This is a genomic window from Agathobaculum massiliense (genome assembly GCF_900291975.1).
Classification (GTDB): domain Bacteria; phylum Bacillota; class Clostridia; order Oscillospirales; family Butyricicoccaceae; genus Agathobaculum; species Agathobaculum ammoniilyticum.
The window spans coordinates 2957501-3015171 of sequence record NZ_OMPN01000001.1; the positions used below are offsets into that span (position 1 = coordinate 2957501).

Sequence of the window (57671 nt, forward strand, 5' to 3'; positions counted from 1 at the left end):
TATGAAGTTGCAGGTATTAGACCCGAAACCGGGTGACCTATCCATGAGCAGGCTGAAGCGGTGGTAAGACACCGTGGAGGGCCGCACCCACGTCTGTTGAAAAAGCCGGGGATGACTTGTGGATAGCGGAGAAATTCCAATCGAACTCGGAGATAGCTGGTTCTCCCCGAAATAGCTTTAGGGCTAGCGTTATTTTAGATTACCGGAGGTAAAGCACTGAATGGGCTAGGGGCCGCGAGGTTACCGAACCCTATCAAACTCTGAATGCCGGCTAATTGATGAATAGCAGTCAGACTACGTGAGATAAGTCTCGTGGTCAAAAGGGAAACAGCCCAGATCTACAGCTAAGGTCCCAAATGAACGCTAAGTGGAAAATGATGTGAAACTGCGAAGACAACCAGGATGTTGGCTTAGAAGCAGCCACTCATTCAAAGAGTGCGTAATAGCTCACTGGTCGAGTGGTTTTGCGCAGAAAATGTAACGGGGCTAAGCGTTCAACCGAAGCTTAGGCATTGCAGTAATGCATTGGGTAGGGGAGCGTCGTATAAGAGGCGAAGTCAGAGCGGAAGCACTGGTGGATTTTATACGAGTGAGAATGCCGGAATAAGTAGCGAGAATTATGTGAGAATCATAATGGCCGAAAATCTAAGGTTTCTTGGGGAAGGTTCGTCCGCCCAAGGTTAGTCGGGAGCTAAGGCGAGGCCGAAAGGCGTAGTCGATGCACATACGGTAGAAATTCCGTAACCACCGAACTTTAAGCATAAGGGACGCTTTCATTAAGGTTAACCCGGGCGATGGTTGCCCCGGGCGTAAGGGACCGAAATTTAGTAGGGAAGTAACTGGCGTGAGAGACGAGAAAAGCTTATGTGTATACTAAGGTGCCCGTACCGCAAACCGACACAGGTAGATGGGATGAGTATTCTAAGGCCAACGGGAGAAGGGTTGTTAAGGAACTCGGCAAATTGGCCCCGTAACTTCGGGATAAGGGGCGCCTGCGAGAGCAGGCCGCAGTGAAAAGGCCCAAGCGACTGTTTAGCAAAAACACAGCTCTCTGCTAAATCGAAAGATGACGTATAGGGGGTGACGCCTGCCCGGTGCTGGAAGGTTAAGGGGAGTGCTTAGCGCAAGCGAAGGTGCGAACTTAAGCCCCAGTAAACGGCGGCCGTAACTATAACGGTCCTAAGGTAGCGAAATTCCTTGTCAGGTAAGTTCTGACCCGCACGAATGGCGTAACGATTTGGGCACTGTCTCAACAGCCCGCCCGGCGAAATTGTAGTACCGGTGAAGATGCCGGTTTCCCGCAACTAGACGGAAAGACCCCATGGAGCTTCACTGTAGCTTGATATTGGATCTCGGTATTCCATGTACAGGATAGGTGGGAGCCTGGGAAGCAAGTGCGCCAGCATTTGTGGAGGCAACCTTGGGATACCACTCTTGGGATATTGGGATTCTAACCTGCGGCCATGAATCTGGTCGGGGGACACTGTCAGGTGGGCAGTTTGACTGGGGCGGTCGCCTCCTAAAGAGTAACGGAGGCGCTCAAAGGTTCGTTCAGCACGGACGGAAATCGTGCACTGAGTGTAAACGCATAAACGAGCCTAACTGCGAGAATGACGGTTCGAGCAGTAACGAAAGTTGGAGTTAGTGATCCGGCGGTATGTGAATGGAAATGCCGTCGCTCAACGGATAAAAGCTACCCTGGGGATAACAGGCTGATCTCCCCCAAGAGTCCACATCGACGGGGAGGTTTGGCACCTCGATGTCGGCTCATCGCATCCTGGGGCTGAATTCGGTCCCAAGGGTTTGGCTGTTCGCCAATTAAAGCGGTACGCGAGCTGGGTTCAGAACGTCGTGAGACAGTTCGGTCCCTATCTGTTGCGGGCGCAGGAATATTGAGAGGAGCTGTCCTTAGTACGAGAGGACCGGGATGGACGTACCGCTGGTGCACCAGTTGTTCCGCCAGGGGCATAGCTGGGTAGCTAAGTACGGACGAGATAAACGCTGAAGGCATCTAAGCGTGAAACTCCCCTCGAGATAAGTGTTCCCATCCTTTATGGAGTAAGGCCCCTTGTAGACTACAAGGTTGATAGGTCAGGAGTGGAAGTGCAGTAATGTATGCAGCGGACTGATACTAATAGGCCGAGGGCTTGACCTCATATTAGAGGCAATCTCAGATTTTACTCTTTGTTTGCCATAGTTATTGTTCAGTTTTCAAGGTGTAAGACCTTCTGTTTCTGCGAAAAGAAAATTTCTTTTCAAGGAGAAGCATGCACCATTAGCTCAGTTGGTAGAGCAACTGACTCTTAATCAGTGGGTCCACGGTTCGAGCCCGTGATGGTGTACCAGAAACGGTGCGCTGTGGGATTGGCCGAGTTCAGTCCCACGGTGGAGCCGGCAAGCATACCGGAAGCAGGCTGGAAATGGCCCGTTGGTCAAGCGGTTAAGACGGCGGCCTCTCACGCCGCAAACGGGGGTTCGATTCCCCCACGGGTCACCATCTTTGACGGTTGACAAGATGGCGGCGATGTGGTATGTTTTACAAGGTGAGTAAATGCCTGGAGCATTTCTCGATATAGTGCGTATCTATGGTGATGAGGGTACACCTGTTCCCATTCCGAACACAGTAGTTAAGCTCATTTACGGTGACAATACTTGGCTGGCGACGGCCTGGAAAGATAACTCGATGCGCACATCAGCGAATCCAGTAAAGGATTCGCTTGATATTCCTCAATAGCTCAGTTGGTAGAGCATGCGGCTGTTAACCGCAGGGTCGTTGGTTCGAGTCCAACTTGAGGAGCCATTTGATAAGGCTTTGCCGCCACATATTATGGTGGCGGCAAAGTGCTATCACTCCATGTTGATATGGGCCTTTAGCTCAGTTGGTTAGAGCAACCGGCTCATAACCGGTCGGTCCCGGGTTCGAGTCCCCGAAGGCCCACCAAATTTTATATTTGGCCCGGTAGCTCAGTTGGTTAGAGCGCCAGCCTGTCACGCTGGAGGCCGTGGGTTCAAGTCCCATCCGGGTCGCCATTACAAAACGGCGACTGTTTGATCGCCGTTTTGTATTATGCTGTTGTAGCTCAGTAGGTAGAGTGCATCCTTGGTAAGGATGAGGTCGTCAGTTCAACTCTGATCAACAGCTCCAAAAAGCCCTGCTGCTTTGTGCGGCGGGGCTTTCTTATTTGGGAATACTGTGGATGACTTCGTGTTAGAAGTGTGATATACTATATACAATATTTTGAGGGCGTGATATCGAAAGGGGTATCCTGTATGACGATTTTGGCCTGTGAATGTGGTAACGAGATTTATATTATGGATGAAACGGAAGCGACCGCCTGGCAGTGTGACGCGTGTGGCCAATGGTATGATTTTTTCGGCGTGAAGGTCGTCCCGCCGCAGGAGCGCAGAAAGACAATTTCGCCGCACTTGATTAATTGGAGCGCGGGCGAGGAACTTTAAGCAGCAGGAGGAGTTATGAATCAACAGAAGATCGCTTTGCTTACCGACTCCTGTGCGGATATTTCGCAGGCGGATATCCGCAAATACGGTATTTTTGTCGTGCCGCTCAAGCTCATCTTTTCTGATGGGGAATATGCCGATGGCGTGGATATTAGTGCCGTTGAGGTGTATCGCCGGCTCAAAAAGGAGATCCCGAAGACAACGCTGCCCGACGGGGGACAGGTGTCAGATACCTTGGAGCGCATCCGGCAGGCAGGCTATACGAAGGTCCTTGCAATTAATTTTTCAAGCGGCCTCAGTGGGACGCATAATTTGATCCGGCTGATCGGCGAGCAGACCGTGGGCCTAGAGATTGCCGCCTTTGATACGTTGAGCGGTTCGCTTGGCACAGGTATGACCGTGCTACAGGCGGCCCGCTGGATCGAGGAGGGCTGGACTTGGCCGGAGCTGCTGCGGGCCATCCCGCCCTTGATGCGGGCAACGCATGTTTTCTTTTGTGTCGATACGCTGGAATATCTGCAGAAAGGCGGCAGAGTAGGCAAGATCACGGCGGTTGCGGGGACAATGCTACAGATCAAGCCGATCCTCTCCTTTGCGCCTGACGGGGAACTGATCAGTGTGGCGAAGATCCGTGGGAGAAAAGCGGCGGTCGATCAGATGGTGCGGATGGCCACAGCCCTGGTGCCGCGCGGCGCACGCTTCAATTTGGCTGTCGCGCATGGGGACGCGCCGGAGGAATTGAAGGTGATCCGCAGCCTGGCGCAGAAAAGCCTACCTGATTTTGAAAATTTCATGGAGGGCGAGATCGACTGTACCCTGGGCGCGTATGTGGGACCGCATCTGCTTGGAGTGGGCGTACAGCTCTTAACCGACGCGGTGCTGTCGAAAAAGGGCGAATAGTAACGATACTGTAACTGTTTTTGCATGGGTTATGTGTTATAATACGGTATTGGTAGTATGTAGCAATTGATATTAGGTAGGAAGGAATGAATGAGGCATGTCTTATCAAACGGCGTACCGGTCTCGATACCGCCGTCATAGACGCCGCCGCCGGAATAGCCACTGGGGTGTGCTGATTGCATTGATTCTAGTGATCGTCATTGCGATCCCTGTCGCGTTTCATATCGTGAAAGGAATTTCCGGCGCGATTTTTGGAGGAAGCCAGAATCAACTGGTGCTTCAAATGAATAACGGCAAGGCGCTGCTGGGTGATGATGTGGTCGATCTGGGCAGCGCGGCGCCGTTTCGGGATCAGAACGGGAATGCTTATGTTCCGGTCAAACCGGTCTGTGACAATCTTGAATTTTCCCTTACTTGGGATCAGGCCACAAAAACGATCACAGTCAGTGATAATAAACTGACGGTACAGGCGCAGATTGACAGCACATCGCTGCGCGTGAACGAGACGGCGCAGACTATGGCTCTGGTACCGCGCCTGTCGGATGGGACCGCGTATGTTCCGGCAAAGGAATTCTGCCGGGCGTTGTCCCTGCAGGTAAATGATTTGGGAAGCGGGCAGGGAGATCTGGTTGTACTCACGAAATCCAAAAAAGAGCTGAAAGAGGATAAGCTGAACGAGATCGCGGAGAAGGCTTTGGAAAAGCTTGGCCCGTCTCAGCAGACGTTGCAGCAAACCAGTGTGCTGATGCGTGTCGGCTCAGATAAGCTTGTGCGGGGCGGGCAGTCCGCGCAGATGGTGCAGGACGGGGAGCGGCTGGGCGCCGCCGTGATCGAGCAGGATGGGCTGCGCTATGTTCCGCTCAAGGCCGCGATTACGACGCTGGGCGGGACCGCGGAGTTTGACGGGAGCGCCGAATGGACGATCAACTATGACGGGATTCAGTCCACCGTGCGGGACAATGCCAAGACCAAGGTTGGCGGGGACCGCGTGAAGGGGGACGATATCAAGGTTCATACGGATGAAAACGGGCGTTTCTATGTTTCAGCGCCCCTGTTTGCGGCGCTGGTCGGCAGAAACTATACCGACCTTGCGGATGAAGAGGGTACTTTTGCGTTCACAAAAGGCTCGCTGGAGGGCTTTGACAGCCAAAAGGCATATCTCGATACCATGAAAAGCGCGCTGACCGACGCGGTCGGCGGAGATATCCCAGAGGCCGACGTATATGTTGCCTTGACCTTTGACGATGGGCCGACCGGCGCTACGGACACCTATCCGAACGGTTACACGGCAACGCTTCTGGAGGAGCTGAAAAAGCGCAATGTCCATGCGACATTCTTCATGTGTGGCTACCGCATCAAGGACTTCCACAGCCATATGGAGCAGTACCTTGCGGATGGGCATGAGCTGGGCAACCACACCATGACGCATCCGATGAGCCGCCTGACACATCTGGACGCGGCGACCGTGCGCGACGAGGTGGAGTCCAACAGCGAATTGATCGAATCGTATACCGGCCAAAAGCCGACGGTCATGCGTCCGGTCGGCGGCGGCGTCAACGACACGGTCAAGGAGCAGATGAAAGCGCTCGGTCTGCCGATCATCAACTGGAGCGTTGATACGCTGGATTGGAGCACCAAGACCGATCCGGAGAGTGTGAAAGACCATATCATCAACGAGGTCGAGGACGGCGATATCGTGCTGATGCACGATATCTGGCAGGGTACCCTGCCAGGCGTGTTGGCAGCCATTGACGAGCTGCAGAGCCGCACGGACAAAACGTATGCGTTCGTTACGGTTTCCGAGCTGGCCGCGGTCAAGGGCATCACGCTGGAGCCCGGCATGGTTTACAGCAACCTGTCGGATGCAACGGTGCAGGCCATTGAGGATGGAACGTATAAGGAAAATATTTTCGATTAAAAACAAAGCAGCAGCCTGTGGGCTGCTGCTTTGCTATAGGTGGTATTCAGGGAAATATTTTTGGACGAAAGGGACGTCCTGCACGGTAAAGGTTTTCCCATCCAGATAGGAAAGCGCGCCGGCATCCGTTTGGAAATGGAAGGACAGCGAATAGGCATACAATGCTTGGCCGAATTCGCCGTAAGGACGGTTGCGCTCATTTACGCCGTATTTGCCATCGCCTAACAGCGGACAGCCGATCGAGGCCATGTGCGCCCGAATCTGATGGGTGCGGCCGGTGAGCAGCTCGCATTCGACAAGGGAAAGTCGGCCGCTGGAAGCGAGCGTCCGGTAACGGGTGCGCGCGGTTTTGGCACCGGGGACGCGTGTGCTGTGCAGGGTGACCTGCTTGCGCGTCTCGTCGCGGCGCAGATAGTTTTCGATCAGCCCTTCGGCTGGCTGTGGACGGCCGTGAACAACGCACAGATAGCGTTTCTCGAGTTCACGGGATTTGATCCTGTCGTTCAGGATACGCAGCGCCTCGGCCGTTTTCGCGGCAATTACGATGCCGCCAGTGTTGCGGTCAATGCGGTTGCACAGCGCGGGGGCGAAGGATGCGGCGGCGGACGGCTCCCAGGCGCCGGACTGATACAGATAGGCCTGAATATGGGCGATCAGCGTATCTGTGCCGCCGCGCTCGTCCGCATGCACCACCATACCGGGCGCCTTATCGGCAAGGAGGATATGGCTGTCCTCATAGACCACACGGACGCGGGGGTGTGAAATATGCCGGTAGGCATCCTCCTCTTGGGGTGCGTCAAAGTAGCTGTCGTTCAGATAAAGCTGCACCACGTCGCCCGCTATGAGCTTGTAGCTGGCCTCGGTGCGCTTCCCATTGATCTTGATGCGCTTAAGGCGCAGGTATTTATGCATCTGCCCGCCGGAAAGCAGGGGAACTGTTTTGCCAAGGAATTTGTTCAAGCGCTGCCCGCTGTCATTGGATGTGATGTGGTATTCTTTCAATGGAAAGCCCTCTTTTGTCTCCAAGGATAATATGGGAATAGTATACCTCATTTTTATCAAAAAAGGAAGTAGCAGTTGCGGCAAACTGGAGAAAATATATAGAATATGCACAAAGTATAATAACAAAACAGAGTAAATTTGACGAAAATATCCGCAGCAGGGAATCATATATTGATTGGCTCTTGTCAAGCCTGTATAATTATATTGAGAGAGAGGCGGGGAAAAGGAGATAGTGGTCTTGAAGAAAAGTATGACGATCACGGAAATTGCCAAAGAGGCGGGCGTTTCCAAATCAACGGTTTCTCGCGTGCTGAATAATAAATCAGATGTATTGCCGGGAACAAAAGAGCGTGTGCTCCGCGTGATACGCGAGCACCAGTTTCAGCCGAATGCTTACGCGCGCAGCATGTCACAGCGGCGCAGCCGAACGATCGGCGTGGTTGTGCCGCACGATATCGATTACGTTTTTCAGAACCAGTACTATATGGAGATTCAACGCGGCATTCTTAAAGCGATGACGAAGCGGGGATACTATGCGTTGATGCTCTGCTGTCGGGACATGAAAGAAGCCTTTGACGCGGTGCTGCAGAAAAGGGTGGATGGCCTTTTGCTCATCAGTCCGCTTTATGAGCATACGCCGTATATCAACGAGCTGCTGGAGCATCATGTGCCGCTGGTGCTGATCGGGAAGTCGCCTGCGTCGCAGCAGGTCTATCAGGTCTGCATCGATAACTATATGGGCGCGCTGAGCGCGATGCAGTATTTGTTCGGGCTGGGACACAGGCGGATCGCCTTTATTAACGGTCCGCACTTCCTGCCGTCGAGCGAGGAGCGCCGCCGGGCTTATCTGGACGGTATGGCGCGGCAAGGGAACGCGGTCCTGCCTGGCATGGTGCGCGAGGGGTATAACTCCATTGATTCGGGCTATCAGATCGCCAATCAGATCTTAAACGAATTTCCGGATGTTTCGGCGCTGTTCGTTGCGTCTGACTATATGGCGATCGGTGTGCTGGATACCATTCATGACCGCGGGATGCGGATTCCGCAGGACATTTCGGTTGTCGGGTTTGATAATATCCAAATGTCGGAGCAGGTGACGCCAAGCCTGACCACGGTCAGCCAGCAGATTGAGGAAAAAGGCCGGATTAGCGTAAACCTGCTGATGGACCTGATCGAAGGGGCGCCGACGCCGGAGGGAAGGGTGATCGACGTGGAAGCAAAGCTGATCGTGCGCGACAGCACGGGACCGGTTTCTTCCCGTCAGCCGGATTCTCCCTGGAAAACACACCATATTGCCTTGTAGGACGGAAAGATGCTTGCAAAAGGGCGGGCGGCTGCGGCTGCACCGCCTTTTTTAACGGGTTATTGTCGCAAACAGGCATGAAAAGACTTGCGATTTGAACATGGTACCGGTATAATAGAACTGTTGAGTTTAGGAGTGATTACATTATGGTGAAATTGGTCAAGCTGTTCCCGCAGTACATGCTTCTGCCGGCGGTCGGCGGTATTGCGCTGTTGGCGGCGGCGGGCTATATGGTAAAACGGGGCATATCGTTCTGGCTGGCGCTGGCTGTTCTGGTGATTGGCTTTGCAATTTTGTACATCCTGGCGCTGTCCTACGGGGTGAGCGCCCTGCAGAACCGGCTTGCCTGGCTGTATCAGAACCTTGAGCCTGAGCGCTTTCTGGAAAAGTTTGAAAAGCTTCTGCCCCGTGCGAAAAAGACACCCGCGCTCGAAGTCACGGTTCGGGCTTACCTGGCGGATGGCCATGCCGCGATCGGGGAATTCGATCAGGCGCTTGCCCTGTTGGACGGCGCGCCGGTTGTTACGGAAGAAAGCGAACGCCTCAGCGCGGCGTTGCTGATGCTCAATAACAAGGGCCTGATTCATTTCCGGATGGAAAACGCAGAAAAGGGCAAGGAATGCCTGGACAAGATGCGCGAACTGCTGGAGCGGCAGGATGAGGCGGCACAGAAGCGCTATGCAGAGAATGTGCGTATCCTGCAGTGCCATTACGACGCGCTGACTGGTGTGTGCCAGGATGACGCATACCTGCGTGAACTGGTCCGCAACGGCACCACCGCGCTCTTTCGGGTGAATACCAGCCTGCTGCTGGCGCGCGTCTATCTGTCACAGGGAGAAACCAATATGGCGCGGGCTTATTTGGAGCAGACGATTGAAAAGGGACGGGACTGGCTGTGGCCGACGAAGAAAGCACAGCAAATGCTGGCAGCGCTTCCGGCGGAAGAATAACGAATGAACGCGGGCGTCAAAGCGCCCGTGTTTTTTTATGGGTATGGATAACAAAAGCTCCCGCACAGATGTGCGGGAGCTTTTGTTTATTTCTTTTACGCAGTATACTTTTTGAGCGTTGCCCGGATTGCGCCGGGGCCGGCCATCATTTCCTTCCAGTAGCCGATGACCTTATCCGCAAGGCCGCAGGCATACAGGTCGATGCCGAAAATAGACGCGTCGTGCAGGATTGGCTCCAGCTTGGCGACAGCGGCGTCGTCCGCCTTGCCCAGCTCGATGCCGGACAGTTTTTCCTGCAGGGAGGCGAGCAGCGGGTCGGCACTGCACTGGAACGCATTTCCCTCGTCGTCAACCGCGAGCAGGTAGCGCAACCAGCCGGCCAGAACCAGCGGGATATACTTCAACTCGGCAGCCTTGCCGGGACCCATCGCGTCGTAATTCTTGATCGCGTTGCCGAAGCGGATCGAAACTTTCTGGGAAGTATCGGTTGCGATACGCTGCGGGGTGTCCGGAATGAACGGATTGGGCAGGCGGGTCTCAAACACTTCGTCGAGGAACGCCTTCGGGCTGAGCACGCCCGGGTCAACCACAACAGGCATGCCCTCGATGTGGCACATACGGTCGATCAGGGTGTACAGCTCATGGTCCTGTACTTCCTTAGCGATCGAGGTATAGCCGAGCATGCAACCATAAACCGCCAGCGCGGTCTGGGGCGGGTTGAGGCAGGTGCAGACTTTCATCATTTCCACCTTGTTAACCGTGTCGCGGTCGGTGAAGATAACGCCGGCCTTGTCCAGCGCCGGACGGCCGTTCGGGAAGTCGTTTTCGATAACCAGGTACTGCGGGCGCTCGGCGTTGACGAACGGCGCGATATAGGTGTTCTTGCTGGTTACGAACGGGTGCATATCCTCCAGACCGTCGGCCTCGAGCTGGTCCGCAATCTCCGGAGCCGGACGGGGAGTGATCTTGTCGATCATCGACCACGGGAACGAAACCTTTTCGGTCAGATAAGCATACTCTTCATCAGAGATCTGGCCGTTCTTCTTCCAGGCGTCGACAAATTCCATGATCGCACCCTGGAGCTTCGCGCCGTTGTGCGAGCAGTTATCCATCGAAACCATGGCGAGCGGCTTGCCGCAGGTATGCATGCGGTGCAGCAGCAGGGTGGCGAGCTGCGCCATGAAAGACTTGCAGGCGGAGGGACCGTTCTTCATGTCCTCCACAGCAGCCGGAACAAGCTCCTGCTTGGCGTTGCGCAGGGAGTAGCCCTTTTCCGTGATGGTGAACGAAACCATCTGCAGGGACGGGGCGGCAAAAATCTCCTTGACGCGATCAAAGTCATGCAGCAGGGTGGTGGTTTCCGCAACCGAGCCGATGACTTCCTTTTCAATGCGGCCGTCGGCCTCGAGGGTAACGGCAACCGTAAGGTTGTCTACCTTGTGGAAGCACTTGGTCACGATCTCGTCGTCGTAGCTCTCGCAGGTGATGATGCCGGTGTCCATGTCGCCGCTCCCGATCAGGTGCTGGGCCACAGCCGCCTGGAACGCACGGAACAGGTTGCCTGCGCCGAAATGCAGCCAAGTCGGCGCAGCCTTGGTCCTGGCCGCGACAGCCTCAATGTCAAACGCCGGCAGAGTATAGCCCTTCCAGGCTTCCTTATCTTTCAAAGATGCAATAGAAAGTTTCATTGCTTAATGAGCTCCTTCCAGTTTCTCCAGCATGTCCCAAACGCCCCACAGATACATGATGCCGAGCGCGCGGTCGTACAGGCCGTAGCCGGGGCGGCATTTCTCGTTCCAGATGTGGCGGCCGTGGTCGGGACGCATATAGCCGTCGAAACCGCAGTCGTGATAGGCCTTCATGATTTCCAGGATGCCGACATCGCCGTCGCAGTCGCGGTGGGAAACCTCAGAGAAGTCGCCGTTTTCATAGTGCTTGACGTTGCGGACGTGCGCGAACGCGATGCGGTCGCAATAGGAGCGGATGATGTCGGCGATGTCGTTCTTCTCGTTGGCGCCGAGTGAGCCGGAACACAGGCACAGGCAGTTGTTCGGATGGTCGACCATTTTGAGGAACTTGCCGATCGCTTCCTTGTTGACCAGCAGGCGCGGCAGGCCGAAGATGTCCCAGGGGGGATCGTCCTGATGGATGGCCATTTTGATGCCGGTCTCCTCGCAGGTCGGCATGATCGCTTCGAGGAAGTACTTCAGGTTTTCCCACAGCTTCTCTTTCGTAACGGGCTTGTACTTTTCAAACAGCTCGTCGAGCTGGGCCATGCGCTCAGGCTCCCAGCCGGGCATGGTGTAGCCCTTACAGCCCTTGAGGATATAATCGGCCATTTCCTTGGCGTCCTCGCGGATGACCGACTTTTCATAGTAAAGCGCAGTCGAACCGTCCGGCAGCGGGTGGAACAGGTCGGTGCGGGTCCAATCGAAAACGGGCATAAAGTTATAGGTAACAACCTTTACGCCGCACTGCGCCAGATTGCGCAGGGTGATCTTGTAATTTTCGATATACTGATCACGGGTCGGCAGGCCGATCTTGATATCGTCGTGTACGTTAACCGATTCGACGACGTCGATATTGAAGCCTGCGTCCTCAATGATCTTCTTTTCATGCATGATCTCGTCGACCGTCCAGATTTCACCGGCCTGCTTATGGTGCAGAGCCCATACGATGCCGGTAACGCCGGGGATTTGCTTGATGTCGGCCAGGGAAACGCTGTCGTTGCCTTCGCCGTACCAGCGGAATGTCATTTGCATAGCAAAACCTCCTTAAAATATTGAACTTTCTGTGCCCACAGGCAGGGAGATCGCTTGTATCGCAGCCCGCGGTACCAGATTGGGCGGAAACGTTCCCACCTACTTGAAAACACCCTCCATACATAACAGGATGGAGGGCGTCGGCGGCCGCGCCGCCGGATCAAAACGTGGAATGAAACCACCACTCACTGACATTATAATACATACCGGATAGTTGTCAAGCAAACGGTTTTTTTCAAGATTAAAATTCGGAAACAAAAATAATTTTTTTTGACGAGTAGTTTCACCGAATTATGAAATATCTTGCGATAAAATTGTGAAAAATAAACAAGAATGAAATGATAAATTTGTGACAATGCATATTGAAATTGACGCTCTGTGAAAATGTTAACAAAAAATTAAATGAATATTCTGCACGCTCTACAAAAACCTGAAATGAGTGGTGAATTCTTTTGTGGGGTATTGACAATCGTTGTCTGGACAATTATAGTATTACTGTGCTGTAGAAAACTACTGTATTGTGTTGCTGCGCGAAAAAACAACAAAAGCAGGCACTTGTTTTTGTGTTTCGCATGCGCGGCGGAACGGCGATGGCCGTGAGGGATGGACAACCATTGTTGCGCGATAAGAACCTTGGTAAAGGATATGGCGGCAGGATGGTGTCTATTTTATGTAGGGGGTGTGAAACCGCTCCCGAAACCGTGGCCGAAGATTTCCCGTTTTTCGACAACAAGGGGGTACCCCCTTGTTCTGTTGGAAGCGATGCTTCCAACAGAACAAGATAACGGAGACTGGAGACAGGGAAGCGGCGCGCCGGTTCTGGCGAAGCAGAAATATGGTAGCTGGGAACAGACGTCAAGTTGAGGAGGATACTTGATTATGAAAAAGCTTTTGTTAACCGATTTCTTCAAGGTCGAAACGGTGGAGTCGCCGATTCCGGAGCCCGGCCCCGGACAGGCGGTTGTCCGCATCAAGTATGCGGGCATCTGCGGTTCTGACTTACATATTTTCGCGGGCCAGCACCCGACCGCCAAGCCGCCCCTTGTGATGGGTCATGAGGCCTGCGGCGAGGTTTACGCTATTAACTCTGAGCGTACCGACATCAAGGTCGGCGACAAGGTCTGCTCCCACACCATCGAGCCCTGCAACGCCTGCGTGGGCTGCCACGAGGGCCGCGAGAACCTGTGTACCAACGTTAAGATCATGGGTACCTCGATGGATGGCGTGTTCACCCAGTATATGCTGGTAAACGCCGACCGCCTGATCAAGTTCAATGACGACGTTGATATGAAGATCGCCGCGCTGGTCGAGCCGCTCACCGTTGCGGTACACGACACCCGCCGCGCGGGCGTCCGTCCGGGCGACGACGTATTCATCGCCGGCGCCGGCACGATCGGCGTGCTGATCGGCATGATGTGCAAATTCTCCGGCGCGGGGCATGTTGTTCTGGCCGAGATCAATCAGGACCGTATCCGCATCGCCAAGGAGCTTGGCTTTGACGTAGTCGATATTTCCGCTCCGGACTTCGTAGATCAGTGCATCGCGATTGCCGGCGGCAAGTTCGATATCCTGTTTGAAGCCACTGGCTTCCAGGGCGGTTATGACGCCTGCTTCAACCTGATCAAGCAGGGCAGCACGATGGTCCAGGTCGGCATGCCGCCCAAGGGTACCATCTTCAACACGGACATCAACACCATTATCTATAACGAGGCTTCGATGCTCGGCGTGCGTCACCACACGATGACCAGCATGGAGGGCGCGGCCAAGATTATTAACTCCGGTGCGATGAACGAGCAGCTCGCCAAGGTCGTTTCCGCGGTTTATCCGGTCGACCAGGCGATGGATGCGTTCGAAAAAGCGAGCAAGGATAAGTCCATGCTCAAGGTATTGATCGACTTTACCTGATCGCCGTTCGAATTTGGCCTTTTGAGAGAGGGCTTGAGGGGTTCGAGTGGCAGTTGGAGGTCGAACTAAAATGAAAGACTGGAGAGCGATCTATCAGTCGAAGCTCACGACCGCGGAAGAAGCGGTCAAGCACATCCCGAACCATTGCCGGGTATTCTTCGGCCATGGCGCAAACGAACCGTTGGTACTGACCGACGCGCTGGTAGCAAACTACGAGCAGTATGAGGACGTGGAGATCTGCCACTGGGTACCGATGGGGAAGGGCGAGTACACCCAGCCCAAGATGAAGGGCCACCTCAATTACAACGGCCTGTTCCTTGGTCCGGTGACACGCGCCTCCGTCAATGAGGGACGTGCGGATTACACCCCGTTTTATTTCCATCAGTCGCCGCGCTTTTTCACCGACGGGACGTTCCCGATCGATGTTGCATTGGTATCACTGACCCCACCGGATGAACACGGCTTCTGTTCGTTCGGCGTATCGGTCGGCGGCACAAAGCCGGCTGCGCTTTCGGCCAAGGTGGTGATCGCGCAGATCAACGACCAGATGCCCCGCACGATGGGCGATTCATTTATCCATGTGTCCCAGATCACCTATGCCGTGGAAGCTTCGCGGCCTCTGCCCGAGCTGGGCGGCGGCAAGATTGGTCCGGTTGAAGAGGCGATCGGCCGCAACTGCGCCAGCCTGATCGAGGACGGCTCCACGCTGCAGCTTGGCATTGGCTCCATACCGGACGCCGTGCTCAAGTTCCTGGGCGACAAGAAAGACCTCGGCATCCATTCCGAAATGTTCTCCGACGGCGTCGTCGACCTGTATGAGCAGGGCGTCATCACCGGCGCGGCCAAGACCGAAAACAAGGGCAAGATGGTCGCGGCGTTCCTGATGGGCAGCAAAAAGCTGTACGACTTCGTTGATAATAACCCTGACGTTATGATGCTCACGGTGGATTATGTAAACGACCCCGTGGTTGTCTCGCGCCAGAACAAGATGGTTTCCATCAACTCCTGCCTCCAGGTCGATTTCAACGGCCAGGTCAACTCCGAGTCCATGGGCATCAACCAGTTCTCGGGGATCGGCGGCCAGCTCGACTATGTGCGCGGCGCGTCCATGTGTCCGAACGGCAAGTCCATCTTGGCGATGCCGTCCACGGCCAAGCATGGCACGATCTCCCGCATCGTACCGGTGTTCGAGCCAGGTACGACGGTCACGACGACCCGCACCGACGTGCATTACATCGTGACGGAATACGGCGTGGCGAATCTGCGCGGCAAGAGCCTGCGCGAGCGCGCAAGGCTGCTGATCAACATTGCGCATCCGGATTTCCGAGACGAACTCTGGGCCGCATATCATGCGCGTTATGGCGAGGAGGGCTGAAGCATGGCAACGAGAACGGTAGAAATGGTCGGGGAGCATAAGCTGGAGCAGGTTTTCCTGACAGTAGAAGATCATATTGGCATTTTAACGCTGCACAACCCGCCGGTCAACGCGGCCAGCGGCACGGTGCAGGAAGAGATCATCATGCTGTGCGATTATATCAACCATGATGACGATATATGGGTGTGCATCATGCATTCCGACCTCAAGACGTTTTGTGTGGGCGTTGACATCAAGCGCTTCAAAAAAAGCATTGATGACAAGGACGTTACCAATACGCAGGAGGTATATTACGACGGTGCGCTCGCGTTGTACGAGCTGCGCGTGCCGCTAATCTGCGCGGTGCATGGCCACTGCCTGGGCGGCGGCCTGTGCTATCCGGCCGGCGCGGACATCACGATCGCGGTCAAGGGTACGGTATTCGGCGCGCCGGAGGCAAAGCTTTCGGTCGTCGGCGGCTCGGGCCATCTAGCCCGCATCCTGCCGCCGCAGATCCAGCGCGACATGTGCTACTGCGGCACGTTTATCACCGCGGAGGAGCTGACCAAGTACGGCGGCGTGACCAAGGTTGTCGATACGCTGGATGAGCTAATGCCCGCGGCGATGGACAAGGCGCGTGAGATCTGCAAGCGCGGACCGCTCGTACTGCGTTACCTCAAGGCGTGCATGAACGCACAGGAGGATTTCCAGATGAAGCGCAAGAACGATCTGGAGGTCACCTACACGCGGTATATGGCGCGGCACAAGGACTTCAACGAGGGCGTTACCGCGTTCCTCGAGAAACGCGAGCCGCAGTATACCGGCGAATAAATAGTATATCAGGCTGGCACCCCCCCAGCCTGCATATAAATCTCACTTTTAAGAAAGCGAAGAAAAGAGGTTGTAACATGAAGAAAAGATTACTCGCGGCGCTTCTGGCGTCTGCCATGGCTCTGTCTCTGGCTGCTTGTGGCAACACCGACACCGGTGCGGACAATGGCGGCGATGCAGCGGCTGACGGTGGCTCCTCCAATGAGCCGGTCGTTCTGAAGATGAACTCCATCAAGACCACCTCCGACCCGATGTACGAAGCTTGGTCGAACTTCTGCGACCGCATCAACGAGGCTGCCAACGGCACGCTGGACGTTCAGATCTACCCGTCTGAGTCCCTGGGCGCCACCACCGACGTAATCGAATCCATTTCCAAGGGCGCTGCCGCTATTCAGGACTGCGACTTCTCCCACCTGGCTGACTACGTTCCGGACTATTCCGCGTTCATGATGCCTTACCTGCTCCAGAAGCCGGAAGACGTTGGTAACCTGTGGCTGTCCGACTTGGGCCAGGAGCTTGAGGCTCAGCTCCATGAAAAAGGCATGCGCATTATCACCGCCGTTTACTTTGGCGAGCGCAACTGGCTGACCAAGTCCCCGATGCCGGACCGCGCTGCTGCTTCCACCATGAAGCTCCGCTGCGCTCCGACCAAGATGTGGACCGAAATGGTTAACGTCATGGGCGGCAACGCTACCACCTGCACCTGGTCCGAGACCTATCAGGCTATCAGCCAGGGCGTTGCGGACGGCGCTGAGTCCCCGATCCATATCCTGTACTCCGCGAAGCTGCACGAGGTTGCTAAGTACCTGAACTACACCCGTCACCTGTATGCTCCGACCATCATGGTTATGTCGGAAGAAGTATACCAGTCCCTGCCGGAAGAGGGCAAGAAGGCGATCGACGAGGTCGGCCAGGCTTACCCGGCGCAGGCTATCGAAGAGGTTGAGTCCGTTGTTGGCCCGATGCTCGAAGATATGATCAACGAGGGCGTTCAGGAAGTTTACCCGACCGACGAGGCGATCCAGGAGTGGCGCGACTATTCGTTCGAGCACGTTCCGGAAGCTTTCCCGGAGTGGAGCGACAATCTGGTAGAGCGCATCCAGGAAGCGATCGGCGCGACCGATTCCAGTGCTTCTGCTGATACCGATGCCGCCGCGGATGACGCAGCTGCTGCGTAAAACCTGATTGGTGCTTTCGATCTACTTAATTACGATAAGAATCTAATGATGTAGAACGGTTGTATGCCGCGCCGTTAAAACGGGGGGAACTGGTTTGACGGCGCGGGTATGACTGTTTCATACCCACCTCATGTTGACTCTGACTCTTTTTTGCTACATTCCATTTCGCAAATAGCTTTTTGTGAAAGAAAGGCGTGAATTAATCTGTGAACGAGAACAAACAAGGCTTTTTCAAAAAGTTTATTAACGATTGGGAAATGTACATTGCAAGCGTAGGTTTCGTTGTAATGTGCCTGGCGATTATCATTAACGTATTTTCGCGTTTCGTTATCTCCAAGTCCTTTGCATGGGCGGAAGAGGTATCGTATCTGGGCTTTGCCTATACCGTGTTCTTCGGTGTTTGTACTTTGTATAAGAACCAGGGCATGATCGCGATTGACGTCATTGTGGACCGCCTTCCCAAACTCCCGAAGCGTATTATCTACATCATCAATTTTGTCATCCTGGCGATTGGTAATGCGGTTCTTACCTATTACAGCTTTATCCTCACCGTGGAGGCGTGGGTTCGTCCTACGGCTGCGCTGCGTATTCCGTATACCTTTATGGACCTTCCGGCGCTGATCGGCTTCTTTGTCATGTGCCTGTACTCGCTTCGTTTCCTGTACTGGTCCATCATCGGCAAGGAGTTCGCGGAAACTTCGCTGGAAAACCGCGCATAAGGAAGAATACACGTTTACTATGGAAGGAGGTAAAGAGAAATGTCATTTACAGTATGGTTTCCACTTCTCCTGCTGTTTCTGTTTCTCTTCATGAAAATACCGGTGGCGTTTTCGCTCGCATTCTCCACACTGGTATACTTTATGTTTAACTCGTCGTCTCAGCCGACGGATATTATGGTTCAGAACATGTTGTCCGGTACAACATCGTTCACCTACCTGGCAATCCCGTTCTTTACGGCTGCCGGTGTTATCTTTAACTATTCAGGAATCACAGAACGACTGATGAACCTCTGCGAGCTGCTCGTTGGTAAGTTTGCGGGCGGTCTTGCGCAGGTTAACATCGTTCTTTCCGCTCTGATGGGCGGTCTGTCCGGTTCCGCGAACGCGGACGCAGCGATGCAGTCCAAAATGCTGGTTCCGGAAATGGAGCGCCTGGGCTATTCCAAGGAGTTTTCGACCGTTGTAACGGTTGCATCCTCCTGTATCACCCCGATCATCCCGCCCGGAATCGTTCTGATTCTGTATGCAACTGCGTCGGGCGTTTCCATTCAGGAAATGTTCTATGCCGGCTATTTCCCCGGCTTCCTGATCATGGTTGCTGAAATGGCGCTGGCAGGCATCCAGTCCCGCAAGCGCGGCTATAAGCCCACCCGTGATCGCATCGGTACCGCGAAGGAGTTCGCACAGAACCTGAAGCAGTCTATCTGGGCGCTGTTCCTGCCGTTCGGCCTGATCATGGGCCTGCGTTTCGGCGTGTTCACCCCGACCGAAGCCGGCGCCTGCTGCATCGTTTACGCTCTGTTGGTCGGCGCGCTGATTTACCGCACCATCCATGTCAAGCAACTGCTGCCGATCCTGCGTGAGTCCGTTGAGGCTACCTCCGGCATCATGCTGATCATCTGCGCGTCTATCGCGTTCGGCAAGTTCCTGACTTGGGAACGTATCCCGATGATTATTTCCGAAGCGATCTTGGCGATTTGCCACACGGATTGGCAGTTCCTGCTGCTGGTCAACATCCTGCTCGCTATTGTTGGTATGTTCTTCGAGGGCGGCGCTGCAATGATCCTGCTCGCCCCGCTGCTCGTACCGGCTGCGCAGAGCTTGGATGTAAACCTGATCCACTTCGGTATCGTTATGGCGATCAACCTGACGCTGGCCGGCGTTACCCCGCCGTTCGGCGCGATGATGTTCGTTTCCACCTCGATTACAGGATGTACGTTCTCCGGCTACTGCAGAGAGGTGTGGCCGTGGATCATAATGCTGTTTGCGGTGCTACTGATATTCACTTATGTACCCGGCATTATTCTGTTTGTACCGAACCTGCTCATGGGCTGATAAGACAGATTTGTGTTATAAAAGGTTCCGTCCATCCGGACGGAACCTTTTATCATTAAAATGCGCCGATGCGCCGATGATAAAGTCGTTTTTTGCTTGACAAAGGGCAAAAGGATGTAGTATACTATCTTAGTACCATGTGAGGTTGACATGAAGATTGATTTGCGAAAACTGACCGGCTCGAATACCGTCAGCATCCCGTTTTCCGAAACGCTTGATTTGCGGGAGGAAACGCTGTATGGCGCGAAGCCGTTCCAAAGTCCGGTTCAGATCAGCGGGGAGGTTTCGAACGAGAGCGGCGTCCTGCGGCTGAAAGGGACGATCAAAACGATTTACTCCACCGCCTGCGCCCGCTGTCTGAAGCCGTTGGATATTCTGCTGACAGCCGAGACGGATATGATTTTGTCGGACGACCCTGAGACGGAGGAAGAGGACGATCTTTTCGTGCTGACCGGTGACAGCGTGGATCCTGCGGACGTATTGGTGCCGGCATTGATCCTGCAGGTACAGATGACATATCTGTGCAAGGAGGACTGCAAAGGCCTCTGTCCGCACTGCGGCGCCGACCGCAACGAGGTTGACTGCGACTGCGACAAAAAGCAGATCGATCCGCGTTTTGCCGCGCTGCGCGCCCTGCTCGACTCTGATGAGGACAAGAGCACATAAAACAGTCAAACAAATTGAGAAGATAGAGTAGGAGGTGTATCCACCATGGCAGTACCGAAGAGAAAGGTTTCGAAAGCCCGTCGCGACAAGCGCCGCAACTCCCATTGGAAGCTCTCTTTGCCCGGCATGTCCAAATGCCCGAAGTGCGGCGAGATGAAGCTGGCTCACAGAATGTGCAAGGCTTGCGGCTATTACAACGGCCGTGAGGTTGTCGCCGTTAAGGAAGCGTAAGGCTGAAAACAGAACAAAGGATGGAGAAGGCGGCAACGGCTTCTCCATTTTTTTCGCCCTCGATCGGATCCATGGTTTCGGTCGGGCGTGATGGCGGGTGCGGCCGGATGCGTCCCAGGGGGGAAACGTTCCGGCAAGCGTGAAAAATGCAGAAAGGAGGGCGCTGGATGGCGTCAAAAATTGTCAGTGTGGATGCGGGCAGTCCGGCGGCGCGCGCGGGACTGCGGGCGGGGGAGACTCTGCTGCAGATCGATGGGACAGCGATCCGTGATGTGCTGGATTACAAATTTTACAGCTACGACGCGCGGCTGACGCTCCGCGTGCTGGAAGCGGATGGGGAAAGCGTCCGCGAGGTGCGTGTGCGCAAGCGCGAGGGCGAGCCGCTCGGCCTGAATTTCGAGCATTATCTGATGGACGGGATGAAGCAGTGTTCGAACAAGTGCGTGTTCTGCTTTATCGACCAGCTGCCCCGTGGGATGCGCAAGACGCTCTATGTAAAGGACGACGACGCGCGCATGTCCTTCCTGATGGGGAATTATATCTCCATGACCAACTTGTCGGACGCGGATGTGGACCGTATCCTGCGGATGCATATTTCGCCGGTCAATATCTCGGTGCAGACCACCAATCCGGAGCTGCGCGTCAAAATGCTGCAGAACCGCCGCGCGGGCGAAGCACTTCGGATCATGAAGCGCTTCGCGGAGGGCGGCATCACGATGAATTGCCAGCTCGTCGTGTGCAAGGGGCTGAACGACGGGGAGGAGCTGCGCCGCTCGCTGAACGATCTGAAGAAGCTCTATCCCGCGGTGAATACAATCTCGGTCGTGCCGTTCGGTATGACACGCCACCGCGAGGGGCTGTATCCACTGGAGGCGACGGATAAGCCCTGCGCGGAAGCGATTCTGGATATCGTCGAGCCGTTCGCGCAGGAATGCTTGCGCGAGCTCGGCACGCGCCTGGTCTGGTGCGGGGACGAGCTGTACCTCAAGGCGGAGCGCCCGTTGCCGAATACGGTGTATTACGAGGAGTTTACCCAGTTTGAAAACGGCATCGGCATGCTGCCGTTGTTCATGGAGGAGTTCCGGCTGGCGCTGCCGGATTACGAGGGGCGCGCGGCGCGGCCGTTTACCATTGCGACCGGCACGGCCGCCGCGCCTTCTCTGGCGGTCCTGCTTGACGAGGCGGCCGCAAAATGCGATAATTTAAGCGGCAGAGTCGTGGCGATTCGCAACGATTTCTTTGGGCCGCTGGTCTCGGTTGCCGGACTGATTACCGGCCAGGATCTGATCGCCCAGTTGAAAGGGCGGGACTTGGGCGAGCGCGTGCTGATCTCCGCCAATATGCTGCGGGATGGGGGAGACGTGTTCCTGGATGATTGCACGCCGGAACAGGTGTCGGACGCGATCGGCGTACCCATCGTTCCGGTCGAGATCGACGGCGCGGACCTGCTCGCCAAAATTTTTGAAGATTAGCCCCCGAAAAGCAAAGAGGAGGGAAAGGATATGCCAAAGCCGATTATGGCGATTGTCGGCCGGCCGAACGTCGGTAAATCACAGCTGTTTAACCGCTTGGCGGGCAAGCGCCTGTCCATTGTGGAGGATACGCCGGGCGTAACACGCGACCGGCTATATGCGGAAAGCGACTGGCGCGGACGTGATTTTACCATCATCGACACCGGCGGCATCGAACCGTCAAACGACAACGAAATTTTGCAGTTCATGCGCTTTCAGGCGGAAACTGCGATCTCCCATGCGGATGTGATCGTGCTCATCACCGACCTGCGCACCGGCGTGACCGCGGCGGATCAGGATGTGGCGGCGATGCTGTTGCGTTCGGGCAAGCCGATCGTGCTGGCGGTCAATAAATGCGATAAGCCGGGCGACCCGCCGGCGGAGTTTTATGAGTTTTATAACCTCGGCCTGGGAGAGCCTTACGGCATCTCCGCACTGCACGGTTATGGCGTGGGCGAGCTGCTGGACGCGGCTTACGAGCATTTCCCGCCCGAGGAGGAGGGCGAGGAAGCGTCGGACCGCATCCGCGTCGCGCTGATCGGTAAGCCGAACGTGGGCAAGTCCAGCCTGCTCAACCGCGTGCTGGGCGAGGAGCGCGTGATCGTTTCCAATGTGGCGGGTACGACGCGTGACAGCGTGGACGCCGATCTGGACAACGCGCACGGCAGGTTCACCTTTATCGACACGGCGGGCATCCGCAAAAAAAGCAGGGTGGACGAGAAGATTGAGAAATATTCGGTTATGCGCTCCCTGCTCGCGGTCGAGCGCGCGGATGTGTGCGTCATTATGATCGACGCGACCGAGGGCGTGACCGAGCAGGACACCAAGGTCGCGGGCGAGGCGCATAATGCCGGAAAGGCCTGCATCATTGTGGTCAACAAGTGGGACCTGGTGGAAAAGGACGGCTCCACGATGAAGGAATACACGCTGCGCGTGCGCGAGGGGCTGGCATACATGCCCTATGCGCCGGTGCTGTTCATTTCCGCGCAGACTGGACAGCGCGTGGATAAGCTGTTCGCCCTGATCAAAGCGGTACACGAGCAGAACCATATGCGCATCCCGACCGGCCGCCTGAATTCCATCCTGGCCGAGGCGACCGCGCGCGTGCAGCCGCCGACTGACAAGGGGCGCCGCCTGCGTATCTTCTATATGACGCAGGCATCCACCTGTCCGCCGACGTTCGTCTGCTTCTGCAACGATGCTCGCCTGTTCCACTTCTCCTACCAGCGGTATCTGGAAAATCAGATCCGCGAGGTGTTCGGACTGACAGGCACGCCCGTGCGCATGGTGATCCGTGAGCGCGGGGACAAGGATTAAATTAATTTCTTGGGGGACGACAACATGACATTGACGCAATTTGCCATCATCGCGGTGTGCGGCTACCTGCTGGGTTCGCTGAGCTTTGCAATCATCGTCAGCAAGGTAACGCTCGGCAAGGATATCCGCAACTATGGCAGCGGCAACGCCGGACTGACCAACGCCTACCGCACAATGGGGGCGGGCAAAACGCTGTTCGTGTTGCTGGGGGACATTGCAAAGGGCGCGGCGGCAATCTCGATCGGCGCGCTTCTGGTTGGACCGGTCGGCAAGCTGGTGGCCGGTATTTTCGTGATACTGGGGCATATGTTTCCTGTGTACTTTGGCTTCCGCGGGGGAAAGGGCGTGCTGGTCGGCGCGGTCATGTTGCTCCTGTTCGACTGGCGCATTTTCCTGATCGCGTTCGTGCTGTTTTTCCTGGCGGTTGCGGTGACGCGCTGGATCTCGCTTGGCTCGATTCTGGGCGCGGTCAGCTTCCCCATTACGACCCTGCTGTTCTACCGCGATTCGGTTTTGACCGCGATGGCATTCGGTATGGCGGTGGCGGTCATCTTCATGCACCGGAGCAATATCATGCGTATGCTGCACGGGGAAGAGAACAGGTTTTCCTTCAAAAGTAAAAAGACCATTGAGAAAATAGCTTCCGATGGAGAGGAGAGCGGAAAATGAAGGTTTTTGTATTGGGTACCGGCGGCTGGGGCATTGCGCTGGCTATGCTGCTGCACCATAACGGCCATGCGGTGACCTCCTGGACCTTTTTTCAGGAGGAATGCGACCTGCTGCATCGCGAGCGGGCAAACGAAAAGCTGCTGCCAGGGGTGAGGATTCCAGAGGGGATCACGGTCACGACTGATATGTCGGGCGCGGCGGAAGCGGACCTGGTGGTGATGGCCGTCCCGTCCTTTGCCGTGGCTTCGACCGCGGAGCAGCTCTCCCGCATCGTTCCAGCGGGTACGGTGATCGTCAATGTGGGCAAGGGGCTGGATTCCCAGCACGGCTACTGCCGCTTCTCGGAAACGATCGACCGGGCGATGGGCGGCCGCAATCCCGTGGTAGCGCTGACCGGCCCGACCCACGCGGAGGAGGTGGCCCGTGGGGTGCCGACCGCGATTGTTGCCGCATCAGCGAGCAGGGCGGCGGCTGAGCTGACGCAGGCTGCGTTTATGAACGATACCTTTTTCCGTGTGTACACCTCGTCCGACCTGGTCGGCTGCGAGCTGGGCGGCGCGTTCAAAAACATTATCGCTCTTGGCGCGGGTATTTCGGATGGCTTGGGCTTGGGGGATAACTCCAAAGCCGCGTTTATGACGCGCGGCCTGACCGAGATCGCCCGTTTGGGGGTTACGCTCGGCGCCAAGCAGGAGACCTTCGCGGGGCTGTCCGGCGTGGGGGACCTGATCGTTACCTGCTGCTCAATGCATTCGCGCAACCGCCGCGCGGGTATCCTGATTGGGCAGGGCAAGACCGCACAGGAGGCAATGCAGGAGGTCGGCGCGACCGTGGAGGGCTATTACGCGACCGAAGCCGGCTACCGCCTGGCCCAGCAGCAGGGGGTGTCCATGCCGATCACCGAGGCAATGTATGAGGTGCTGTATAACGGCCTGTCCGCTAAGGAAGCCATACGCATGCTCCTGGGGCGCCCACGGCGCGGGGAGCATGAGGAAGTCTGGTTCCACTAAAAATTAATAGGTAGAATAAACAATAAGAAAAGTATTTCCTGTTGCATTTTTTGCCACAAAAATTCTTTACTTTTTCACGCTCTTTTTGTATAATGATACCATAGCTTATGCTAAAATTTGTAAGGTCATAAGGAGAAAGAGTATGAAAAAGAACATGACGAAGCGTTTGCTGGCCGCGCTGCTGGCGGCGGTAATGGCGTTATCGCTGGCTGCGTGCAGCGGCGGGGACAACGCCGGCAGCGGGGATCAGGCGGCGTCGGCCGCGCTGACCGAGGAGGAATACCAGCAGGCGGTAGAGGATCTGGGCGCGGAGATGACCGAGATCCAGAACAATGCCAGCACCGCAATGACCGATCCGGAGTCTGCGAAAGAGGTTCTGGAGTCCATGAAGGCACCGCTTAACGACTTTATCGCAATCACCCCGCCGGAAGCCTATGCGGCGGGACACGAGAAGATGCAGTCCGGCTGCCAGTCGATGATCGATTTTATCGATACAGTCGTGGCAATGACGGAGGAAACCGACCAGACCAAGCTGACGGAGCTGGTATCCCAGATGGATGAGCAGCTGCGTACCGCTGTCAACGATATGGCGGAAGGCGCGAGCCTGCTGGATGAGGCGAGCAATTAACCGGCTGCCGGAAACCGTTCACCAAAAAGGCACCCCATAGGGGTGCCTTTCGTTTGCACTTTACCTTGCGGTTTGGTATAATATTATATATTGCTTTTGCTTTGCTTGGAGGAAAAGGATGGAGCACCGTATCAACATCAACGAATGCGCGGCGGCCCTTCGTAAAGCCGCGCCAGAGATAGATATTGCGATTAACGAACCCATGAGCCGCCACACTACCTTTGCGATCGGCGGACCGGCGGACCTGTTTGTCATGCCGAAAACCATTGCGGAACTGACGACCGCCCTTTCCGTGGTGCGCGAACATGAGCTGCCGCTGCTGGTGCTGGGGAACGGGTCGAATATGCTGGTTTCGGACGATGGCGTGCGCGGCACGGTCATCTGTACGATCGGGCTGGACGAGGTGCGCGTCGGCGAGGACTGTCGGGTCACTGCGGAAGCGGGCGCGCTGCTCAGCCGTGTGGCACGGCGCGCACAGCGCGCGGGGCTGACCGGAGCGGAGTTTTCCGCCGGCATCCCGGGCAGCTTGGGCGGCGCGGTATTTATGAACGCCGGCGCGTATGACGGACAGATGGCGGGCATTGTGGAAAAAACCGAGTATCTGGACGGAGTGGGCGCGCGGCATGTGCTGGAGGGGGAGGCGCACGGCTTCGGCTACCGGCGCAGCGCTTTCCGCGCCCATCCAGAATGGACGGTGTTGCGTTCAACGCTCCGGCTGCGGCCGGGTGACCCCACCGCGATCCAGCTCAAAATGGCCGACCTTGCGCAGCGGCGGCGGGATAAGCAGCCGCTTAACTATCCATCGGCGGGTTCGACATTCAAGCGGCCGGAAGGGTATTTTGCCGGACGGCTGATCGAGGACGCGGGGCTGAAAGGGGTTTCCGTCGGCGGGGCGCAGGTATCGGAAAAGCATGCGGGCTTTCTGATCAACCGCGGCGGTGCGAGCTGCGACGATATGCTGCGCCTAATCGAGCTGGTGCAGAGCCGCGTGCGGGAGGCATTCGGCGTGGAATTGGAATGCGAGGTCCGGATCATCCGGTAAGCATGGACGAATGGGCAAGGGGGATGAATCGATGTATTTTTTGATTGTTTCGGGTATGTCGGGCGCGGGCAAGAGCCGCGCGGTCGCCACGTTTGAGGACCTGGGGTATTATTGCGTGGATAACCTGCCCATCGCGCTCATCCCGCGCTTTGCCGAGATATGCCTTGCCGCGACTGAGCGGTACGAGCGCGTCGCGCTTGTGACCGATGTGCGCGCGGGCGGGGATTTCCAGCAGCTGTTCGATTCGCTGGACTCGATCAAGAGCATGGGCTGCGACTACCGGATCCTGTTTCTGAATACGGATACGCCGACGCTGATCCGGCGCTTTAAGGAAACCCGCCGTAAGCATCCCCTGATGGAGAAGGGTATTGGCATGACGGCTGCGATCGAGAAGGAGCGCAGCATGCTGGCCGCGCTACAGAGCCGCGCGGATTTTGTGGTCGATACGACTGGACTGTCCGCAGCGGGGCTGCGCGAGCGCCTGCTCGCGCTGTTCGCGGGGACGGATGGCGGCGGCGCGTTCGAGGTGATCGTGCAGTCGTTCGGCTTCAAATACGGCATCCCGCCCGAGTCCGATCTGGTGTTTGATGTGAGGTTCCTGCCCAACCCCTATTATGAGATGAGCCTGCGCGAGAAAAACGGTACCGATCCGGAAGTGCGCGACTACGTGTTCCAGGGCGGCATGGCGGATGAGCTGATGCAACATTTGACCTCGACAATCGATTTTCTGCTGCCGCGGTATGTGGCGGAAGGAAAAGCGAACGTAATCATCAGCATCGGCTGTACTGGTGGGAAGCACCGCTCGGTCGCGATTGCGGAGGCGCTTTCCGAGCATCTGCGCGGTCGGGACTACGGCGTGGTCACCATGCACCGCGATTATCAGCGCTGATTGACAGATAAAGGAGCGGTCCATGTCCTTTTCAACCGAAGTAAAGGCCGAGCTGTGCCGCGTTTCCATGCAGCGTGCGTGCTGCACGCGGGCGGAAGCTTACGGCGTGTTGCTGCACGCGTCGGTATTTTCCCATAAAGAGATACGGCTGTCCACGGAAAACGTATTTGTGGCGCGCCGGCTGCAGGCGCTGCTGCAGCGTGCGTTTTCCGTGGACTGCGCGCCGCAGCGGGCGGGGCGCAAGCTACAGCATACTGTCGGGGAGCCAGCGCAGATCGCGCGGATCTTTGATGTGCTGGGATATGACCTGAAAAGCCACCTCGCCTACCATCTCAACCGGAACGTGCTGGAAAACGACTGCTGCGTCGCTGCTTTCCTGCGCGGCGCGTTCCTGATGGCGGGTACGGTGGCGGGGCCGGATAAAAAAAGCCATCTGGAGCTGAAAGCCGGCCGGCAGAGCCTTGCGGGGGAGGAGACAAGCCTGCTGCTCGATTTGGGGCTGTCGCCCAAGCAGGCGCGCCGCGGTAATTCCTGCCTCCTGTACTTTAAGGAGGGCGCGAGCGTGGAGGATTTCCTGACCCGCATCGGTGCGCCGCGCGCGGCGATGGAGCTGATGCAGGCCAAGGTGGAAAAGAATATCCGCAACACGATTAACCGGCAGGTTAATTGCGAGACTGCGAACCTGATGAAAGCGGCGGACGCTTCCGCGCGCCAGGTCGCCGCGATCCGCGCGGTGCTCGACCGGCGCGGGGAGGAAGCCTTTCCGGAAGCGCTGCGCGAAACCGTCCGCTTGCGGCTGGCTTATCCGACCGACAGCCTGGCCGAGCTTGCACAACGCTTCGACCCGCCGATCTCCAAGCCGGGGCTGAGCCACCGGCTGAAAAAAATAACGGAATTTGCGTCAAAGGAGGACTAAATGGTACCGTTTGCGCACCTGCATGTGCATAGTGAATACAGCCTGCTGGACGGCGCGTGCCGGATCGAGGGGCTGGTGGAGAGAGTGGCCGAGTTGGGGCAGACCTCATGCGCGCTGACCGATCACGGCGTGATGTATGGCGTGATTGATTTTTACCGCGCCTGTAAGGCCAAGGGCATCCATCCGGTGATTGGCTGCGAGGTATATCTGGCGCCGCATTCGCGTTTTGAGCGCAGCTATGTGAATGGTGAATGGCACAGCCATCTGATTTTGCTGTGCGAGAATATGACCGGCTACCGCAACCTCATCCATATGGTGTCGCTCGGCTTTTCCGAGGGCTTTTATATGAAGCCGCGCATCGATATGGACCTGCTCCGGCAGCACAGCGAGGGCCTGATCTGCCTGTCCGCGTGCTTGGCGGGCGTGATCCCGCGCGCGCTGGCCGAGGGCGATATGGACGGCGCCTATGAGCTGTGCGAACAGTTTTTGGATATTTTTGACCGCGACCATTTCTATCTCGAGGTGCAGGACCATGGCATCGAGGTGCAGAAAAAGGTAAACGAGGGGCTGTATCAGCTCGCAAAAGAGCTGGATATTGGTTTGGTCGCCACGAACGACGCGCACTATCTGACCAAACAGGACGCAAAAATACAGGACGTGCTCATGTCCATCCAGATGGGCAAGACGGTGGACGACCCCACCCGCATGAAGTTTGAGACGCAGGAGTTTTATATCAAGGACGCGGACGAGATGGCCGCACTGTTCCCAGAGCATCCGGAAGCGCTTGCGAACACCGTCAGGATCGCGGAGCGCTGCCAGGTCGAGTTTGAGTTTGGCAAGTACCATCTGCCGGAATTCGATGTGCCGAAGGGGTATGGCGCCCTGCAGTACCTGCAGAAGCTGTGCGACGAGGGCTTTGCTAAACGCTATCCGGATGACGACGGCACGGTGCGCGCCCGCCTGCAGTATGAGATCGATATGATCGCGCAGATGGGCTTTGTGGATTATTTCCTGATCGTTTCCGACTTCATCGGCTATGCCAAGAGCAACGGTATCCCCGTCGGGCCGGGGCGAGGCTCGGCGGCGGGCTCGATCGTTTCCTACTGCCTGGGCATCACCGACCTGGACCCTATCCACTATTCTCTGTATTTTGAACGCTTCCTCAATCCGGAGCGCGTTTCCATGCCGGATATAGACGTGGATTTTTGTTATGTGCGTCGGCCGGAGGTGATTGAGTACGTCACCGAAAAGTACGGCAAGGACCGCGTAGCGCAAATCGTCACGTTCGGCACCATGGCTGCGCGCGGCGCGATCCGCGATGTGGGACGCGCGCTGTCAATCCCGTATAACGAGGTGGACGCGGTTGCCAAGCAGGTGCCAAACGAGCTGCACATCACGATCAACAAGGCGCTGGCGGTTAATCCAGAGCTGAAAAAGATGTATGACGAAAAGCCGCAGGTACGCGAGCTGATCGATACCGCCCGCGCGCTCGAGGGAATGCCGCGGCACGCTTCGACCCACGCGGCGGGCGTGGTCATTACCAAGGATCCGGTGGATACCTATGTGCCGCTTGCGCGCAACGATGAGCAGATGGTCACCCAGTTCACCATGACCACGCTCGAGGAACTGGGGCTGCTCAAAATGGACTTCCTCGGCCTGCGTAACCTGACGGTGATCGCGGACGCAGAAAAGATGATCCGCCGCCATGTGCCGGATTTTAACATCGAAACCGTGGATATGAACGACAAGGCCACTTATGAGATGCTCGGCCGCGGCTCAACGATGGGAGTGTTCCAGCTGGAAAGCGCGGGTATCACCAACGTCGTCACCGGCCTGCGCCCCGCGTCCATCGAGGATATCACCGCGGTTGTGGCGCTGTACCGGCCGGGGCCGATGCAGTCCATCCCGCGCTATATCGAATGCCGCCACCATCCGGAAAAGGTGACCTATAAGCACCCGCTGCTCGAACCGATCCTGAAAGTCACCTATGGCTGCATGATCTATCAGGAGCAGGTCATGCAGGTGTTTCAGAGCCTGGCGGGTTACTCGCTCGGCAAGGCGGACATGGTGCGCCGCGCGATGAGCAAAAAGAAGATGAAGGAGCTTGAGAAAGAGCGCGTCAATTTCATCCACGGCAATGAGACGCTTGGCATCGACGGCGCGGTCAAACGCGGCGTGCCGGAGCACATTGCGGCAGGCCTGTTCGACGAGATCATGGACTTTGCCAACTATGCGTTCAACAAGGCCCATGCGGTGTGCTATGCGGTTGTTTCCTTCCGCACGGCCTATCTCAAGTGCCATTATCCGCGCGAATATATGGCAGCGCTGCTCACCTCCGTGCTGGACTGGTCGGACAAGATTTCCGAGTATATCCAGGCCGCGCGTGAAATGGGGATTCGGGTGTTGCCGCCGGATGTGAACGAGTCGTTCGATGGGTTTTCGGTTTCCGGACGGGACATCCGCTTCGGCCTTGCTGCGGTCAAGGGCGTCGGCCGGTCGTTCATGAAGCAGCTTGTGGAGGAGCGCGAGACAGGAGGGCTGTTTTCGTCGTTCCAGGATTTTTGCGAGCGCATGTACGATCGGGAACTGAACCGGCGTGCACTCGAAAGCCTGATCAAAGCCGGCTCATTCGATTCCATGGGATACCGGCGGAGCCAGCTGCTGCAGATTGTGGGCGCGGTGGTGGATGCGATCGCGCAGAGCCGCAAGAAAAACATTGAGGGGCAAATGGACCTGTTCGGCATGGGAAATGACGAGGTGCAGGATACGCAGATCGCCCTGCCCGATATCCCCGAGGCGGGCAAGCGAGAGCTTCTGGCAATGGAGAAAGAAACGACCGGCCTGTACCTGTCCGGTCATCCGATGGACGAGTATCGGGAGCTGGCGAAAAAAGCAGACGCGGCCTCCATCCGGAAGATCATCGACGATCTTTCGGGGGAAAGCACCCAGCCCGCCTATAAGGATGGAATGACTGTGCGGCTGGCGTGCGTTATCACCTCTGTGCGGCTCAAATCCACCAAAAACGGCTCGATGATGGCATATGTGACGGTGGAGGATGAGTCCGCGTCGATTGAGCTGATCGTGTTCCCGCGCTCGCTGCAGCAGTGCGGCGCCTATTTGACCGAGGACAGCGCGGTACTGCTTACCGGTAAGATCGACGCGCGCGAGGATGAAGCGCCCAAGGTGCTGCTGAACGAAGCGCAGCCGCTGACCGAAAGCGCAGTGAACAGCATGCTCGCACAGCAGAACCCGCAGCGGTCGGTATATACCGACCAGCAGGCGGCGCGGCTTGCGCCGCAGAAGCTGTTCCTGCGCATTGACAGCATGGGCAGCGACGAATGGCCGCAGATCAAGGCCATACTACTGGCGCAGCCAGGCGATACGCCGGTTTATCTCTATCCCACGGACACTAGGAAAAAAACGCTGGCCAAGCGGGAATACTGGTGCCAGCCGGATGTGCCGCTTTTGGAAAAATTACGCTTCCTCTTGGGCGAGGAAGATGTTATAATGCAGTAGGGAACCGGACAAGGCTCCGCCATGTAAGGCAAATATTATTTTGAGAAGCAACCGATACAGGAGGCTCATTATGGACAAACAGATTCGCAGAATTGGCGTGCTCACCAGCGGCGGCGACGCGCCGGGCATGAACGCATTGATCCGTGCGGTCGTCCGCACCGCTTCGGCGCACGATATCTCCGTGCTTGGCATCCGCCGCGGCTACAGCGGCCTGATTAACGGCGATATCATCGAGATGGCGGCGCGCAGCGTGGACGGGATCATCCGCAAGGGCGGCACGATGCTGTATACCGCCCGCTGCAAGGAGATGCTGACCGACGAAGGGCTGCAGAAGGCGGCGGATACCTGCCGTTATCTGGGGATCGACGGACTGATCTGCTGCGGCGGCGACGGTACGTTCCGCGGGGCGCAGGCGCTGTCCCGCAAGGGCGTACCCTGCATCGGCGTGCCGGGTACGATCGATAATGATATCGTGTGTACTGATTACACGATCGGCTTTGACACGGCCTGCAATACTGCGATTGAATGTATCGATAAGCTGCGCGACACCATGCAGTCGCATGAGCGCTGCTCGGTCGTTGAGGTCATGGGGCGCCGGGCGGGTCATTTGGCGCTGCACGTTGGCTGCGCGGTCGGCGCTACCGCGATCTGCCTGCCGGAGCGCGAGCTGAACTTTGATGTTGATATCATCGAGAAGATGCGCGTCGGGCGCATCAAGGGCCGCAACCACCATATTATTATTGTGGCGGAGGGCTATGGCGCCGCGCAGGATGTTGCCGACCGGATTCATGAGGCGACCGGCATCGATACGCGTGTGACCATCCTTGGCCACATCCAGCGCGGCGGTTCCCCGTCCGCGCGTGACCGCGTGATGGCGACCCGCATGGGCTATGAGGCGGTGATGGCGCTGGAGGCGGGCAAGACCAACCGCGTGATCGTGTTCGATGATAACCGCGTCACCGACTTGGACATCGAGGAAGGGCTTGCGCGCCAGAAGGACCTGGAGCAGGATCTGTTTGTGGCGCAGCAGACGGTAGCGATCTGACATGCCGCAGACAGTCTTGATTACCGGCGGTTCACGTGGTATTGGCGCCGCGTGTGTGCAGGTATTTGCCGATGCGGGCTGGAATGTGGCCTTCACCTACCGCGCCAGCCGCGCAGCCGCGGGCGCGCTGGCGGAAAAGTCCGGTGCGCTGGCGCTTTGTGCCGACCTGACGGATGAGCGTGCGGTCGGACGTGCGGCGGGGGAGGCGGTAAGCTATTTTGGCGGATTGGATGCGGTGGTGTGCAACGCAGGCGTGGCGGAGCAGAAGCTGTTTCAGGACATTACGGAGCAGGAATGGCAGCATATGCTGGATGTCAACCTGCTGGGCGCGGTGCGGACCATCCGTTCCGCGCTGCCGGGCATGCTACACAGAAAGCAGGGCAGTATTGTGACCGTGTCCTCCGTCTGGGGGCAGGCTGGTGCGTCCTGCGAGAGCCACTATGCGGCGAGCAAGGCGGCGCTGATCGGTCTAACCAGATCGCTCGCGCTGGAACTGGGGCCTTCTGGCATTCGGGTCAATTGTGTCGCGCCCGGTGTGATCGATACGGATATGAATGCGGTGCACAGCGCGGAAACCATGCACGAGCTGGCGGAGCAAACACCGCTGGGGCGCATTGGCACCGCGCGCGAGGTCGCGGAAAGCATCCTGTACCTCTGCTCGGACAAAGCGGCCTTTGTCACCGGACAGGTGCTCGGTGTGACTGGCGGCTTCTGAAAGTATAACAAAAACCCCCTCTGTCATTCGGCAGAGGGGGTTTTTGTTATTCATTTTTAGAACAGCGCGAGAATTTTGGCGATCTCGCCGCGGGTAATCTTGCCCAGAGGTTGCAACGTATTGTCGCTATAGCCGCCGATGATGCCGGCAGCAACGCAGGTTCTGACCTGATCGACCGCCCAGGAGGGGACGGAGGACGCATCCTTATAGGAAAGACTTGCCGCCGCATAGCCGCGCGGCAGGCAGCGTCCGATCACGGTCATGACCTCGGCGCGCGTCATATCCGCGTCCGGAGAGAAATACAGCTTGCCGTTCCGTGTCTCGCCGTTCATGATGCCCGCCTGCGAAACAGCGTAGACCGCGCCGCGCGCCCAATCCGGTATGGAGGCATCGTCGGCAAAGTCGAGCGCGCCGGTATACGAGGTGTCCAGACCGAGCAGGCGCGCCATCGTGACCGCAAATTCCTTGCGCGTCAGATTCCGCTCCGGACGAAAATAGGTTTTCCCGTCGCTGCCGGTTTCGCCCTTCATTATGCCGTTGGTATTCAGCAGGGAAGCGTAGCCGCGCGCCCAGTGGGAAGCGGTATCGGCAAACGCGTTGCTGGCGCTGCCTGCTGTGACGGTTGCGGAAGCACGGGTGCGGTTGCCTGCGTCGTCCGATACGTCGATCGTGACGCAATGCGTACCCGCAGACAGCGCGCCGGTTGTGACGGTCAGGGTGGCGCCGCTCATTTTAGCCGCGCCGTCAACCGCTTTCCCATCCACCTTGACTGTAATGTTGGAAGAACGGGCGGGATATTTGCCATTCTCCATCGTAGCGGTACCGCTGATCGTGGCCGCCGCGCCGGCGTCCACGGTCAGGGCGGTGCTGTTCAGCTTGACCGAGGGGGCGTCCGTATTGGTAACCGCGTGGTCGGCGGAAACGACGACCTGGTCTAGGTAGAGCGCGGAACCCGCAGCCCCGCTGCCGCTGCGTTCAAAGCGGATGCCGGTCAGCTTGGACGCGCCCTCCGGAACGGCGGCGGTAAGCTGCTTCCATGAGGCCGTGGTGGCCGCGGACAGGGCTGTGGTCAGCTCATTGCCCTCGGCGTCAGCAAAGACCGCGGTAAGCGTACCCTGCGTCCCCTCGCCGCGCGCCCACAGCGTCAGGTGCTTCCGGCCGGAAACATCGGCCTGCGGGAGCGAGATCGTCGCGGCCGCGACCTTGGTACCGTCATAGGCGGCCTTGAGCGAGCCTTCGCCGCGCGCGACCGCTGTATATCCGGTCACGCGGGTAAGCGTCATGCCCTCGGTGGCCGTGCAGCCGTCCGTGCCGGCCTCAAAATCTGCAACGGTTTCCGCGTCCTGCGGGTCGCCCATGCCGACATTCACCGTTATGGATTTGCTGGTCGCTCCATACGAACAGGTGAGCGTGCCGCTTGCCATGCTGTCGCCCGCGGTGAACACGCCTTTTTCGTCGATCGAGCCGATGCCGCTGGAAACGCTCCAGCTAAAAGCAGTGTCGATCGAGGCCATCTTCTGGCCAAGGTGGTAGGCGATCCCGTCCACATCGACGCTCTGGCCGGGCTTGACCGAGATTGAGCTGATGTCCTTGCCAGCGCTCTGCAGGCCGATCGAATTGACGTCGCCCGTGATGCAGATATCCATTGAGCCTTCGACCGAACCGTTGGAAGCGGTAATGGTGGCGGTGCCGGTTGCCGTACCGGCAGTGAATGTCTGGTTTTCGACCGTACCCAGATCACCGGATACGGTGTAACTCATGCCGGAGGGGTCCGGCGCAGGGCCGTAGGATGCGTCCGCGCCCTTGACCGAGAACCAGGTGGAAGCACCCGGCAGCACATAGCGGTAGCTTGGCGTGAGGAACGCATAGGCAGTGACGTTGTCAGATGTGACATGGTTGATAAAGAAAATATAGTTGGCGCAGGCGCGCTGGGAACCGTCCGAGGGGCTGGTAATCAGGGAAGCGGTGGATTCGCCGGGCCTGCGCAGCGCCATGGCGGAGGAGCCGCCGCCGTCCAGACAGATGGCGCGGACACAGCCCAGCGATACCAGCTCTTCCCCAAGCTGGGCGGCGGTCAGTCCCACGCTGTGCGAGGGCTGGTTCCCGTCAACCTCGTATAGCACGACCGTACCGTCCGACCGGACGCCGATCGCGCTGCGTGCGCGGTTGGAAGAGCCTCCATCTATCCCCGAGGTGGTGACAGAGCCGTTATCGATCAGCAGCTTGCCGCCGACCGCGTAATCCACATCCGCCCAGTTGGCGTCGTTCGCCGTGACCTTGAGCGTGACTTCCTCGCCGACAGGGAAGTCCACCCAGGAGGGGACGTTCGCACCGTCCGACTTGGTCAGCACCATCTGGTCGTCCGTGATGGTGAGCGGGCTGTTGCCCGTTCCCTTGTTGATGACTTTCATTTTGACCGTGCCGTTTACCGTGACCGGCGTATCATCCACGCGCTCGAGGATGATGTTGGTGCCGTTGGCGGTAAAGTGGGTCGAATCGTCATAGTTGCGGTCGAGCAGGTATGCGCCCGCGGTGGTACGGGTTTTATTGAAATAGGACACAGAAACCGTGCCGCTTGCGCCGGAAACCGTCATACTCATGGTCGGACGGCCCATCACGGCCGAGCCGTCCGCCTTGAAGCCGACCGCATACTGCCATGCGTCGGATGAGATCAGCTCGCCCTCGTCGATCACCAGCCCGATCGGGACGCCGCTGGACATGACGAAAAAGTCGGCGTTCGTGCCGCCAATGACCGATTTCCCTTGGCTCTCCAGATATTTGACCGCGTTTGTGATCGTGGCGCTGCTGCCGTAAAGCTGCTCGTCCGCATACACCATGATCGGCGAGACGCCTGTGTTCGGCCGGTATGTCAGGATATTTGCACGTTGCACGCCGGCGCTGTTTTTGCCCTCCGAGCGGGTATAGGTCAAGCCTTCTCCCACCGGATAGGAATAGGTGAAGCCGTTGCTGAATGCGGCGCCGGCCGCAGCTGTAAAGAGCTGTACTGCGGCAAGGGAAGCCGCCAGCAGGCGGCCGGATACTTTTGCGAAGTGTTTCATGGTCCTCCTCATTTTCTCAGGATAGTGGAAGCCTTGCTGCCGCGCCGCGCCCCCACTTCGCACGCAGCGCCGTCCCGCGCGCCTCTATCCCGCGCGCGGGGCAATGACATTGGTTTTCAGCGGTGCAGCCGCCGAAAACCATAAAAACCCGCGGCATATACGTGGGTTTTTATACCAATACGGAGAAAAGCTTCGTTTCCGGAACTTTTCGAAGCGCGGGACGCATCCGCGCCCGGCACGGTGCGTCCGTTCGACCGGAAGCATGGTTCCGATCGGCTTTTTAGATGCTCTTTACCACTTTTTCCAGCACCTCGGATATCTTGGGACTACGCACCGAGATATCTGCCGCATGGTGGTAGACGGCCTTGCGCGCGTTATACAGGCGGCGCGTTTCGGCCTGCTTGTCAGGGCCGGCAAGCAGCGGGCGGGTGTTGGAATAGGAAAGGTTTTTCAGGATGCGGTAATAGGGAGTGTCCAGATGGATGAGCAGGCCGGTCTCTCGGACTGCTTTCACGTTTTCCGGCCGGAGCACCGCGCCACCACCGAGGGAAAGCACAATCCCTTCCCGCTGGGAAAGCTCCCTGATGTAGGCGCATTCCCGATCGCGGAAATACGCTTCCCCCTGTTCCGCAAAAATGTCGGGAATTTTTTTGCCCTCCCGCGCCTCTAAATACTGATCCGCGTCGATAAATTCCAAACCGGTCAGACGGGCGAGTTTCCGGCCAATGGTGGTCTTGCCGCTGCCCATGAAGCCGCACAGCACGATGTTGCGCTTGCCGTGCTTTTCATGCAGGCGCTTGACCGCCATTTTGCCATAGGTGCGGCGCAGAATGGTTTCGCAGGCCTGCGGCTCGAACCGCACGCCCGACCAGACCGTCTGCGCGTAGGCCGCCTGCATGACCAGCATGAACAGACCGTCGCGCACGCGGGCCTTTTTGGGGTTGGCCAGCCGCATGGTGGCGGTTACAGGTGGGTTGTAAATCGCGTCGAACACATATTCGGCCTTGTGCGGCAGGTAGTGCAGGGGAGCGGCGTTTTCCCTGGGGTACATGCCGACCGGCGTGGAATTCAGGACGATCTGGATATCTCGGGGGATATGCCGGCGGTTATAGACCGCGATGTGTGCGCCGGGCACGGCCGCGCAGAGCTGCTGCCGCAGGGACTCCGCCTTGTCCAGGTTGCGGCCGGTGATGGTCAGGTACGCGCCCTGCGTCACACAGTGGTAGGCCATGACCGAAGCCGCGCCGCCATAGCCCAGCAGCAGGACCTTTTTCCCACGCAGTCTGATCCCATCCCTTGTAAGGGATTCGGCAAAGCCCAGGATATCCGTGTTGTAGCCAACCGCCTTCCCGTCCCGGAATGCCACGGTGTTGACCGAGTGCAGGTTGCGTGCGGCGGTGTCCACCTCGTCCAGCAGGGGGATGACCGCTTTTTTGTGCGGAATGGTGCAGTTGATGCCGCCCAGCCTGCGCTTTGCCAGCTCGAACGCTTCCGGCAGGTCTTCCGGCGGCACGGCGACGCCGATATAATCCGCGTCCTGGCCGGAGGCCGCGAACAGCTGTGCGTGCAGTTCCGGACTCATGGTATGGCCGAGCGGCCAGCCGAACAGCGCGTAGGTCGGCTTTTCCGGCTGGAACACGCGGAACTGTTCCATGGATAGCAGCATGGTATCAGCCCCCCAACCGTTCCAGTGTATGGAAAAAGTCGGGATAGGAGATCGCGACGACCTCCGGCTCGTCGATACGGCATGCGCTGCGCGCGGCGAGCGCCAGCACGGCGAGGCTCATGGCGATGCGGTGGTCCTTGTAGGTTTCAAAGGCGGCGCCGTGCGGACGCTTGCCGCCGCGGATAATCATGCCGTCGTCGGTTTCCTCTGCGTCCACGCCTGCCTTTTTCAGTTCGGTGACCATGGCGGCGATGCGGTTGGATTCCTTTACCTTGAGCTCCTGCGCATCGCGGATGACCGTCTCGCCCTCGGCGTAAGCCGCCGCGACCGCGATGACCGGAAGCTCGTCGATCAGGCGGGGGATGATCGAGCCGCCGATCTCCACACCGCGCAGCATACTATGTTTGACGGTTAAATCGCATACGGGTTCCGCGTCGTCGTGAAAATTCGATATGGAAATATCTGCCCCCATCTCGTGCAGCACGTCCAGAATGCCGGTGCGCGTCGGATTGACGCCAACGTTCCGGATCGTCAGCTCTGAGCCCTCGACGATCGCGCCCGCGACCAGGAAAAACGCCGCGGAAGAAATATCGCCCGGCACACGGATATCCACGGCGTACAGGTCCTCCGGCGGCTCGAGCGTGATAGTGCTGCCGTGTGTTTCGACCTCCACGCCCAAGGCGCGGAACATGCGCTCGGTATGGTCGCGCGAGGGCGCAGGCTCGATAACCGTGGTCTGCCCCTCGGCATAGAGGCCGGCAAGCAGAATGGCGCTTTTAAGCTGCGCGGAAGCGACCGGCAGGCGGTATTCGATGCCGTACAGTTCGCTTGGATACAGGGTGAGCGGGCAGTAATTGTCGTTTTTGCCTTCAATAGACGCGCCCATCTCGCGCAGCGGCTTGATAACGCGGCCCATCGGGCGCTTCTGGATGGAGGCGTCACCGTTTAAGGTGGCGGTGAACGGCTGTCCGGCCAGGATGCCGCACAGCAGACGGGTGGTCGTACCGGAGTTGCCGGTGTACAGCGTCTCCTCCGGCGCGCACAGGCCGTGTAGGCCCACGCCCTCCACGATGACCTCGCTGTCCGTGATCTCGATTTCCACGCCCATTTTGCGGAAGCAGTCGATGGTGGAAAGGCAGTCCTCGCCCATCAGAAAGCCGGTGATGTGGGTCGTGCCATTTGCCAGCGCGCCCAGCATGACCGCGCGGTGCGAAATGGATTTGTCGCCCGGCACGGTAATCTCGCCGCGCAGCGGGCCGCAGGGTTGGATTTGCATTTGTTTTTACTCCTCCGTCGCATCGGACACCTGATAGCTGCCGATGACCTTGATGTAGGGAAGCTCCTCATGGAGCTGGTATAGCAGGGACTGTACAGCATGGTCACGCATATTGCCGGTGAAATCCAGATAGAACACATAGCACCAGGGGCTGTCTTTCAGAGGTCGGGAATAGATGCTGGTCATGTCGATGCCGTAGTGCGCAATCGTATCCAGCACGGTGTTGAGCGAGCCCGCGACATTCGGGATGTGGAACGCGATTTCGATACGGTTGTCCTCCGGCTGGCTGGTAAGCATCCGGCTGACTGCGATAAAGCGCGTTTCGTTGTGCTTGAGGTCGTTGATGCCTTCCTCCAGAATGTGCAGGCCGTACCGCTCGGCCGCTTCGCGTGAGCAGATGGCGGCAAGCCGCCTGTCGCCTTTATCGCGGACATTCTGCGCCGCGATCGCGGTATTGGCCACTTCGATCGCTTCAAGATTATGCGCGGCAATAAACGCGTGGCATTGGGGCAGGGCGTGCGGATGGGAGCATACGCTTTGAATATCCGCAAGCCGCGCGCCCGGCACTGCGGCCAGGCAATGCGAGATTTTCCGGATATACGAGCGGTTGATGCACAGGCCGTATTCCAGGAGCAGGTCGTAAACCTCGCTGACCGTGCCGGCGGTCGTGTTTTCGACTGGAACCACGCCCACATCCGCAGTGCCGTCGCGCACGGAGCGGAACACCTGCTCCCACGTCGGCACGTTGACCGGCTCGCACTGTGGGAACAGCGCGCGCGCCGCCAGCTCCTGGTATGCGCCCGGTACGCCCTGGTAGTAGACGGTTTTCGGGTCGAGCGCGGACCCCGCCGGATGGAACGGGAAACGCGCAGGCTCCTTCCGAAGCTGCTCGCTGTATTGATATTCGCGGCTCGCGCGGATCATGCTTTGCAGTAACGCGGTATATTTGAGCCGGATTTCCCCGTCCATACCCGCAGTGCGCTGTTCAATGATTTCCGCTTCCCGATCAGGCTTATAGACGCTGTCGTTCGTTTCGGCCTTGGCATGCGCCACCTCAAGCGCGAGCGACATGCGCTTGAGAAACAGCGCGCGCATCTGTTCATCCACCTCGTTGATCTCCCTGCGGATTGCGGGTAATTCACGCATAGCCGTTCGCCTCCCGCAGCAGGTCTGCCAGCGCGACGGCGCACGCCGCCTCGACGACGGGCGCGGCGCGCGTGACGATGCAGGGATCGTGCCGCCCATGGATGGAAAGCGGCTCAACCCGGCCGGTCTGAAGATTGAGCGTCTGCTGTAACGAAGAGATGGAAGGGGTCGGCTTGATGCACACGCGGAACACGAGCGGCATGCCGTTGGTGATGCCGCCGTTGACACCGCCGTTGTTATTGGTTTCGGTTTTGACCGTGCCTGCCTCCTGATAGATGGCGTCGTTTGCGTGGGAACCGCGCAGCGCGGCAAAGGCAAAGCCCGCGCCGAACTCCACGCCCTTGACCGCGGGTACGCCGAACAACAGGGAGGACAGGCGGCCCTCCACCGTATCCAGCATGGGGCTGCCAAGTCCGGCGGGCAGGCCGGTGGCCGCGCATTCGATCACGCCGCCTACCGAATCCTGCGCTTCGCGCGCATCCTCGATCGCGGCGAGCATGGCGTCCAGCGCGCGCGGGTTATTGACCGGATAGTCGGCCTCCCGCAGCGCGTCAAGCTGCTCGGGACACACATCCACATCGTCGAACGGCATATCCTGAATCTGCGCGATGGACTGGATATGGGAGCCGACCGTCACGCCCTGCGTTTTCAGCCACAGCTTGCACATCGCACCCGCGAACACAAGCGGCGCGGTCAGCCGGCCGGAAAAATGGCCGCCGCCGCGCGGGTCGTTGCAACCCTGATAGCGCACCATGCCGGTATAGTCCGCGTGGCCCGGGCGGGGCTGCGCGGACAGCGCGGCATAATCGCCCGAGCGCTGGTTGGTATTCTGGATAAGGGCGCAGAGAGGCGTGCCGGTGGTTTTGCCGTTGTAGACGCCGGACTGGATAAGCGGCAGATCGGCCTCCCTGCGCTGGGTGGACTGCTTGTTGCGCCCGGGGGCGCGGCGCTCCATCTCGCGCAGGATAAAGGCTTCGTCATATGCGACGCCAGACGGAAACCCGTCGATCACCACGCCGATGCCGGCCCCGTGCGATTCGCCGAAGAGCGATAGTTTGATGGCGTTTCCCCAAATGGAACCCATTGGGCATTGCCTCCTTACAGTTTGAGAATGTATTTGTGCAGCGTTTCCACGTCGATCGGGGTGATCTCCGCGCGGCCCGCCTCGCGGACCAAGATGAAATTGACCGTCGCGCCGAACTTCTTTTTATCCGACAGCAGGGCGGTGTAAATCGCCTCGCGGTCATAGGTCAGAGCGGTCGGCAGCCCGATGTGCTGCAAAAGCTTTGTGAGCGGCGCGGTCAGGTCCTGATTGCCAAGCAGGGCGCTCAGCCGCATGGCCGCAACCATACCGATGGCGACCGCCCTGCCGTGGGTCAGGTCGGTATAATGCCCGAGCTTCTCCGCCGCGTGGCCGATCGTATGGCCGAAGTTCAGAATCATGCGCAGGCCGGTATCGTGCTCATCGATCGCGACCACGTCGCGCTTGATCTTGACGCATTCGTAGATGATATCCCCGATGCGCGCCTTGTAATCCGGCAAGGCAACCAGGTCCAGAATGCCCTTATTGGCGATATAGCCGTATTTAACCACCTCGGCCATCCCGTCAGCGAAGGTCGCGTCCGGCAGGGTAACAAGCACCGCCGGATCGATCAGAACCAGGCGCGGCTGGTAAAACGCGCCGACCAGGTTTTTACCCTCCGCGAGGTCTACGCCGGTCTTGCCGCCGACCGAGGAATCCACCTGCGCGAGCAGGGTGGTTGGAATCTGGCACAGGGCTAGGCCGCGCAGGAAAGTTGCGGCGGCGAAGCCGGTGATATCGCCCACCACGCCGCCGCCAAGCGCGATAACAAGATCCTTGCGGGTCATGCCGGCGGCGAGCATGTCATGATAGACGGTCTCGACCGTTGCCAGCCGCTTGTACTCCTCGCCCGCGGGGATGACCGTGTGGGAGACCGGAAAGGAAAATTGGCGTTCCAGCGCTTCCAGATACAGCGGCGCGACCGTCGAATCCGTGACGATATGCGCGCGGCTGGGGGAAAAAACATCGAGCATGGCCGCCGCCGCGCGGCCGAGCAGGCCGGTTTCAATATGGATATCGGACACGCCGTTCGTGCCCGTCAGGCTTAGGGTCTGCACTACTGAAGCACTCCTTTGATGATAAACTGCACATTTGTACCGCGCCGTCAGGCGCATTTTTAAGATGGGAAATCGAGCGATGCGGCGCGCGAAGTCGCGCTTTGGACGCGCCCGCGGCAAAACCTCGTCACGTCCCCCTCGCCGGAAACGGCAGCTTCAAGCGAAATCAGATTTCGCGCCCCACTGCCTGCGCCACCGCGCGCAGATTGGTCATGGTTTCGTGGAACGAATCGTAGGTGAGCGACTGCGCGCCGTCTGACAGGGCGTGCGCGGGGTCGTTGTGAACCTCGATCATCAGTCCGTCCGCGCCCGCGGCGATCGCGGCCTTGGCCAGTGGCTCAACCATCCAGTAGATGCCGCCCGCGTGGGACGGATCAACGATGACCGGCAGATGGCTCATGCGCTTGAGTACGGGCACCGCGGAGATATCCAGCGTGTTGCGGGTGTAGGTTTCGTAGGTGCGAATGCCGCGCTCGCACAGGATAACGTTTTCGTTGCCGCCTGCCATGATGTATTCGGCGGACATGAGGAATTCCTCCATCGTATTGGCGAAGCCGCGCTTGAGCAGCACGGGCTTTTTGGTCTGGCCCAGCTCCTTGAGCAGCTCGAAGTTCTGCATATTGCGCGCGCCCACCTGGAAGCAGTCGCATTTATCCAGGAACAGCTCGATATGCGCGGGGTTGGTGATCTCGGTCACGACCGGCAGGCCGGTCGCCTCATGCGCCTTGTGGAGCAGTTCGAGGCCTTCAGCCTTGAGGCCCTGGAACGAATACGGGGAGGAGCGCGGCTTCCACGCGCCGCCGCGCAGCACGGCGGCGCCGTCCGCTTGCACATGGCGCGCCACGTCGATGATCTGCTCCTCGCTTTCGACCGAGCAGGGGCCGGCCATCACGACCAGCTTTTTACCGCCCACGACCACGCCCGGCGCGATCTCGACCTGGGAATTATCCGGATGGAACTTGCGGTTGGCCAGCTTGAATGGCTCCTGCACCTTGATAATGTTTTCCACCTGGGGGTCGCGCAGCAGCGCGTCCTTATCCACCGCGCCCGTGTCGCCGACGAGACCGATGACGATCGTACCCGCGCCGTAGATCGGGTTGGCCTTGACATTCCAACGCTCGATGTGCCTGGAAAGCTCTTCAACGTGTTCGCGGGTCGCACCCTGCTTCATAATGATAATCATGTGTTTTCTCTCCTTGTCATATTGGGGGTGAATTGCGTTTGTCCGGCGGAGAAAAAGCATAAAAAAAGCCTTTCATCCACAAAGAGGGACGAAAGACAAACATTCCGCGGTACCACCCACATTCGGCATGGAAACCATGCCGCACTTTTTCGGATACACAAAATATCCTATCCCTGTAACGGAGGAGTCCGTCGGCGCCTACTGCAAGGTTTTTTTCAGCGCCGCAGCTTAAGAGGGAACTTCATCGTGCCGGCGTCTGCGTCCGTTTCCAGTCATGCCGGACACTCCCTGAAAGCCGCACTTGGAACAACTACTTTCCTCTGTCATCGCTTTGTGCAATATTTGTACTTATTATATTACCGATGCCTCGGGTTGTCAATGCAAAAATTGTTACGGTTTTGTTTCATGAGGAATTGCGGTCAAGGGCGTCGGACAGTCATATTCCGCAGACGGCGCTCATAGAGTAGGACAGGTGATGCAATATGGAAGTGAAACAGGACAAAGCCTACCAGCAGGCGGCTGGATGCCTGCCGCCGCTTCGCGCGGCGCAGCTCGCGGCGCTGGAGGGGCAGGAGGAGGTCGAGGAGCTGCGGTTTCGGGCGGGACGGCCGCCGGCGGTCAAAACGGCCCGCGGCGAGCGGGAGCTGGAGCTTGCCGTCGTTACCGCGCAGGAGCTGCGGGAGATCCTCAGCCGCGCCGCGCGGTATTCGGTACATAGCTATACGGAAAGCTTGAAAAACGGGTTTGTTACGCTTACGGGTGGCCACCGGCTGGGTGTCTGCGGCACCGCAGCGGAGGAAAACGGAAAGGTCGTCGGCATACGCGGGCTGTCCTCCGTCAATCTGCGCATCGCGCGGCAGGCCTGGGGGGTGGATGCCGTGATCGCGCCCTGGGTTGGGGAGGGTGAGCCGCAATCCATGCTGCTGCTGTCGCCACCCGGCTTTGGGAAAACCACGCTGCTGCGGGAATGGGTGCGCGCGGTGTCGGACAAGGGGCATACGGTCGCTGTGGCGGATGAGCGCGGCGAGGTGGCGGCGCTGGCAGACGGCGTGCCGCAGTTCGCGATCGGGCGCTGTACTGATGTGTTGGAAAACTGCTCGAAAAAGCGGGCGGCGCTCATGCTGCTCAAAACCATGTCGCCCGCGCTGCTGGCGTTCGACGAGATCACCGCGCCCGAGGATGTGGAGGCGGTTTCGCTTTGCGCGCACTGCGGCACGGCGGTACTCGCGACCGCGCACGCGGCGGGAACGGACGACCTGCGGCGCAGGCCGCTTTACCGCTCCCTGCTGGAACTGGGCGTTTTCAGGCGGGCGGTCGTGATCGGCCGGAGGGATGGAAAGCGGGAATACCGCATGGAACGATTGGAGGAACGGACATGCTCAAGCTGATAGGTGCGGTGATGATATTCGGCTCCTGCGCGGCGCTCGGATTGTCTGCCCGCCAGGGCCTGCGAAAGCGGGTTGCGGCGGCGGACGCGATGCTGATGGCTCTCTCGCTGATCAGCAGCGAGATATCCTGCCGCCGCGCGCCGCTGCCTGAGATCATCGGGACGCTGGCGGAAAACGAAAACCCGACCGTCCGGCTGGTGTTCGGCGGCCTTCAGCGCCGCTTGCGCGAGCAGAATGGGCTTTCGCTCAGCTATCTGTGGCGCGTCAATCTGCGGGACAACCGCGCGGAGGCTGGACTCGGCGCGCCGGAATGCGATATCCTCTGCGACGCCGCGAACTACCTGGGGCGCTACGACGCCGTCGAACAGGCGGCGGGGCTGGATCAGATTGGCCGGCGCCTGTCCGCCGCGCGCGCGGCGGCGGCCGAGGAACTGCAAAGCAAGGGGAATTTGTACCGCACCTGCGGCATCGCGCTCGGGATACTGGTCGTTTTGGTGCTGATCTGACAACGGAGGGAAGTATGGATGTTGATCTGATTTTCCGGATCGCGGCCGTTGGCATCCTGGTGGCTGTCCTTGGACAGCTCCTGACGCGTTCCGGACGGGAGGAGCAGGCGCTGATGACCACGCTCGCAGGGCTGATCGTCGTGCTGATGCTGATTGTGCAGGAGATCAGCCAGCTCTTTTCGATGATGAAAAGCGTGTTCGGCTTTTGAACGGGCTGACCGCGGCCTGCGGGCTGGCGCTGCTGACGCTGGTGCTTTCGCTCGTGCTGAAAAAGGACGCGCCCGCCATTGCCTTCCTGCTGACGCTGACCGCGGGCGTGCTGATCCTGCTGCAGGCGTTCCAGACGATCGGCGGCACGGCGCAGCGCTTTTCCGCGCTGCTGACGCAGGGCGGCATTACGGGCAGCCTGTATCTGCCGGTGTGCAAGGCATTGGGCGTGGCGGTTGTGGTGCGCGTCATGAGCGCGTTGTGCAAGGATGCGGGGCAGTCCGCGCTTGCCGCCAAGCTGGAGATTGCCGGCGCGGTGCTTGCGCTTTCCCTGTGTCTGCCGCTGCTGGAGCAGGTGCTGGGCCTGGTGGCCGACTGGACGGTATGAAAGGAAACGGATGGATGAAAAAACTGGTCGTTGTATGGCTCGTCCTCCTGGCCTGCCTCGTATCCGCCGGAGCGGCGGCATCGGGTGTGGATATCGGGCAGACGGGCGGGGAATCGCTTCTCGGCGCGGTGCCGGAGGAGCGGCGGGGGTATCTGGACGGCATCCAGCCGGAAACCGCCGACGAGCTGGCAGGCTCGCTCGCGCGCCTGCTGGACAACGTATCGGAGGACAGCCGCAGCGCGCTGCAGAACGCGGTACATAGCCTGGCGCGGGTAGCGGTCGTGATCCTGCTCACCGCGATGGCGCGCGGCTTTTCCGCGGCGGCGGGCGGCGAAGCGGACGCATGGATCGATATGGCGGGCGCCCTCGGCTGCGCTGCCGTGTTGCTGCAGGACTTTTCCGGCGTGCTGTCGCTCTGCCGCGATACGCTGGAGCAGATCAGCCTGTTTTCCGGCACGCTGCAGCCGGTGCTGGCGGCCGCGCTGTCGGCCGGCGGCAGCGCCGCGACCGCCACCGTGCTGCAGGTGGCGACGATGGTGGTGTTCGACCTTGTTATCCGCCTGATCCATACGCTGATGGTGCCGGCGGCCTGTGCGTATCTTGCGATCACCGCAGTGGACGCGGCGACCGGCAACGGCATGCTGCGCGGCCTCGCGGACGGGATCAAGAGCCTGACCTCGGGTGCGCTCAAGCTCATTTTGACGCTATTTACCGCATACCTTACCATAGCGGGGAGCGTTTCGGGCAGCGTGGACAGGATGGCGCTGAAAACGGCGAAGTTTGCCGTGTCGGGCGCGGTGCCTGTGGTGGGGGGCGTGATCTCGGACGCGACCGAGACGGTGCTGTCCGGCGCGTCGCTGCTCAAAAATTCGATCGGCGTGTTCGGGATGCTGTGCGTCACGGCTATCTGCCTGGTGCCGTTCCTGCGCGCGGGCGCGAGCTACCTGTGCTATAAGGCGGGGGCGGCCGTGCTGTCGCCGCTGTGCTCGGGCAGCCTGCGGCAGCTTTTGGAGGGGGTAGGCACGGGCTTCGGCCTGCTGCTCGGCATGCTCAGCACCTGCTGCCTGATCTTGTATTTGGAGCTGGTATATGTGGTTGCGATGGTGAAGCCGATATGACCGAATTATTTCAGACAATTTTGATGCGCGTCACACTGGCGGGCGTAGCCTCGGCGGTTGCGCTGCGCATGGTGGGCGGCGGGGCGCTGCGGGAGATCATCAAGGCTGCGGCGGGTCTGCTGATGCTGCTGGCGCTGCTGCAGCCGCTCTCCGGCCTGCGCACCGCCGCGTGGGATGGCTGGGGCGTGCCGTCCCAGGAGGATATCGCTGCAATCCAGGAGCAAAACACCCAGACCACCATGAGTACGGTCGCGGCCAGCATCGCGGAGATGGTGGAGCAGCGCACGCAAAAAGAGGGCTTCGACTGTACGGTCGATGTGACCATGGCAAACGATGAAAACGGGATTTTGCAGGTGGACCGCGTGACCGTATATTACGGCGGGCGGGACGCGGCGCGCCTGGAAGAGTTGCGCGCGATTCTGACCGAGGAGTGCGGGGTGCCGGAGGAAAGGCAGGAGATGATTGCAAGATGAAAAAACCAGAGCTGGCATGGCTGAAAGACCTGGGGGAGAAGCTGCGGCCGCTGGCGCACCGGTATCGGGCGGTCCTGATCGTGCTGCTGGCGGGGATGCTACTGCTTGCCTCCGGTGGGTGGTTCGGCGGGGGGGAGGAGCAGGCCGCGGCGCAGACCGGACAGCCGGAGACGGCGGGATTCGACCTGGCCGTGTTTGAGCAGGACCTGAACGAAAAACTTGCGGCGATCGAGGGTGTGGGGCGGGTGGAACTGATGCTGTCGCTCGACCAGACCGAGGAGGCGGTATATGCTGTGAACACCCGCCAGACGAGGAACGGCGACGCAGGACAAAGCTATGAAAGCGATCTGACCGTTGTATCAGACGGAAGCTACGGCGAAAAGCCGGTGACGGTAAAAAGCCTGCTGCCGACGTTCCGTGGCGCGGTCGTCCTGTGCGACGGCGCGGACAACGCGCAGGTGCGCCTTGCAGTGACGCAGGCGGTCGGTACCGTATGCGGCATCGGCTCGGACAAAGTTACGGTTCTGAAAATGGCGGCGGGAACATAAAACATAATAACCATGTACAGGAGGGCGAGCAGTCATGAAAAAAATCAAGAAACGCGGGGCAATATACGGAGTGATCGCGCTGCTGCTTTGCGTTGCGGTCTACCTCAACTGGAGCTACATCGATGCGCCGGAGGACCTGCTGGTCGCGGAACAGACCGATCCGGAGGACACGGCGGCAAGCGCGCAAGGCGCGGCGGACGGGACGGATTACTTCGCGGCCTCGCGTCTGACCCGCGAGCAGGCGAGGGATGAGGCGGTCAGCACGCTCAAGGAGCTGAGCGAGAGCGAGGAAGCCGACCAGACCGCGAAGGACGAGGCGGCGGCACAGATCTCCGCGCTGGCCGAGGACTCCGTGGCCGAGGCGAACATCGAGAGCCTGATCCGCGCGAAAGGGTACGAGGATGCGGTTGTGATGATTGGGGACGACAGCGTAAACGCGGTCGTCGCGCCGCCGGAGGGCGGCCTGCAGGCCGAGGACGTTACGGTCATCAAGGACATCATTATCTCCGAGACCGGCATGTCGGCCGGCCAGATCAAGATTGTCGAGGCGGCCTGATCGGTATTTTCTCTTTCTTTTTTGCCAAAACTGTGTTATAATCCGTAAAAAGGAGAGTGAACAGTATGGCGGATCATAAGGAGTACTGGTCAACCGAGGACGACCAGGGCTGCATTCGTATTTCTGAAGACGTTGTCGCTTCGATCGCCGCGCTTGCAGCCTCGGAAACGGAAGGCGTAAGCGGACTGTATTCCAGCCTGACAAGCGATATCGTCAGCTTTTTGAGCAAGAAAAACATTTCCAAGGGCGTTCGCATCGAGATCGGCGAGGAAGGGACGGTCCGGATCGAGATTGGCTTCCTTGCGCTGTTCGGCCACAACATCTGCGATGTGGCAAAGCAGGTGCAGCAGCACGTCAAAGCTTCGGTGGAATCCATGACCGGCCTCAAAGTTACCGAGGTCAATATCCACGTCGGCGGCGTGACGTTCGCGCCCGCGCCGGCGGCGGAGGAGCCGGCGGCCGGACAGGAGCAGGGCTGAAACGGATAGGGAGAGCGGCATGGCGGCGGCCATGCCGCTTTTGTTTTGCCAAATCCTCCCGCTTTTCATGGAATATCGGCTTGAAATTTTGGCGAAAATAGGATAAAATAGGTCGTATTCAGAAATATAGGAGGAGCTTGCCGCCGTGAGCAGAACAAAAGCGAGAGAGATTGCCCTGCATCTGATTTTTGAGATGGGGTTTCAGCAGTTTGAGGATGAAAATCTGAACAACCGCCTGGACGAGAGCATCATGGCCTCGATCAGCGGGGATATCGCGCTGTATGCGGGCAAGCTGTCCGACCAGCAGACGCAGTACATCCGGTCGGTGGTCAAGGGCGTTGCCGGCAGTCTGGAGGAGCTGGACCGCACGATCGAAGCCTATTCCAAGGGATGGAAGCTGAACCGCCTGTCGCGCATGACCTCAGCGGTGCTGCGCCTGGCGATCTATGAGATGCGCTATGTGGACGATGTGCCGGTCGGCGCGGCGATCAACGAGGCGGTCGAGCTGGCGAAGGTGTACGATACGGACGAAGCGGCCGCGTTCGTCAACGGCGTACTCGGCTCGGTGGCGCGCGCGGAGTTTCCGGACAAGCCCGCGGCGCTGGAGACGGCCGATGCCTGAGCGCTTCCTAGGGATCGACACCTCGAATTACCGCACCTCGGCGGCGGTTTATGATGCGTCGTCGGGCGCGTGGCGCAACGAGGGCGGTCTGCTGTCCGTGCCGGAGGGCGCGATCGGCCTGCGTCAGTCGGACGCGCTGTTCCAGCATACCGTGCGTCTGCATGAGAAGATCGGGTCCCTGCCGTCAGGAGAAGTGCGCGCCATCGGCGTGAGCACCCGCCCGCGCGCGGTCGAGGGCTCGTATATGCCCTGCTTTCTGGCGGGGGAGAGCGTCGCGCGCAGCGCGGCGCATTTGCTATCTGTGCCGCTTTTTGCAGTCTCGCATCAGCAGGGGCATATCGCGGCGGCCGCGCTGAGCGCGGGCAGGCTCGACCTGTTGGATGGGAGCCTGCTTGCGTGGCACCTGTCCGGCGGGACGAGCGAGCTGCTGCTGGTGCGGCAGGGGGAGGATGGACTGCCGGGCTGCACCTGCGTCGGCGGCACGACTGACCTTGCCGCTGGCCAGTTCATCGACCGGACCGGCGCGCTGCTCGGCCTGCCATTCCCGTCGGGTGCGGCGCTGGACAAGCTGGCGCTGCAGGCGCGGCCGGAAAAGGGTTTTGCGCCAAAGGTGGTGGATAGCCGCTTTTCCCTTTCCGGTATGCAGAACCAGGTGGAAAATAGGCAAAAGGCTGCGGAGCCTGCGCAGCTCGCGCGCTTTGCGCTGGAAACGGTCGCAAACGCGGTCGTCAAAGCGTCCGACCAGGCGGTGCGGCGGTACGGCGGCCCGATTTTGTGCGCGGGCGGCGTGATGGCGAGCGAGGTCATCCGCGCGCGGATGCGGGAGGCGTTCGGGGACGCGGTATATTTCGCTGAGCCGGCATTGTCGGGCGACAACGCGGTCGGCGCGGCCGTACTCGCCTCGCGGCTGTATGAAAGGATGAAAACGTGAGCACCATCTATTCCGTAACCCAACTGAACAACGAGATCAAGGAACTGCTCGACGCGGTACCCGGCTACCGCAGCCTGCTGGTGCAGGGCGAGATCTCCAACTATAAAGCGCATTCCTCCGGCCATCATTACCTGACGCTCAAGGACGAGGGCGCATCCATCAACGCGGTGCTGTTCCGGTCGGACGCGGCGCGGCTCAAGTTCCGCCTGCAGAACGGGATGAAGGTCATTGTGCGGGCGCGTGTCAGCTCGTTCCCGCGCACGGGCGCGGTGCAGCTCTATCTTTCCGAGGTCATACCGGACGGGGCGGGTGCGCTGAATCTGGCCTTTGAGCAGCTGAAAAACAAGCTGTATGCGGAAGGGCTGTTTGACGAGAGCCGTAAAAAGCCCATTCCGTCCTGCCCGCGGCACATTGCGCTGGTTACCTCTCCGACCGGTGCGGCTGTGCGCGATATGATCCGCATTCTGGGACGGCGCTGGCCGCTCGCCAAGGTCACGCTCTATCCCGCGCAGGTGCAGGGGCAGGGCGCGGCGGAAAGCATCGCCCGCGCGCTTGGGCTTGCCAACGCGGTGGGGGAGGCCGACGTTATCCTGTGCGGCCGTGGCGGCGGTTCGATGGAGGATCTGTGGGCGTTTAATGAAGAGGTCGTCGCGCGGGCGATCTTTTCCTCGGAAATACCTGTGATCTCGGCGGTCGGCCACGAGCCGGACGTGACGATCGCGGACTTCGTGGCCGACCTGCGCGCGCCGACGCCATCGGGCGCGGCCGAGCTTGCGGTCCCCGACCGGACAGAGTATGCGCTTTCGGTCCGCGCGCTGCATACGCGGCTGCATACGGCTGCGCATAAGCTGCTGCAGGCAAAGGGGCAGCGCCTGGCGGGGCTGCAGGAGCGGCTCGCGCTGCGCACCCCCGCGCACTATATCGCGGAAAAGCGCCTGCTGCTCGACCAGATGGCCGACCGGCTGGGCGCCGCGCTGCCCGCGCGCCTGGGACGCGAGTCGCAGAAGCTGGCCGTGCTGCGGCAGCGCTTGGCCACGGCGGGACAGGGCGGCCTGCACAGGCGGCGCCTGCGCTTTACGCAAGCTGTGGCGACGCTCGACGCGATCAGCCCGCTGCGCGTGCTGGCGCGCGGCTATGCGGTCGCGACGAAAGGGGCGCGCGGCGCGGTCGTCAGCGACGCGCGCACGCTCAAAGCAGGCGATACGCTGCGTATCCGGTTTGCCAAAGGCGCGGCGGACTGCCGCGTGACCGATATCAGGGAGGAATCATAGCATGGCTGAAAAAACGTTTGAAAACCAGATGGAACGGCTGGAGGAGATCGTCCGCCTGCTGGAAAAGGGCGAGGCGCCGCTGAACGAGAGTATGAAGCTGTTCGAGGAGGGGACGAAGCTGTCCGCCGCGCTGGGCAGGCTGCTGGACAAGGCGGAACAGAAAGTGACCGTGATGCAGGAAACCGCGCAGGGCGAACTGACCGAACAGCCCTTTGACGCGGAGGAGGCGGCAAAATGACGTTTTCCGAACAGATGAAGGCGGATGTCGCGCAGATCGAAGCCGCGCTGGCGCAATACCTTTCCCGCGAAACGGGCGAGGGCTACGACCGTATTTTTGAGGCCGCGAAATATTCGGCGCTGGCGGGCGGCAAGCGCCTGCGGCCGGTGATCGTGCTGGCATTCTGCCGCTTGTGCGGCGGAGAAGCGGACAAGGCGATGCCGTTTGCCTGCGCGCTTGAGATGATCCACACCTATTCGCTCATCCACGACGATCTGCCCTGCATGGATGACGACGACCTGCGCCGCGGGCGTCCGACCTGCCATAAGGCGTTTGACGAGGCAACCGCCGTCCTTGCGGGCGACGGGCTGCTGACCGCTGCGTTTGAAACCGCCGCCGCCGCGAAGGGGCTTGACGCGGAAGCCGTGTTGCGGTGCGTGCGCATTCTGGGACGCGAGGCGGGTATGAATGGCATGATTGCGGGACAGGTGCTCGACCTGGGGGCGGAGCACCGCCGGATATCGCTCGACGCGCTGAACCTGCTGCAAAGCCTCAAGACAGGGTGCCTGCTGCGCGCCGCGTGCGAGCTGGGCTGCACGGCGGCGGGCTGCACCGACGCGCGCACGCTGGAAGCGGCGCGCGAATACGGCGAAAAGCTCGGGCTGGCGTTCCAGATTCAGGACGATATCCTGGATATCGAGGGTGATGCGCGGACGCTCGGTAAAACGACCGGCAAGGACGCGCGGGATGAAAAATCGACCTTTCCCGCTCTGCTTGGGCTGGAGGCGTGCCGCGCGCTCGCGGACCGGCTGACCGGGGAAGCGGTGGCGGCGCTCGACGGGCTTCCGGGGAACGGCTTTTTGACCGAGCTTGCGCGAAGCCTGACGGGCAGGGCAAACTAAATGTGAATTTTTATGCGGTTTTCTTGAATAAGAGCTGTGTATGTGTTAAAATAACAAATAAGTGGCGCAGTATCCTAGTCAGCGCATACGATTCCCAGGACGGGCCTAAAAATCCGTAGAAGGGCATATCGATGAAGTCTCTGGTGTTTGCTTCTTACGCCCAGTTTGGGGTGGATGCTGGAGGTTAAGGCTTGCGGGCGCGCTTCAATGGCATGAAGTACCGACCCTCTCGCCGTGGAGACCTGTATGCGTGGGACACCTATAGCATCGCTTTGATTGATGGATGTTCTACGGTGCAGGATGAAACCTGTATTGCGGTGCGGCGTGACTGTGCGTGTTCTCCCGCCCGCCCCCTTTTGGGGGCGGGAAAATGGGCGGCGCACACAAGCAAAACGCTGTGTGCAGTGTAGCCTGCCTTGCGTGGCCATGGTGGATAGCGTATCCGCCCGCGGTTTCCCGGCCAGGAACGCCGCGGGAATTGACGGTTGAAACCATGTCTGCAAAAGAGGCTAAGAATCGTGTTGCCTGCAGTGGAAATCACCTAGGCTGTTCGCAAAGAGGCAGATCGAGGATTGCAGTGCGGACTCAGTGGCAATTCGGTCCCGGTGATGGCAACATCCCGGCACGGACTTTAATGGGAAACCCCCACGACGGCGACGCGTGGCAGTCCGCGGGGAAAGCCAACCGAACCTCAAGCCGCAAGATTTACTCGATCTGCCGCCACTTTTATCAAACAAGTTGCAAGCCGGAACCGGCTTTTTAATTAAGGAGTAGTGGGATTGGAAGCGTCCGATAAACAGAAGAAAAAAGCGCAGCCGCAGCAGAAGCCGCGGCTGATCAATACGCGCTGGGTGGCGACGATCACCTGCGCCAGCTTCCTGCTGTCCGTGGTGATGTCCTACGTGTCGAACGAAGCGCTCAGCAATGCGAATACGGTTTTGTCGTTTGCTGTGCTGTTTTTGTTCATCGCGCTGGGCATTCTGTTTGATATGATCGGCGTTGCCGCAACCTCGGCGACCGAAAAGGAATTTCATTCCATGGCCGCGCACAAGGTGCGGGGCGCGCGGGAGGCGGTTTGGATGTCGCGCAACGCGGAAAAGGTGTCGAGCATCTGCAACGACGTGGTTGGCGATATCTGCGGCATCATTTCAGGCGCGACCGGCGCGTTGATCGTAGCCAATATCACCGTGGGGATGCATGCGGCAATGGTCGTGGCGGTCTCCCTGCTGGTTACCGGCATGATCTCCGCCATGACGATCGGCGGCAAGGCGGCGGGCAAGGGTGTCGCGATTGCGTTCAGCAGCAAGGTGCTGGCGCTTTGCGGCCGTGTGCTGTCGCTGCTGCCGGTTTCATTCGACAGCAAGAAATCATAAGACCTTCACAATGGGAGAAGGATGGATGAAGCGATACGGAATTTTAGATACCATCACAGGCCCAGCCGATCTGCGCGGGCTTTCCTATGACTCGCTGAGCGTGCTCTGCGCCTCCCTGCGGGAATTCATTGTGGACTCGGTTTCCAAAACGGGCGGGCATCTTGCGTCCAATCTGGGCGTGGTCGAGCTGGCGGTGGCGCTGGAGCGCGAGTTTGATTCCTCGCGCGACCGTATCATCTATGATGTGGGCCACCAGAGCTACGTCCATAAGATACTGACCGGCCGGCGGGACCGTTTTGGTACCCTGCGGCAGTACGGCGGGCTCAGCGGCTTTATGCGGCCGGAGGAAAGCGATACCGACCCCTGTGTGACCGGACACGCCTCCAACTCGGTTTCTGTCGCGCTCGGCATGGCGCACGCGCGCACAATCAGAAACCAGAAGTACCATGTGGTCGCGGTGATCGGCGACGGCGCGATGACCGGCGGTATGGCGTACGAAGCGCTTAACAGCGCCGGAACGTCGGGCGAGCCGCTGCTGGTAGTGCTCAACGATAACAATATGTCCATTGCGCAGAATGTCGGCGGGCTTAGCCGACATTTGTCGCGTCTGCGCGTCAGCCCGCGGTACCTGCACGCCAAGGCCCGTGTGAAAGAACGGCTGGCGCGGATTCCGGGCGGCGCGGCGGTGTCGCGGGCGATTTCGCGCGCGAAGGCGCGCGTCAAACGCTTTGTGCTGCCCACCTCGCTGTTTGAACAGATGGGGTTTACCTATCTCGGTCCGGTGGACGGACACGATCTGAAAAGCGTGTGCGAGCTGCTCGCACAGGCGAAAAAAATGAAAAAACCCGTGCTGCTGCATGTAATGACGCAAAAGGGGCGCGGCTACGCGCCGAGCGAGCAGGAGCCGGAAAAATATCACGGCGTTTCCAGCTTTGACCCGCTGACCGGCCGCTTCGAAGCGGCCGGGGAAATGGATTTTTCCACTTTTTTCGGAAAGGAGCTTTGCTCCTTTGCGGAAAAGGACGGACGCATCTGCGCGATCACGGCGGCAATGCCTTCGGGTACTGGTCTGGGACCATTCGCGTTCCGGTTTCCGACTCGCTTTTTCGACGTCGGCATTGCGGAGGAGCATGCAGCGGCGATGGCGGCCGGCATGTCGGCGCAGGGGCTGCTGCCGGTCGTTGCGATATACTCCACGTTCCTGCAGCGCGCGTATGACCAGTTGATTCACGACGTGGCCATCTCCGGCCTGCATGTGGTGTTCTGTGTGGACCGCGCGGGCATTGTGGGCGCGGATGGCGCGACTCATAACGGCGTGCTGGATGTCGCGTTCCTGCGGGCCATCCCGGGGATGAAGATATTCTGTCCCTCGAATTTCGCCGAGCTGCGCAGCATGCTTTCGGACGCGCTCTACCATGAGGAAGGACCGGTCGCCATCCGCTACCCGCGCGGCGCGGAGGGTGCGTTCCAGAGGGATACGTCGGCGGAGCCGGCGGCGTGCGTGCGCGAGGCGGAGCGGCCGGATGCCGTACTGCTGACCCACGGCATTCTGGTGAACGAGGCGTTGGCGGCGGCGCGGCTGCTGGAGGAACGTGGGCTCCGCACGCAGGTATGGAAGGTCAATCGGATCGACGGGGCGCTCAAGGAGCAGCTTGGCCGCATCTCCGAACAGGCGGACTGGTGCGTCGTGCTGGAGGACGTTGTGCAGAGCGGCGGCCTTGGGGAAACGATGGCGCAGATCCACAGAGGGCGGCTGGATCTGCTCAACACGGGCGACCGCTTTCTGCCGCATGGAAGCGTGTCTGATATTTACCGCGTCTGCGGCATCGACGCGGAGAGCGTGGCGGACTATATAACGGAAAAGCGGAAAGCAGGGGGGAACGGGCTTGGCTAAGAAACGACTGGACGTACTGCTGTTTGAAAAGGGGCTTTTCCCCTCGCGCGAGCGTGCAAAAACGGCGGTCATGGAGGGCATCGTCTATATCGCGGGCCAAAAGGCCGGCAAGGCGGGCGACATGGTGGACGAAAACGCCGTGCTTGAGGTGCGCGGCAATGAGAACGCATTCGTGTCGCGCGGCGGGAAAAAGATTGAAAAGGCACTGGCGCATTTTCAAATCGATCCGGCGGGGCTGACCGTGATGGACGTGGGCGCGTCGACCGGCGGCTTCACCGACTGCTTGCTGCGGCGCGGGGCCGCCAAGGTGTATTCGATCGACGTGGGCTATGGCCAACTGGCTTGGAGCCTGCGGCAGGACCCGCGCGTTAAATGTATGGAGCGGACGAATATTCGATATGTCACGCCGGACATGCTGGAGGAGTCTCCGGCGCTCTGTGTGATCGACGTTTCGTTCATTTCTCTGAAGCTGGTCCTGCCCGTGGTCGCCAGCCTGCTGACAGAGGACGGGCGCGTCGCCTGCCTGATCAAGCCGCAGTTCGAGGCAGGGCGGGGCAA

General features: G+C 59.1%; 51 protein-coding genes, 6 tRNA genes, 2 rRNA genes and 1 other annotated feature (2 of these 60 running past the window's edge). Of the genes, 49 read left to right on the top strand and 10 right to left on the bottom strand.

Annotated features, from left to right (window positions below):
* From DBQ51_RS14975 to DBQ51_RS15025, 11 genes are all read left to right on the top strand, one after another.
* Positions 1-2155 (top strand): 23S ribosomal RNA (locus DBQ51_RS14975) (it extends 688 nt beyond the left edge of the window).
* Positions 2156-2269: 114 nt separating this feature from the next.
* Positions 2270-2345, top strand: a tRNA-Lys gene (locus tag DBQ51_RS14980).
* A gap of 77 nt (positions 2346-2422) precedes the next feature.
* A tRNA-Glu gene (locus tag DBQ51_RS14985) sits at positions 2423-2497 on the top strand.
* A 78-nt stretch (positions 2498-2575) separates the two neighbouring features.
* Positions 2576-2692: ribosomal RNA gene (rrf, locus tag DBQ51_RS14990) — 5S ribosomal RNA — on the top strand.
* Between the two features lie 32 nt (positions 2693-2724).
* Positions 2725-2800 (top strand) — tRNA-Asn (locus DBQ51_RS14995).
* Positions 2801-2864: 64 nt separating this feature from the next.
* A tRNA-Ile gene (locus tag DBQ51_RS15000) sits at positions 2865-2941 on the top strand.
* A gap of 12 nt (positions 2942-2953) precedes the next feature.
* Positions 2954-3030: transfer RNA gene (locus DBQ51_RS15005), tRNA-Asp, on the top strand.
* 39 nt (positions 3031-3069) lie between these two features.
* A tRNA-Thr gene (locus tag DBQ51_RS15010) sits at positions 3070-3145 on the top strand.
* A 125-nt stretch (positions 3146-3270) separates the two neighbouring features.
* Complete coding sequence (locus DBQ51_RS15015; RefSeq protein ID WP_054327261.1) at positions 3271-3459, top strand: hypothetical protein; 189 nt, start codon at positions 3271-3273, stop codon at positions 3457-3459.
* A gap of 15 nt (positions 3460-3474) precedes the next feature.
* Positions 3475-4359 (top strand): DegV family protein, encoded by an 885-nt coding sequence (locus DBQ51_RS15020; protein WP_107631956.1) that lies wholly within the window; start codon positions 3475-3477, stop codon positions 4357-4359.
* 97 nt (positions 4360-4456) lie between these two features.
* Complete coding sequence (locus tag DBQ51_RS15025; protein ID WP_107631957.1) at positions 4457-6277, top strand: polysaccharide deacetylase family protein; 1821 nt, start codon at positions 4457-4459, stop codon at positions 6275-6277.
* 33 nt (positions 6278-6310) lie between these two features.
* On the opposite strand, the gene DBQ51_RS15030 is transcribed toward DBQ51_RS15025, so the two are convergent.
* Positions 6311-7279, bottom strand: a complete 969-nt coding sequence (locus DBQ51_RS15030) for an RluA family pseudouridine synthase (protein ID WP_107631958.1) — start codon at positions 7277-7279, stop codon at positions 6311-6313.
* Positions 7280-7517: 238 nt separating this feature from the next.
* Here DBQ51_RS15030 and DBQ51_RS15035 point away from each other — a divergent pair, with 238 nt between their 5' ends.
* Positions 7518-8582, top strand: a complete 1065-nt coding sequence (locus tag DBQ51_RS15035) for a LacI family DNA-binding transcriptional regulator (RefSeq protein WP_107631959.1) — start codon at positions 7518-7520, stop codon at positions 8580-8582.
* 146 nt (positions 8583-8728) lie between these two features.
* Positions 8729-9532 (top strand): hypothetical protein, encoded by an 804-nt coding sequence (locus tag DBQ51_RS15040; RefSeq protein ID WP_107631960.1) that lies wholly within the window; start codon positions 8729-8731, stop codon positions 9530-9532.
* A gap of 95 nt (positions 9533-9627) precedes the next feature.
* Here DBQ51_RS15040 and DBQ51_RS15045 read toward each other — a convergent pair whose 3' ends face one another.
* Both DBQ51_RS15045 and uxuA read right to left on the bottom strand, forming a co-directional pair.
* The gene (locus tag DBQ51_RS15045) at positions 9628-11220 is read right to left on the bottom strand and encodes a mannitol dehydrogenase family protein (RefSeq protein WP_107631961.1); all 1593 of its coding nucleotides are present in this window, start codon (positions 11218-11220) and stop codon (positions 9628-9630) included.
* Positions 11221-11223: 3 nt separating this feature from the next.
* Positions 11224-12294, bottom strand: coding sequence for a mannonate dehydratase (gene uxuA, locus DBQ51_RS15050; RefSeq protein WP_054327274.1), 1071 nt, complete (start codon positions 12292-12294; stop codon positions 11224-11226).
* Between the two features lie 879 nt (positions 12295-13173).
* Here uxuA and DBQ51_RS15055 point away from each other — a divergent pair.
* From DBQ51_RS15055 to DBQ51_RS15145, 19 genes are all read left to right on the top strand, one after another.
* Positions 13174-14199, top strand: coding sequence for a zinc-dependent alcohol dehydrogenase (locus tag DBQ51_RS15055; RefSeq protein WP_054327276.1), 1026 nt, complete (start codon positions 13174-13176; stop codon positions 14197-14199).
* A gap of 70 nt (positions 14200-14269) precedes the next feature.
* Positions 14270-15574 (top strand): acetyl-CoA hydrolase/transferase family protein, encoded by a 1305-nt coding sequence (locus DBQ51_RS15060; protein ID WP_107631962.1) that lies wholly within the window; start codon positions 14270-14272, stop codon positions 15572-15574.
* Positions 15575-15577: 3 nt separating this feature from the next.
* Positions 15578-16384, top strand: a complete 807-nt coding sequence (locus tag DBQ51_RS15065; RefSeq protein WP_107631963.1) for an enoyl-CoA hydratase/isomerase family protein — start codon at positions 15578-15580, stop codon at positions 16382-16384.
* 77 nt (positions 16385-16461) lie between these two features.
* Complete coding sequence (dctP, locus tag DBQ51_RS15070) at positions 16462-17562, top strand: TRAP transporter substrate-binding protein DctP (RefSeq protein WP_107631964.1); 1101 nt, start codon at positions 16462-16464, stop codon at positions 17560-17562.
* A gap of 206 nt (positions 17563-17768) precedes the next feature.
* Complete coding sequence (locus DBQ51_RS15075) at positions 17769-18281, top strand: TRAP transporter small permease (RefSeq protein WP_107631965.1); 513 nt, start codon at positions 17769-17771, stop codon at positions 18279-18281.
* A gap of 39 nt (positions 18282-18320) precedes the next feature.
* Positions 18321-19616 (top strand): TRAP transporter large permease, encoded by a 1296-nt coding sequence (locus DBQ51_RS15080; protein ID WP_054327281.1) that lies wholly within the window; start codon positions 18321-18323, stop codon positions 19614-19616.
* A 150-nt stretch (positions 19617-19766) separates the two neighbouring features.
* On the top strand, positions 19767-20282 hold the full coding sequence (locus DBQ51_RS15085) for a YceD family protein (RefSeq protein ID WP_054327282.1): 516 nt from the start codon (positions 19767-19769) through the stop codon (positions 20280-20282).
* Positions 20283-20327: 45 nt separating this feature from the next.
* Positions 20328-20513, top strand: coding sequence for a 50S ribosomal protein L32 (gene rpmF / locus DBQ51_RS15090; protein WP_054327283.1), 186 nt, complete (start codon positions 20328-20330; stop codon positions 20511-20513).
* A 167-nt stretch (positions 20514-20680) separates the two neighbouring features.
* Positions 20681-21985: a DUF512 domain-containing protein gene (locus DBQ51_RS15095; RefSeq protein ID WP_054327284.1), complete on the top strand. Its 1305-nt coding sequence runs from the start codon at positions 20681-20683 to the stop codon at positions 21983-21985.
* Between the two features lie 30 nt (positions 21986-22015).
* The gene (gene der, locus DBQ51_RS15100) at positions 22016-23341 is read left to right on the top strand and encodes a ribosome biogenesis GTPase Der (protein ID WP_107631966.1); all 1326 of its coding nucleotides are present in this window, start codon (positions 22016-22018) and stop codon (positions 23339-23341) included.
* Between the two features lie 24 nt (positions 23342-23365).
* On the top strand, positions 23366-24010 hold the full coding sequence (plsY, locus tag DBQ51_RS15105; protein ID WP_054327286.1) for a glycerol-3-phosphate 1-O-acyltransferase PlsY: 645 nt from the start codon (positions 23366-23368) through the stop codon (positions 24008-24010).
* The gene (locus DBQ51_RS15110; RefSeq protein ID WP_107631967.1) at positions 24007-25020 is read left to right on the top strand and encodes an NAD(P)H-dependent glycerol-3-phosphate dehydrogenase; all 1014 of its coding nucleotides are present in this window, start codon (positions 24007-24009) and stop codon (positions 25018-25020) included. Before plsY ends, DBQ51_RS15110 begins: the two co-directional genes overlap by 4 nt.
* Before the next feature lie 142 nt (positions 25021-25162).
* Positions 25163-25648, top strand: a complete 486-nt coding sequence (locus DBQ51_RS15115) for a DUF6376 family protein (RefSeq protein WP_054327288.1) — start codon at positions 25163-25165, stop codon at positions 25646-25648.
* Positions 25649-25766: 118 nt separating this feature from the next.
* On the top strand, positions 25767-26690 hold the full coding sequence (murB, locus tag DBQ51_RS15120) for a UDP-N-acetylmuramate dehydrogenase (RefSeq protein ID WP_107631968.1): 924 nt from the start codon (positions 25767-25769) through the stop codon (positions 26688-26690).
* 31 nt (positions 26691-26721) lie between these two features.
* Positions 26722-27579 carry an RNase adapter RapZ gene (gene rapZ / locus DBQ51_RS15125; protein ID WP_107631969.1) on the top strand — a complete coding sequence of 286 codons (858 nt, stop codon included), beginning with the start codon at positions 26722-26724 and terminating at the stop codon, positions 27577-27579.
* Positions 27580-27601: 22 nt separating this feature from the next.
* The gene (whiA, locus tag DBQ51_RS15130; RefSeq protein WP_054327290.1) at positions 27602-28495 is read left to right on the top strand and encodes a DNA-binding protein WhiA; all 894 of its coding nucleotides are present in this window, start codon (positions 27602-27604) and stop codon (positions 28493-28495) included.
* Entirely contained in the window at positions 28496-32011 is a 3516-nt protein-coding gene (locus DBQ51_RS15135; protein ID WP_054327291.1) for a DNA polymerase III subunit alpha, read from the top strand. It begins immediately after the preceding gene.
* 70 nt (positions 32012-32081) lie between these two features.
* Positions 32082-33056, top strand: coding sequence for a 6-phosphofructokinase (gene pfkA / locus DBQ51_RS15140; RefSeq protein WP_054327292.1), 975 nt, complete (start codon positions 32082-32084; stop codon positions 33054-33056).
* A gap of 1 nt (position 33057) precedes the next feature.
* Positions 33058-33771, top strand: a complete 714-nt coding sequence (locus DBQ51_RS15145; RefSeq protein ID WP_107631970.1) for an SDR family NAD(P)-dependent oxidoreductase — start codon at positions 33058-33060, stop codon at positions 33769-33771.
* Positions 33772-33827: 56 nt separating this feature from the next.
* Here DBQ51_RS15145 and DBQ51_RS15150 read toward each other — a convergent pair whose 3' ends face one another.
* The 7 genes from DBQ51_RS15150 to aroF form a co-directional block, all read right to left on the bottom strand.
* Positions 33828-36830 carry a phosphodiester glycosidase family protein gene (locus DBQ51_RS15150; RefSeq protein ID WP_159068204.1) on the bottom strand — a complete coding sequence of 1001 codons (3003 nt, stop codon included), beginning with the start codon at positions 36828-36830 and terminating at the stop codon, positions 33828-33830.
* A gap of 280 nt (positions 36831-37110) precedes the next feature.
* Positions 37111-38496: a shikimate kinase gene (locus DBQ51_RS15155; RefSeq protein WP_107631972.1), complete on the bottom strand. Its 1386-nt coding sequence runs from the start codon at positions 38494-38496 to the stop codon at positions 37111-37113.
* Between the two features lie 4 nt (positions 38497-38500).
* Positions 38501-39772: a 3-phosphoshikimate 1-carboxyvinyltransferase gene (gene aroA, locus DBQ51_RS15160; RefSeq protein WP_054327296.1), complete on the bottom strand. Its 1272-nt coding sequence runs from the start codon at positions 39770-39772 to the stop codon at positions 38501-38503.
* A gap of 6 nt (positions 39773-39778) precedes the next feature.
* Positions 39779-40918 carry a prephenate dehydratase gene (pheA, locus tag DBQ51_RS15165; protein ID WP_159068205.1) on the bottom strand — a complete coding sequence of 380 codons (1140 nt, stop codon included), beginning with the start codon at positions 40916-40918 and terminating at the stop codon, positions 39779-39781.
* Positions 40911-42002: a chorismate synthase gene (aroC, locus tag DBQ51_RS15170; protein ID WP_107631974.1), complete on the bottom strand. Its 1092-nt coding sequence runs from the start codon at positions 42000-42002 to the stop codon at positions 40911-40913. Before aroC ends, pheA begins: the two co-directional genes overlap by 8 nt.
* A 14-nt stretch (positions 42003-42016) precedes the next feature.
* Positions 42017-43057 (bottom strand): 3-dehydroquinate synthase, encoded by a 1041-nt coding sequence (gene aroB / locus DBQ51_RS15175; RefSeq protein WP_242977952.1) that lies wholly within the window; start codon positions 43055-43057, stop codon positions 42017-42019.
* A 166-nt stretch (positions 43058-43223) separates the two neighbouring features.
* On the bottom strand, positions 43224-44240 hold the full coding sequence (gene aroF / locus DBQ51_RS15180; RefSeq protein WP_107631975.1) for a 3-deoxy-7-phosphoheptulonate synthase: 1017 nt from the start codon (positions 44238-44240) through the stop codon (positions 43224-43226).
* Positions 44241-44321: 81 nt separating this feature from the next.
* Positions 44322-44576 (bottom strand) — a binding site (T-box leader).
* A 146-nt stretch (positions 44577-44722) separates the two neighbouring features.
* Here aroF and DBQ51_RS15185 point away from each other — a divergent pair.
* The 17 genes from DBQ51_RS15185 to DBQ51_RS15265 form a co-directional block, all read left to right on the top strand.
* Complete coding sequence (locus DBQ51_RS15185) at positions 44723-45628, top strand: hypothetical protein (protein WP_054327300.1); 906 nt, start codon at positions 44723-44725, stop codon at positions 45626-45628.
* Complete coding sequence (locus DBQ51_RS15190) at positions 45616-46134, top strand: stage III sporulation protein AB (RefSeq protein WP_107631976.1); 519 nt, start codon at positions 45616-45618, stop codon at positions 46132-46134. Before DBQ51_RS15185 ends, DBQ51_RS15190 begins: the two co-directional genes overlap by 13 nt.
* Positions 46135-46148: 14 nt before the next feature.
* Positions 46149-46343 carry a stage III sporulation protein AC gene (gene spoIIIAC, locus DBQ51_RS15195; RefSeq protein WP_107631977.1) on the top strand — a complete coding sequence of 65 codons (195 nt, stop codon included), beginning with the start codon at positions 46149-46151 and terminating at the stop codon, positions 46341-46343.
* Positions 46340-46729 (top strand): SpoIIIAC/SpoIIIAD family protein, encoded by a 390-nt coding sequence (locus tag DBQ51_RS15200; protein WP_107631978.1) that lies wholly within the window; start codon positions 46340-46342, stop codon positions 46727-46729. The genes spoIIIAC and DBQ51_RS15200 overlap by 4 nt, the downstream gene beginning before the upstream one ends.
* A 14-nt stretch (positions 46730-46743) precedes the next feature.
* On the top strand, positions 46744-47847 hold the full coding sequence (locus tag DBQ51_RS15205; RefSeq protein WP_107631979.1) for a stage III sporulation protein AE: 1104 nt from the start codon (positions 46744-46746) through the stop codon (positions 47845-47847).
* A complete protein-coding gene (locus DBQ51_RS15210; protein WP_054327305.1) occupies positions 47844-48320 on the top strand; it encodes a hypothetical protein in 477 nt (158 codons plus the stop codon). Before DBQ51_RS15205 ends, DBQ51_RS15210 begins: the two co-directional genes overlap by 4 nt.
* Entirely contained in the window at positions 48317-48868 is a 552-nt protein-coding gene (locus DBQ51_RS15215; RefSeq protein ID WP_107631980.1) for a hypothetical protein, read from the top strand. The genes DBQ51_RS15210 and DBQ51_RS15215 overlap by 4 nt, the downstream gene beginning before the upstream one ends.
* A gap of 34 nt (positions 48869-48902) precedes the next feature.
* Entirely contained in the window at positions 48903-49424 is a 522-nt protein-coding gene (locus tag DBQ51_RS15220; RefSeq protein ID WP_107631981.1) for a SpoIIIAH-like family protein, read from the top strand.
* A 65-nt stretch (positions 49425-49489) separates the two neighbouring features.
* The gene (locus tag DBQ51_RS15225; RefSeq protein WP_054327308.1) at positions 49490-49903 is read left to right on the top strand and encodes an Asp23/Gls24 family envelope stress response protein; all 414 of its coding nucleotides are present in this window, start codon (positions 49490-49492) and stop codon (positions 49901-49903) included.
* A 145-nt stretch (positions 49904-50048) separates the two neighbouring features.
* Entirely contained in the window at positions 50049-50525 is a 477-nt protein-coding gene (gene nusB, locus DBQ51_RS15230; protein ID WP_054327309.1) for a transcription antitermination factor NusB, read from the top strand.
* Positions 50518-51456, top strand: coding sequence for a tRNA (adenosine(37)-N6)-threonylcarbamoyltransferase complex transferase subunit TsaD (locus DBQ51_RS15235; RefSeq protein ID WP_107631982.1), 939 nt, complete (start codon positions 50518-50520; stop codon positions 51454-51456). The genes nusB and DBQ51_RS15235 overlap by 8 nt, the downstream gene beginning before the upstream one ends.
* On the top strand, positions 51453-52727 hold the full coding sequence (gene xseA / locus DBQ51_RS15240) for an exodeoxyribonuclease VII large subunit (RefSeq protein ID WP_054327311.1): 1275 nt from the start codon (positions 51453-51455) through the stop codon (positions 52725-52727). Before DBQ51_RS15235 ends, xseA begins: the two co-directional genes overlap by 4 nt.
* A 1-nt stretch (position 52728) precedes the next feature.
* Positions 52729-52965 (top strand): exodeoxyribonuclease VII small subunit, encoded by a 237-nt coding sequence (gene xseB / locus DBQ51_RS15245; protein WP_107631983.1) that lies wholly within the window; start codon positions 52729-52731, stop codon positions 52963-52965.
* Positions 52962-53846: a polyprenyl synthetase family protein gene (locus DBQ51_RS15250; protein ID WP_054327313.1), complete on the top strand. Its 885-nt coding sequence runs from the start codon at positions 52962-52964 to the stop codon at positions 53844-53846. The genes xseB and DBQ51_RS15250 overlap by 4 nt, the downstream gene beginning before the upstream one ends.
* A 779-nt stretch (positions 53847-54625) precedes the next feature.
* On the top strand, positions 54626-55219 hold the full coding sequence (locus DBQ51_RS15255) for a hypothetical protein (RefSeq protein ID WP_107631984.1): 594 nt from the start codon (positions 54626-54628) through the stop codon (positions 55217-55219).
* A 25-nt stretch (positions 55220-55244) separates the two neighbouring features.
* Complete coding sequence (gene dxs, locus DBQ51_RS15260) at positions 55245-57113, top strand: 1-deoxy-D-xylulose-5-phosphate synthase (RefSeq protein WP_107631985.1); 1869 nt, start codon at positions 55245-55247, stop codon at positions 57111-57113.
* Positions 57106-57671, top strand: partial view of a TlyA family RNA methyltransferase gene (locus DBQ51_RS15265; protein ID WP_107631986.1) — the 5' portion only. The gene runs 232 nt beyond the window's last position; 566 of the gene's 798 nt are visible here — the first part of the coding sequence; the start codon lies at positions 57106-57108; its stop codon lies beyond the right edge, outside the window. Before dxs ends, DBQ51_RS15265 begins: the two co-directional genes overlap by 8 nt.

Excerpts from the sequence above, each read along its gene's own strand:
- DBQ51_RS15095 (WP_054327284.1), top strand. The coding sequence starts at position 20,681 with ATGGCGTCAAAAATTGTCAGTGTGGATGCGGGCAGTCCGGCGGCGCGC.
- DBQ51_RS15155 (WP_107631972.1), bottom strand. The coding sequence starts at position 38,496 with ATGCTGCTATCCATGGAACAGTTCCGCGTGTTCCAGCCGGAAAAGCCG.
- plsY (WP_054327286.1), top strand. The coding sequence starts at position 23,366 with ATGACATTGACGCAATTTGCCATCATCGCGGTGTGCGGCTACCTGCTG.
- DBQ51_RS15185 (WP_054327300.1), top strand. The coding sequence starts at position 44,723 with ATGGAAGTGAAACAGGACAAAGCCTACCAGCAGGCGGCTGGATGCCTG.
- DBQ51_RS15060 (WP_107631962.1), top strand. The coding sequence starts at position 14,270 with ATGAAAGACTGGAGAGCGATCTATCAGTCGAAGCTCACGACCGCGGAA.
- DBQ51_RS15150 (WP_159068204.1), bottom strand. The coding sequence starts at position 36,830 with ATGAAACACTTCGCAAAAGTATCCGGCCGCCTGCTGGCGGCTTCCCTT.
- DBQ51_RS15225 (WP_054327308.1), top strand. The coding sequence starts at position 49,490 with ATGGCGGATCATAAGGAGTACTGGTCAACCGAGGACGACCAGGGCTGC.
- DBQ51_RS15040 (WP_107631960.1), top strand. The coding sequence starts at position 8,729 with ATGGTGAAATTGGTCAAGCTGTTCCCGCAGTACATGCTTCTGCCGGCG.
- dxs (WP_107631985.1), top strand. The coding sequence starts at position 55,245 with ATGAAGCGATACGGAATTTTAGATACCATCACAGGCCCAGCCGATCTG.
- uxuA (WP_054327274.1), bottom strand. The coding sequence starts at position 12,294 with ATGCAAATGACATTCCGCTGGTACGGCGAAGGCAACGACAGCGTTTCC.
- DBQ51_RS15215 (WP_107631980.1), top strand. The coding sequence starts at position 48,317 with ATGAAAAAACCAGAGCTGGCATGGCTGAAAGACCTGGGGGAGAAGCTG.
- DBQ51_RS15045 (WP_107631961.1), bottom strand. The coding sequence starts at position 11,220 with ATGAAACTTTCTATTGCATCTTTGAAAGATAAGGAAGCCTGGAAGGGC.
- aroA (WP_054327296.1), bottom strand. The coding sequence starts at position 39,772 with ATGCAAATCCAACCCTGCGGCCCGCTGCGCGGCGAGATTACCGTGCCG.
- DBQ51_RS15145 (WP_107631970.1), top strand. The coding sequence starts at position 33,058 with ATGCCGCAGACAGTCTTGATTACCGGCGGTTCACGTGGTATTGGCGCC.
- rpmF (WP_054327283.1), top strand. The coding sequence starts at position 20,328 with ATGGCAGTACCGAAGAGAAAGGTTTCGAAAGCCCGTCGCGACAAGCGC.
- DBQ51_RS15015 (WP_054327261.1), top strand. The coding sequence starts at position 3,271 with ATGACGATTTTGGCCTGTGAATGTGGTAACGAGATTTATATTATGGAT.
- dctP (WP_107631964.1), top strand. The coding sequence starts at position 16,462 with ATGAAGAAAAGATTACTCGCGGCGCTTCTGGCGTCTGCCATGGCTCTG.
- DBQ51_RS15220 (WP_107631981.1), top strand. The coding sequence starts at position 48,903 with ATGAAAAAAATCAAGAAACGCGGGGCAATATACGGAGTGATCGCGCTG.
- der (WP_107631966.1), top strand. The coding sequence starts at position 22,016 with ATGCCAAAGCCGATTATGGCGATTGTCGGCCGGCCGAACGTCGGTAAA.
- DBQ51_RS15115 (WP_054327288.1), top strand. The coding sequence starts at position 25,163 with ATGAAAAAGAACATGACGAAGCGTTTGCTGGCCGCGCTGCTGGCGGCG.
- DBQ51_RS15085 (WP_054327282.1), top strand. The coding sequence starts at position 19,767 with ATGAAGATTGATTTGCGAAAACTGACCGGCTCGAATACCGTCAGCATC.
- pfkA (WP_054327292.1), top strand. The coding sequence starts at position 32,082 with ATGGACAAACAGATTCGCAGAATTGGCGTGCTCACCAGCGGCGGCGAC.
- spoIIIAC (WP_107631977.1), top strand. The coding sequence starts at position 46,149 with ATGGATGTTGATCTGATTTTCCGGATCGCGGCCGTTGGCATCCTGGTG.
- xseB (WP_107631983.1), top strand. The coding sequence starts at position 52,729 with ATGGCTGAAAAAACGTTTGAAAACCAGATGGAACGGCTGGAGGAGATC.
- DBQ51_RS15055 (WP_054327276.1), top strand. The coding sequence starts at position 13,174 with ATGAAAAAGCTTTTGTTAACCGATTTCTTCAAGGTCGAAACGGTGGAG.
- DBQ51_RS15025 (WP_107631957.1), top strand. The coding sequence starts at position 4,457 with ATGTCTTATCAAACGGCGTACCGGTCTCGATACCGCCGTCATAGACGC.
- DBQ51_RS15190 (WP_107631976.1), top strand. The coding sequence starts at position 45,616 with ATGCTCAAGCTGATAGGTGCGGTGATGATATTCGGCTCCTGCGCGGCG.
- DBQ51_RS15235 (WP_107631982.1), top strand. The coding sequence starts at position 50,518 with ATGCCTGAGCGCTTCCTAGGGATCGACACCTCGAATTACCGCACCTCG.
- DBQ51_RS15080 (WP_054327281.1), top strand. The coding sequence starts at position 18,321 with ATGTCATTTACAGTATGGTTTCCACTTCTCCTGCTGTTTCTGTTTCTC.
- rapZ (WP_107631969.1), top strand. The coding sequence starts at position 26,722 with ATGTATTTTTTGATTGTTTCGGGTATGTCGGGCGCGGGCAAGAGCCGC.
- aroF (WP_107631975.1), bottom strand. The coding sequence starts at position 44,240 with ATGATTATCATTATGAAGCAGGGTGCGACCCGCGAACACGTTGAAGAG.
- aroC (WP_107631974.1), bottom strand. The coding sequence starts at position 42,002 with ATGGGTTCCATTTGGGGAAACGCCATCAAACTATCGCTCTTCGGCGAA.
- DBQ51_RS15250 (WP_054327313.1), top strand. The coding sequence starts at position 52,962 with ATGACGTTTTCCGAACAGATGAAGGCGGATGTCGCGCAGATCGAAGCC.
- DBQ51_RS15065 (WP_107631963.1), top strand. The coding sequence starts at position 15,578 with ATGGCAACGAGAACGGTAGAAATGGTCGGGGAGCATAAGCTGGAGCAG.
- DBQ51_RS15210 (WP_054327305.1), top strand. The coding sequence starts at position 47,844 with ATGACCGAATTATTTCAGACAATTTTGATGCGCGTCACACTGGCGGGC.
- DBQ51_RS15110 (WP_107631967.1), top strand. The coding sequence starts at position 24,007 with ATGAAGGTTTTTGTATTGGGTACCGGCGGCTGGGGCATTGCGCTGGCT.
- DBQ51_RS15020 (WP_107631956.1), top strand. The coding sequence starts at position 3,475 with ATGAATCAACAGAAGATCGCTTTGCTTACCGACTCCTGTGCGGATATT.
- whiA (WP_054327290.1), top strand. The coding sequence starts at position 27,602 with ATGTCCTTTTCAACCGAAGTAAAGGCCGAGCTGTGCCGCGTTTCCATG.
- murB (WP_107631968.1), top strand. The coding sequence starts at position 25,767 with ATGGAGCACCGTATCAACATCAACGAATGCGCGGCGGCCCTTCGTAAA.
- DBQ51_RS15135 (WP_054327291.1), top strand. The coding sequence starts at position 28,496 with ATGGTACCGTTTGCGCACCTGCATGTGCATAGTGAATACAGCCTGCTG.
- pheA (WP_159068205.1), bottom strand. The coding sequence starts at position 40,918 with ATGCGTGAATTACCCGCAATCCGCAGGGAGATCAACGAGGTGGATGAA.
- DBQ51_RS15205 (WP_107631979.1), top strand. The coding sequence starts at position 46,744 with ATGAAAAAACTGGTCGTTGTATGGCTCGTCCTCCTGGCCTGCCTCGTA.